This is a genomic window from Streptomyces sp. 135 (assembly GCF_020026305.1).
Lineage (GTDB): Bacteria > Actinomycetota > Actinomycetes > Streptomycetales > Streptomycetaceae > Streptomyces.
This window is the reverse complement of the sequence record NZ_CP075691.1, coordinates 6,134,831-6,192,174: the sequence shown is the minus strand read 5'-3', so window position 1 is coordinate 6,192,174 and position 57,344 is coordinate 6,134,831. Positions and strand designations below refer to the sequence as shown.

Below are 57,344 nucleotides of genomic sequence, written 5' to 3'. Positions count from 1 at the left end.
CCCGGGGGCGGCGCGCGGGGCCCGCAGCTGCGGGCACGGGTCGGTCACGACCGCAGCTCCCGGCCGGTCCCGGCCGTGGCCCCGGTCAGGCTCAGCCGCAGTCCCGATCGGCCTCGGCTGCGGCCCCCGGCCAATCCCCGCTGCGGCCCCCGGCCGGTCCCAACCGCAGCTCCCGGTCAATCCCGGCCACAGCCTCAGCCGGGCTGCGCTGCCGTCGTCGTCGTGCGGCCCGGCGGCTCCAGGGAGCGGGAGTCCGTCTCCTCGTCCGACATCACGAGGATGATCACCAGCAGCACCACGGCCAGCACGATGCCGACCGCCCCGCAGATGATCCCCGCGAGGGCCTGGCCCCCGTTCGTCGCCTCGCCTCGGCGCGCCTTCCCGCGCCCCACGGCGCCGAAGATCACCGCGAGGATGCCGAGCACGATCGCGAGCGGCCACAGGCAGAAGCCGACCGTCGCGATGATCCCGAGGACCAGCCCGGTGACGCCCATGCCGTTCGCGGGCGCCATCGGCATGGCGGGCCAGCCGTATCCGGGCATTCCCTGACCCGGGTAGCCGGGGTACCCCGGATATCCCTGCGGTCCCGCGTACCCCTGGGGGCCCTGATGCCCCGAAGCGTTCGCGTAACCGGGGTGCCCTGGGTGTACCCCGTGGCCCCCGTACCCGTAAGGCCCGTAAGGCATCTGCCCCGGCCCGTCCGGCGAGACCGGGGGCGGTGGCACCGGCTCGCCGGGAGCCGCGAAGGCGTTGCCGGCGCCCGATGCCCAGGCCGCCGGAGGTGGCGGCGGCGCCCCGGCCCCGGCCCCGGCCCCGGAGGGAGCCGCGGGCGAAGCCCAGTCCCCCCGCTTGTCCAGCCGCACCGCGGCATCCTCCGGCGGCGGAGCCCACGGGTCCCGCTCCTCCGGAGCGTCCGCGCCACGCGGCACGGCGTCGTCCCCGGATCCGGAAGGCCTGGCGGTCACGAGGTCACCTCTTTCATACGTTCCGTCATGCTACGGCCCACGCTTTGCCCGCGACGACCGAGGCCTACGATGATCCCCGACCCACCGATCAGCCGATCAATTCCGTTCCTGGGGAGGAAACCGTGACCGAGCAGCAGACCGCAGCCACGACAGCCAGAGACCCGCACGCCTTCATCGCCGGACTGCCCAAGGCGGAACTGCACGTGCACCACGTGGGCTCGGCCTCCCCCCGCATCGTCTCCGAGCTGGCCGCCCGGCACCCCGACTCCGCGGTGCCGACGGACCCCGAGGCGCTCGCCGACTACTTCACGTTCACGGACTTCGCTCACTTCGTCCAGGTCTATCTCTCCGTCGTGGACCTGATCCGCACCCCGGAGGACGTGCGCCTGCTCACGTACGAGGTGGCCCGCGACATGGCGCGCCAGAACGTTCGCTACGCCGAGCTGACCATCACCCCGTACTCCTCGGTGCGCCGCGGCATCGACGACCGCGCCTTCATGGACGCCATCGAGGACGCCCGCAAGGCCGCGGAGGACGAGTTCGGCACCGTACTGCGCTGGTGCTTCGACATCCCGGGCGAGGCCGGGCTCGTGTCCGCCGAGGAGACGCTCCGCCTCGCCACCAGCGAGAAGCTGCGCCCCGAGGGGCTCGTCTCCTTCGGTCTCGGCGGCCCCGAGATCGGCGTGCCGCGCCCGCAGTTCAAGCCCTACTTCGACCAGGCCATCGCGGCCGGCCTGCACTCGGTGCCGCACGCGGGCGAGACCACCGGCCCCGAGACGGTCTGGGACGCCCTGGTCCACCTCGGCGCCGAGCGCATCGGCCACGGCACGACCTCCGCCCAGGACCCGAAGCTGCTCGCCCACCTCGCCGAGCACCGCATCCCGCTGGAGGTCTGCCCGACCTCGAACATCGCGACACGCGCGGTGCGCACGCTCGACGAGCACCCCGTCAAGCAGTTCGTCGAGGCGGGGGTCGTGGTCACGATCAACTCCGACGACCCGCCGATGTTCGGCACCGACCTGAACAACGAGTACGCGGTCGCCGCCCGCCTCCTGGGCCTCGACGAGCGCGGCATCGCGGCCCTCGCGAAGAACGCCGTGGAGGCGTCCTTCCTCGACCCGGCGGGCAAGGCCCGGATCGCCGCCGAGATCGACACGTACACGGAGACGTGGCTCGCCCCCTGACCCGGCACCACAATGGGGCCATGCGCACCGTGACAGCCGTGGCCCACCGAGGCGATCCCTACCGCTTCCGCGAGAACACCCTCCCGTCCCTGCGCTCGGCGCTGGAAAGGGGCGCGGACGCGGTGGAGATCGACGTCCGCCTGAGCAGCGACGGAGTACCCGTACTGCTGCACGACCCGACACTCAAGCGCCTGTGGGGGTACGACCGTCCGCTCGGCGTCCTGTCCTTCGCCGAGCTCGACGGCCTCACCGAGGGGGGCGTGCCGACGCTGGAGGCGGCCGTCGCCGCCACGGAGGGGCACCGGCTCATGGTCGATCTGCCGGGCGCCTCGTATGAGGCGGTGCGCACGGTCGTCGGGGTGATCGCCGACTGCGGGGCGGCCGAGCGTACGTACTACTGTGCGGGCCCGCAGACGATGCTCGCCGTGCGGGAGGCCGATCCCGCCGCCGAGATCGCCCTGACCTGGACGACTTTGGCGCCGCCCCGCCGCGTCCTGCTCGACGCGGTGAAGCCGCGCTGGCTCAACTACCGCTTCCCGCTGGTCGACCGCGAACTCACCCGCCACGTGCACCGCGAGGGCTTCCTCGTCTCGGCGTGGACCCCCGACACCCGCCGCTCGATGCGGCGCCTGATCGACGCGGGCGTCGACGCCATCACCACCAACCGCGTCGACGTCCTGGCGACGCTGCGCACCTCCTGATCCATCGGGGCCCTCGGGGTACCCGTGCCGGATGAGTGAGATTCTGGTGGGGACCTGTTCGTGGACGGACCGCGCGCTGCTGGCCAGTGGCTGGTATCCGCGGGGCAGCAAGGACGCGGAGGGGCGGCTGCGGCACTACGCCGGCCGCTTCCCCGTGGTGGAGGTCGACTCGACCTATTACGCGCTGCCGAGCGACCGCAATTGCCGGTTGTGGGCGGACCGCACGCCGGACGGGTTCCGCTTCGACGTGAAGGCGTTCTCCCTGCTGACCGGTCACCCCACCCAGCAGACCGCGCTCCCCGCGGACCTGCGGGGCGAGCCGGTGGGCCCCGTACTGCTGGACACCGTCTGGCAGCGTTTCAGCACGGCGCTCGGACCCTTGCGCGAGGCGGACCGGTTGGGGACCCTGCTGTTCCAGTTCCCGCCGTGGCTCTCCCCCGGCCCGCGCGCGGAGAAGATCCTCGCCGAGAGCGCGCGACGCGCCGAGGGCTGGCCGGTGGCCGTGGAGTTCCGACACCCTGACTGGTGGCGGGAGGGCGAACGGGACCGCACCACCGCCCTCCTGTCCGACCTGGGCATGGCCGCGGTGGCGGTGGACACGGTGCAGGGGCTGCCGCACTCCATGCCTCCGGTGGCACCGGTCAGCGTGGAGCGGCATGCAGTGGTCCGCTTCCACGGGCGCAACGCCGCGTGGGGCACGGGGTCCAAGGAGGACCGGTTCCGCCACGCCTACTCCACCGACGAACTGGCCGAGTGGCTGCCGCGCGTGCGCTCCATGGCCGAGCGTGCCGACGAGGTCCACGTGCTGTTCAACAACTGCTGCGCGGACGCCGCCGTACGCGCGGCGGAGTCGATGGCGCAGCTGATCGGCTCGGATCACCTAGGGGACGTCCCGGTCAACACCCTGGCGCACAGGGGCGTTTGAGCGGGCCCCGACCCTGAGTCGCCAGAGGGACCGCATCCTCCGCATCGACGATCCACCACCTCCCGGAGATCACCAGGATGGGAACACCGCAGCACGAGCACGGCCGTCCCTGAAGTCCCTGAAAGTTCCTGGAGCCCCTGGAGTTCTCATGAAGTCCCCCTTCCGCGCCGCCCTCGCCACCGCCCTGGCCCTCGCCCTCACCGGCGCCGCGGCCGTCCCCGCGCTCGCCCTCGCCCACACGCACACCCCGAGCGCCTCCGCGACACCCGCCCCGACGGTGGACCCCTCCACCAGACCGAACGGAGAGGCCCTGCGCAAGGCGATCGAAGGCCTGCCCAATGACGACGCGACCGCCGCCCTCGTCCGCGTGGGCGGCAAGCACGGCACGTGGCGCGGCAGTTCCGGCGTACACGACCTGGTGACACACCGCAGAGCCGACCCGCACGGCCGCTTCCGCGCCGGGTCCACGACCAAGATCGTGACGGCGACGGTGGCGCTGCAACTGGCCGCCGAGGGCACGCTCGACCTCGACAAGCCGCTCCAGCACTACATGCCGGACCTGTTCCCGCGCCCGGCGGACAAGGAGAAGAAGTTCCTGCCCATCCCCGTCCGCAGCCTCCTCGACTACACCAGCGGCCTGAAGACCGGCGACGGCTTCGACGACGAATACGCCCACCGCTACGACACGTTGGACCCGCGGACCGTCGTCGCCTCCGCCATCGCCGAGGGCCCCCAGCACGACCCGGGCAAGGAGCAGCACTACCGCAACATCGGCTACACCGTCCTCGGTCTGCTGATCGAGCGGGTCACCCGGGACTCGTACGCCGACCAGGCCCGCGAGCGGATCTTCGAGCCGCTCCGCATGCGCGACACGTACTTCCCCGGTACCGACCCTCGCATCCGCGGCCCCCACAACCGCGGCTACCAGAAGATGGAGCGGCCGGATGGAACGACCCGGCTGGTCGACGTCACCGAGTGGAACCAGTTCGACCGCTTCGCGGCGGGCGACATGATCTCCAGCACGGCCGATCTGGAGACCTTCACGCAGGCACTGTTCGGCGGGAAGCTCCTGCCGCCGGCGCAGTTGAAGGAGATGCTCACGCGGCCCCGCCTCGCACCGGGCGTGCCCGAGGCGACGTTCGGCGCGGGACTCCAGTACATGAAGGTCAACGGCAAGAAGGTGTGGCTCAAGACCGGCGCCCGCTACGGCTACACGAACATGATCGCCGCCACGGAGGACGGCTCCCGTACGCTCGTGTACTCGGTCAACGCGACCGACGCGAAGGGCGAGGGCATGAACCCGGTGGCCGAGCGCATCGCGGGGGCCGCGCTGAGCTGAGGTACGAAAGAGGCGGCGGGAAGGTCGGCCATGGCATCCGCGTGGGACTGGGACAGCGGCGCGGGCCTGCTCGGCCTCGACGATCCGGAGGAGTGGGACGCCGCGTACGAGCGCGGTGAGAGCCGTCTCGGTACGGCGGCCATCGGACTGGCCTTCAACTGCTCGCTGGAGGAGGCCTCACCGCGCATCATCAGGGCGATGCGTCTCGCGGACCGCGGTCAGCGGGGGTTCGGCTTCACCGCGGCGGGCACCGCCGCCCGGCTCAACGGCAGGCTGACGCCGGAGCTGTACGCGGCGCTGCGCGCGGTGGGTCACCGCGGCGTCGCCGAGACCGCCGTCGACGACACGCTGACCTTCGTGCCGTTCCGGCAACTTCCGCTGTGGTTCAAGTGGCGGACGGTGGCGTCAAAGGTGGCGGACAAGTCGAAGACCTGGCGGCTGACGTCCTCGTATGCCATCGAGGACGCCTGGAACGCCGTGCGTCGACGGCGGTGAGCCCCGCGGCCAAGGCGCGGGGCGTCACGGCGTACGGAACCCCCGGAACGTCACATCCTTGCGGGTCTTGAAGCCGAGCCGTTCGTAGAGGGCGATGGCGGCGGTGTTCGCCTCCGCCACGTGCAGGAAGGGGCGCTCGTCCCGTGCCACGACGCGCGCGACGAGCGCGCTCACCAGGCGTGCGGCATGGCCTTGTCCCCGCGCCTCGGGGGCGGTGCACACCGCGCTGATCTCCGTCCAGCCCGGCGGGCGGAGCCGTTCGCCCGCCATCGCCACCAGCGTGCCCCGGTCACGGATACCGAGGTAGGCGCCGAGTTCGTGGGTGCGGGGCCAGAACGGCCCCGGGCTGGTCCGTTCCACCAGGTCGAGCATCTCGGGCACGTCGTCGGCGCCCAGTTCGACGACTCCGGATGCGGTGTCGCCAGTGTCGGCTCCGGCATCCGGCGGGCCGGGGCGGCCGCGGCCGGGCCAGATCAGCTGCCGGCCTTCGAGGACGAAGACCGGCTCCCAGTCCGAGGGCGGGATCGCGGGGCAGCTGAACATGTCGGCGAACGCGTCCGGACCGAGCAGCCGGGCGAGGTCGGCCCACTCCGCCGCGCCGGCGTCGGCGGGCACCGCCGAGAAGGTCGCGACGTCCGGCAGGTAGGTCGCGGCCCGGCCGACCCGGCGGCCGAGATGTGCGTGCGTACCGCGGAGAGAAGCACCCACCGGGTCGTCGAGTGCGACGGCGTCGCGGTCCTCCATCGTGCTGTGCCTCTCCTGTCGCGCGCGGGCAGTCGAGTCGACCGGTCTACGAACACCTGTACCCGGCCCGCAGTCTAATGGGGGCCGTCAGCGGGCCTCGGCGGAGCCCGGTGACGCGGAGTCCTACAGCCCCGCCAACACGTTCCACCGCTTCGCGAACTCCGTCCGCTCCTTCGGCGTGATGTCCCGCGCGATGGCGAGCCGCCCCCGCATCGCGTCGTCCGGGAAGATCAGCGGGTCCTCGGCGAGAGCGGCCAGCTCCTTGTCCTTGGCGGAGGCGAGGACGTCGCGGGCGGCCGGGACCGGGCAGACGTAGTTGACCCAGGCGGCCAGCTCCGCCGCCACCTCCGGCTCATAGTAGTGGTCGATGAGCCGCTCGGCGTTCCGCTTGTGGCCTGCCAGGTTGGGGATCATCAGCGACTCGGCCCACAGCTCCGCGCCCTCCTCGGGGACCACGAACTCGATGTCCGGGTCGTCCGCCTGGAGCTGGATGACGTCACCGCTGTAGGCCTGGCAGGCCAGCACGTCGCCGCTGGAAAGGTCCTTGATGTAGTCGTTGCCGGTGAAGCGGCGGATGTGGTGGCTGTTCACCATCTTCTCGACCTTGTCGCACATCCGGTGGAAGTCGTCGGGCTTCCACTTGGTGATGTCGACGCCGTCGCCCTGGAGCAGCAGCGCGAACGCCTCGTCGAGCCCGGAGAGCAACGTGACCCGCCCCTTGAGATCGTCCGCCCACAGGTCGGACACCTGCTTGATCTCCCGGCCGACCTTCCGCTTGTTGTACGCGATGCCGGTGATGCCCGACTGCCAGGGCACGGTGTACTTCCGCCCCGGGTCGAAGTGCGGTGAACGGAGGAGAGGGTCCAGGTACTTCGTGACGTTGGGCTGCGCGGCCCGGTCCATCTCCTGCACCCAGCCGAGGCGTACGAAACGGGCGCACATCCAGTCACTGATGACGATGAGGTCGCGGCCGGTGTCCTGGTGGTTCATCAGGGACGGGCTGATCTTGCCGAAGAACTCGTCGTTGTCGTTGATCTCCTCCGTGTAGCGGACGTCTACCCCGGTCCGCTTCTCGAAGGCGTCCAGCGAGGGGCGCTTCGTCTTGTTCTCGTCGTCCGTGTCGATGTACAGGGGCCAGTTGGCGAACGTCAGCTTCTTGTCCCGCGCCGAGCGGTCGGCCGCGGACCGCTCGTCCGGGGCGATGTACGCGGCGGGGACCCCGCAGCCCGCGAGCGTACTGACGGCCGCCCCGCCGCCCAGGGCACGCAGCAGGGAACGACGGGACACGGAGGAGGCTCTCGGGTTCGCTCGCACACCCGGCAGCATGCGCCCCCGCTTCCCCGCCGGGCAATGGACGCTGCGTCGAGCCGGGCGCGCCTGACCCGACACCCTGTCGATCACCGCCCCGCGCGGCGGTTCAGCCGACGGGCGCCAGCCACGCCGCCAGGTCCCCCGCGGTGATCCGCTCCAGCGGCGCGGCGTCGACCGGGCCGGGGTAGAGGCGGTACGCCGTGCCGGACGTGATGTCATCCGCCCCCGCCAACTCCCCGTGCAGCAGGGCGAGTAGGGTGCGGCGGCCGGCCAGGTCGGGCTCGGCCCGCAGCGCGTCCGGCTCCCAGCCGTCGCGGATGCGCAGCGCGAAGTCGGCGCGCGGCTCGTCCGCCGCGCGGCGGTAGCCCCACAGGACGTGGCCGCGCCCGCGGACGTACACCTCGCCGTCGGTGCGGGCCGCGGCCGTCCAGCAGGCCAGGTCCCACAGGGTGGCCCGGCCGCGCGGTCGGAAGGTGTCGAGCAGGTCGTTGCCCAGGCGGCCGATCTGCTTGCGGTAGCGCCACACGTCGTGGTCGATGCCCGTCGTGGCGAGCGTGACGTCCGCCCACCAGGCGTGCCGCGTCCGCAGGTCGACGATCATCGGCACGCGCAGCTTCGCGTCGCCCCCGAGGTCGAAGCGCTGCCGCACGGTGCGCGGTTCGTAGACGGCCCGCTCCTTGCCCCTGACCGCCATGAACCCCGCGAAGGCGTCCGGGAGTTCGTCGAAGGGCACGTCGTTGTACGAGATGACCGCCGGCACGACGAACCGCACCCCGGTGCTCGCGAGCCGGGGCAGGTCGAGGTCCAGGTACTCGGTGGCGCCATGCGGGGCGGGCGCCGAGGTCAGGTCGCCGGAGTGCCGGGCGGCGCCGCCCGCGTACTCCAGGTGTGTGTAGTCGCAGTGGCCGATGAAGCGCCACAGGTCGTCGTAGAGCGCGACGGACAGGTCGAGGTCGACGCGCGTGCCCTTGGGCTGCGTCCAGTGCAGGAAGAGCCGCACGGTCTCACTGTCCGCGGGCATGGGCAGCGAGCTGCCGCGCGGCACCGCGACCAGCGAGGCCGCCGACGCGCGCTCGGCGAACGGCACCGGCAGGTCGGCGAGGGAGGCGTCCAGGACGGCCACGTCGTAGCGCTCCCCCTCGCGCGCGGCAAGGCGCCGGACGGCTTCGGCCTCGATCAGCTCGGCGGCGCGGCCCGCGACGCGGGAGGGCAGCGGCGGGCGGTGGTCCTCGACGGCGTACGCCTTGGTGACGCGCCCGCGCGGGAAGAAGACGCGGCGGTGCCACGGCACGGAGCGGATCCGCAGCTGGCCGTACGCGCCGAGCAGCGGGCCGGGAGCGGTGCGCGGCAAGGCGTGCGCGAGCGCCTCGCCGACCGGCTCGGGGAGGGTCGCCGAGCCGGAGCGGGCCAGCAACAGGGCGAGGCGGCGCAGCAGTTCCCCGGGGCGGGCGCGCAGCAGCCCGGCGGCGGCCGTGGTGTCCCAGCGGCCGAGGGCCTCCTCGACGCGGCTCTGCCAGGTGACGACGCGCAGCCGGTCGCCCGCGAGCCGGACACCGTCGTGCCGGGCGGCTTCGGTGAGCAGCACCTCGCTGAGCGCGCCGTCGTCGAGGCGCGTCTCGCGCAGGACGGCGAACGCGAGCGCCACGCGCGCGTGCCGGTGGGCGCCCTCGAAGGGATGCAGGAGCTCGCCGACCCGCTTCCACACGCGCGGGCGGCGGGCCATGTCCTCGGCGAGGCGCGCGAAGTCCAGCCGGTCGAGCAGGGCGAGGAGTTCGCGGCGCACGGGGCGCGAAAGGCCGCGCAGACGCGGCGGTTCGAGCAGGTCGGGGTCGCCGCCGGAGCGTACGACGAGGATGCGCAGCACGTCGGTGGCGGTGTCCGCGTACCGCCCGACCAGCGCGCGTGTCTCGGGCAGGTCCAGGAGCGGCGCGAGGGCGAGGGCCTTGCTCTCGCGCAGCGGTATGGACGCGGGCAGCCAGTCGGCGGCGTGTGCCGGGTCGGCGTGCCCGAGGAGCAGGACGAGGTCGTCGTGGTCCTGCGGGCTCAAAGGGGTGCGGCGGGCGAGCAGGGCGGCGAGTTCGGCGGCGGCTTCGCCGGGCTCGGCGAGGCACAGGGCGCGCAGGACCGGGCCGCCGTCGCCGCCGAGGCCGGCGCCGGTGTCGAGCCAGGGGTCGGTGGGGCCGTCCGTCTCGTAGCGCTGCTCGCAGATCGGGCAGGTGTACCAGACGCAGCACTCGTCGCAGCAGCCCCAGTCCTGCTCCTTGCGGTGGCAGTCGGCGCACAGCAGGTGCGCGCAGGGCGCGAGCGCGCGGACCGGGGCCTTGGTGCCCGCGCAGTTCATGCAGGGCTGGTGCGGCTGGGCGGCGAGGTGCGCGACGACGGTCGCGGTGAAGCGGTCGTACGCGTGCTGGTAGGGGATCTCGTCGGGGAACCGTGCGAAGAGCGGGGTGTGCGTGCGGTCCGAGCCCATCAGGGCGTCGACGTCGGCGAGCAGCTTCCGCCCGGTCGTGGCGAGGTCCGCGGGCCCGAGCGCGGTCAGGGCGCGGCGCAGCGGGGCGGTCAACAGGTGGCCCCGGTCGGCGAGTTCGGTTTCGAGGACGACCACCGCGGCGTCGGTCTCGGCGGACCGGCCGGCGCCTTCGGGAACGTACACGCTCTGCCGACGGCGCAGCAGCAGCCCGGCGAGGTCGTCGCTCGTCGTGCTCGTCGTCATCAGGTCCACCCCCGTGGTGCAGAGAAAAAGCGGGGGCGGGAAGTGGGTGCGCTACGGATCTTTTTGCATAAGAAGAAAGAAGGAAGCACACCACGGAGCCGCCCCCGCGTACGCAACGGTACGCGGGGGCGGATCGGCGGTCACACGAATTAAGCCGCCGCGGGAGCGCCCCGTCAGGGGCGCGGGCCCACGCCGCCCGAGGCGACTAGCCCTCGATGGACGTCATCACGTGCTTGATGCGGGTGTAGTCGTCGAACCCGTACGCCGAAAGGTCCTTGCCGTAGCCCGACTTCTTGAACCCGCCGTGCGGCATCTCCGCCACGAGGGGAATGTGCGTGTTGATCCACACGCAGCCGAAGTCGAGCACCTTGGACATCCGCATCGCGCGCGCGTGGTCCTTGGTCCACACCGAGGAGGCGAGCGCGTAGTCCACGCCGTTCGCGTACTCGACGGCCTGCGCCTCGTCCGTGAAGGACTGGACGGTGATGACGGGTCCGAAGACCTCGTTCTGGATGATCTCGTCGTCCTGCTTGAGGCCCGAGACGACGGTCGGGGCGTAGAAGTAGCCCTTCTCGCCGACCCGCTGACCGCCCGCCTCGACCTTGGCGTGCGCGGGCAGCCGCTCGATGAAGCCGGAGACCTGCTTCAGCTGGTTGGCGTTGTTGAGCGGGCCGTAGAGCACGTCCTCGTCGTCCGGCTGCCCGGTCTTCGTGTCGGCGGCGGCCTTGGCGAGCGCCGTCACGAACTCGTCGTGGATGGCCTCGTGGACGAGCACGCGCGTGGCGGCCGTACAGTCCTGGCCGGCGTTGAAGAAGCCCGCCATCGAGATGTCCTCGACGGCCTTGGCGATGTCGGTGTCCTCGAAGACGACGACCGGAGCCTTGCCGCCGAGCTCCAGGTGGACCCGCTTGAGGTCCTTGGACGCGGACTCGGCGACCTGCATGCCGGCGCGCACGGAGCCGGTGATGGAGGCCATCGCGGGGGTCGGGTGCTCCACCATCAGGCGGCCGGTGTCGCGGTCGCCCGTGACGACGTTGAAGACGCCGGGCGGCACGATGGAGCCGATGATCTCGGCCATCAGGACGGTCGAGGCGGGGGTGGTGTCCGACGGCTTCAGCACGACCGTGTTACCGGCCGCGAGCGCCGGGGCGAACTTCCATACGCCCATCATCATCGGGTAGTTCCACGGCGCGACCTGGGCGCAGACGCCGATCGGCTCGCGGCGGATGATGGAGGTGAGGCCCTCCATGTACTCGCCGGCCGCGCGGCCTTCGAGCATCCGGGCCGCGCCCGCGAAGAAGCGGATCTGGTCGACCATGGGCGGGATCTCCTCGGACCGCGTGAGTCCGATCGGCTTGCCCGTGTTCTCGACCTCGGCGGCGATGAGTTCCTCGGCCCGCTCCTCGAACGCGTCGGCGATCTTCAGCAGGGCCTTCTGCCGCTCGGCGGGCGTCTGGTCGCGCCAGGCGGGGAACGCGTCGGCGGCGGCCTTCATGGCCGCATCGACGTCGGCCTGGCCGGACAGCGGCGCGGTGGCGTAGGCCTCGCCGGTCGCCGGATTGATCACCTCGGTGGTCCGTCCGTCGGCCGCGTCCCGGAATTCTCCGTTGATGTAGTTGCGCAGACGGCGCAGCTCGGTGGTCACTTCCGCGGCCCTCCAAGTCAGATGTCCAGTGGTTGAGACTCCCACCCTAGTCGCTGCACCGACGCTTTCAACATACCCGGCGCCCCAGAACTGCGGAATCCGTGAGTATCGGAGTCCCAGACAACGAATTTCATCGATCTGGCCTTGCGGAAGTGACGAGACGTCGTGCACAGTGAGGTCGTGGCCAGTCGCAGCGCAGACCCCAGTAACCCCCGCAGCTCCCGCACCGGCAATCCGGGCGGCAGCGGCAGTGGGAACGGCACCCCTCCCGTGGACGCCGTCTCTCTGGCGATCATCGAGCAGCTCCAGGAGGACGGACGCCGTCCGTACGCCGCCATCGGCAAGGCCGTGGGCCTCTCCGAGGCGGCCGTGCGCCAGCGCGTCCAGAAGCTGCTCGACCAAGGCGTGATGCAGATCGTCGCCGTCACGGACCCGCTCACCGTGGGCTTCCGCAGGCAGGCGATGGTCGGCATCAACGTCGAGGGCGATGTGGACCCGGTCGCGGACGCCGTGGCCGCCATGCCGGAGGCCGAGTACGTGGTGATGACCGCGGGCTCGCACGACCTCCTCGTGGAGATCGTCTGCGAAGACGACGACCACCTGCTCGACGTCATCAACAAGCGCATCCGCGCCCTCCCCGGCGTGCGCTCCACCGAGAGCTTCGTCTACCTCAAGCTCAAGAAGCAGACCTATATGTGGGGAACCCGATAGCCGTGAGCAAGGACCTCAGCCAGACCGCCTACGACCACCTGTGGATGCACTTCACCCGCATGTCGTCGTACGAGAACGCGCCCGTTCCCACCATCGTGCGTGGCGAGGGCACCTACATCTACGACGACAAGGGCAAGAAGTACCTTGACGGCCTCTCCGGCCTCTTCGTCGTCAACGCGGGACACGGCCGTCACGAACTCGCCGAGACCGCCTACAAGCAGGCACAGGAGCTCGCCTTCTTCCCGGTGTGGTCCTACGCCCACCCGAAGGCCGTCGAGCTGGCGGAGCGCCTGGCCGACTACGCGCCCGGCGACCTCAACAAGGTCTTCTTCACCACCGGTGGCGGCGAGGCCGTCGAGACCGCGTGGAAGCTGGCGAAGCAGTACCACAAGCTCACCGGCAACCACACGAAGTACAAGGTCATCTCGCGCGCGGTCGCCTACCACGGCACCCCGCAGGGCGCCCTGTCCATCACCGGTCTGCCGGCGCTCAAGGCCCCCTTCGAGCCGCTGGTCCCCGGCGCGCACAAGGTGCCGAACACCAACATCTACCGCGCCCCGATCCACGGCGATGACCCCGAGGCCTTCGGCCGCTGGGCCGCCGACCAGATCGAGCAGGAGATCCTCTTCGAGGGCCCGGAGACGGTCGCCGCCGTCTTCCTCGAGCCGGTGCAGAACGCGGGCGGCTGCTTCCCGCCCCCGCCCGGCTACTTCCAGCGCGTGCGCGAGATCTGCGACAAGTACGACGTGCTGCTCGTCTCGGACGAGGTCATCTGCGCCTTCGGCCGCCTCGGCACGATGTTCGCCTGCGACAAGTTCGGCTACGTCCCGGACATGATCACCTGCGCCAAGGGCATGACCTCGGGCTACTCCCCGATCGGCGCGTGCATCATCTCGGACAAGATCGCCGAGCCGTTCTACAAGGGTGACAACACCTTCCTGCACGGCTACACCTTCGGCGGCCACCCGGTGTCGGCCGCGGTCGGCATCGCCAACCTCGACATCTTCGAGAAGGAGGGCCTGAACCAGCACGTCCTGGACAACGAGGACGCGTTCTACCAGACCCTGCGCAAGCTGCACGACCTGCCGATCGTCGGCGACGTCCGCGGCAACGGCTTCTTCTACGGCATCGAGCTGGTGAAGGACAAGGCCACCAAGGAGACGTTCAACGACGAGGAGACCGAGCGCGTCCTGTACGGCTTCCTCTCCAAGGCGCTGTACGACAACGGCCTGTACTGCCGTGCCGACGACCGCGGCGACCCGGTCGTCCAGCTGGCGCCGCCGCTGATCTCCACCCAGGAGACCTTCGACGAGATCGAGGGCATCCTGCGGCAGGTGCTCACGGAGGCGTGGACGAAGCTCTGACCGTCAGCGGATCGCGCATGATGGTCTGATCAACACCGGCCCGGAGGCGACCGTTCGAGTGAGAACGGGCGCCTCCGGGCCGCGTCCTTTCCTGGCAAGTCCGCCCGAATCCATAGCGTGCCCAGTGACCGATCGGCCCCGCCTTCGTTCCCCCGTACGGGGGAGGCAACTGATCTGAACCGAGGTGTACGCCATGGTGGCCCCGCCGGACAACGACGTGCTGTGGGCACGCGCACTGCATGTCACACACAATGGCTCCCCCGCTCTCACCGGCGTCTCGCTCGGTGTCCGCGAGGGTGAGATCCTCGCCGTCACCGGTCCACGCGGCAGCGGCAAGACGACTCTTCTGCGCTGCCTCTCGGGCCAACTGCTCCCCCAGCAGGGCGAGGTGTGGTTCAACAGCGCCCCCGTCCACACGATGGGCCGGCGCGTGCGCGAACGCCTGCGCCGCGACCGCTTCGGCTGGATCGACCCCGCGCCGCACCTCGTGCCCGAACTCACCGCCTGGGAGAACGTCGCGCTGCCGCTGATGCTGCGCGGCGCCTCTCACCGCGCCGCCAAGCCCGCCGCCAAGGAGTGGCTGGAGCGCCTCGACGTCGGCGGCTGCGCCGGCAAGCGCCCGCACGCCCTCCTCCAGGCCGAGCGCCAGCGCGTCGCCGTCGCCCGCGCGCTGGCCACCACGCCGTCGGTGATCTTCGCCGACGAGCCCACGGCGCCGCTGCACCGCGCCGACCGCGCGCATGTGCTGCGCACGCTCATGACCGCGGCCCGCTCGCACGGCATCACGGTCGTCCTCGCCACGCACGACCCGGACCTCGCCGCCCTCGCCGACCGCACCGCCGCGCTGCTCGACGGCCGCCGGGTGAGCACGGTGCAGCTCCCGCCCGCCGAGGACGGCACGGCCGAGGGGGGCTCGACGGCGACGGCGGGGACGACGGTGACTGGGGGTGCGGGGGCGTCCTCCAGTGCTGGTGATGCCGGTGATGCCGGTGATGCCGGTGGTGCCGGTGGTGCCGGTGGTGCAGGCCAGGCGGCAGGGGCCGCGCCCAAGCGGGCTTCGCGCCGAGCGCGGGCTTCGGGCTCCCGCGCGGCTTCGGCTGCGGCTTCGGCTTCCGGGAAGGCTTCGGGGGCCTCCGCGGCTTCGACTCCGGGGAAGGCCAAGAAGGGTCCGCGCCGAGCCCGCGCTTCCAGCTCCGCCGGGGCGGCTCCCGCGAGCACTTCGCGTACCCCCACGGCTTCGAGCCCTTCGCACAAGTCGAGCACCGCCGACCCTTCAGACGTCGCCGAGGGCGCGAGTCCTGCCGAGGCTTCCGCGGTCCCTGCCTCTCCCGACGCCGCCACCGCCACCGCCACGCCCGAGCCATCACCCACCCCAGACACCCCAGCCCCGGGGAACGGCGGAGCTCCCCGCGTCTCCGAGGCGGAAGGCCGGGCCGCGTGCTCGCTCTCCGTCTAGCCCGTGGGGCGCACCCGGGCGTGCAGGTGCGGCGCCTGCTCGTCGCCGCCGCGTCCGCCGGTACCGGTTTCCTGCTCCTGTGCACCCTGGCGTACGCGATGCAGTACCCGGGCACCGGCTCCGTGCTGCGTCTCGCCTGGTGCGTCGCGCCCATCGCCGCGACCGTGTACTTCGCCGTCGCCGTGGCGCGCACCGACCCCGGTACCCGCCCGCGCCCCGGGCTCTCCGCCGTGGGGCTCGGCCCCGGGCGCCTGATGGTGCTCGCCGGCATCTCCACGGCGGTGGCCTGCACCCTCGGCTCCCTGCTGGCGCTGCTCTTCTTCCTGCATCTGCGCGGTGACCTGTCGGGGCTGCCCTTCGACGGCGCCGCGGCCGGACTGCTCGCCGGCGACCGGCCGTTGCCGCTCGCCGCCGCGCTGACCCTGCTCACCGTGGTCCCCCTCGCCGCCTCGGCCGCGAGCGCCACCGCGCTGCGGCCCCGGCCCGGCAAGGCAGGGGCGCGGCCCCGTGGTGACGAGGGTGCCGAGGGTAAGCCGCCCCGGCACCGGCGCCGAGCGGTCTGCCGTGGGGCGTCGCGCTGCTCGCTGCCGGCCTCGCCGTGGAGACGTACGCGAGCGGCTCGGGGAGCGTGGCGGGCGCCGGCTTCAGGATGCCGGGCGGGGCCAGTGGCGCCTCCGTGGGCGTCCTCGCCGGATGGGCCCTGACCGCGCTCGGCCTCGCGCTCGCCGGGCCGGGCCTGACCTACCTCTGCGGCCGGGTGCTCCAGGCCGTGCGGCCCGGCGCGATGCGGCTGCTCGCCGGGCGCGTCCTGCAAGAGGAGGCGCGCCGCATCGGCCGACCGCTCGGCGTGCTGTGCGCGGTGGCGTCGAGCGCGTACGCCTCGGTCGTCCTGTACGCGGGGCCCCTCCCCGGCGTCGGGCCGCTCACCGCGCTGGGCGCGCTGCTCGTCGCGGGCTGCGCCGTGCTGACGCTGGCCACGACCGCCGTCGAGGCCCGGCAGTCCCGCGCGCACACGACCGCCGCGCTGCTGCGGCTCGGGGCGCCCGCGACCATGCTCCGCGGCTCAGCGGCGCTGCGGGCGGGCACACTCACCGCCGTGTTCGCCCCGCTGACCTGGGTCGTGGCGGAGCTGGCGGCACTGCCCCTGAGCCCCTGAGCCCCTGAAAAATTCGTACGAAAAACTTCACGGCGAGCGATGAGTTCGGTGTCGAACACGCGTCTAACCCTGCGTACGGCAAACGCCTACGGCAAACGCCTACGGCACACGCACACGGACTCGCACCTCACCGGGAGAGACACTCATGTACCAGCAGATGATCTTCGTGAACCTCGCCGTGAACGACGTCGACGCGACGAAGAAGTTCTTCACGGAGCTCGGCTACACCATCAACCCGCAGTTCACGACGGACGACTGCGCGTGCGTGGTCATCAGCGACACCATCGTCGCGATGATGCTGGGCAAGCAGCGCTACGCGGACTTCACCGAGAAGGAGATCGCGGACTCCACGAAGACCAGCGAGGCGCTGCTGTGTCTGAGCGCGGAGAGCCGCGAGAAGGTCGACGAGATCGTCGACAAGGCGATCGCCGCCGGTGCCACCCCCGGCAAGGTGCAGGACTACGGCACGATGTACGGCCGCGGCTTCGACGACCTGGACGGCCACACCTGGGAGTTCATGTGGATGGACCCCTCCGAGGTCCAGGGCTGAGCCCGGCCGGGGCGCCCTCCGCGTCCGGCGCGGGCGCCCCACGGCAGCCCACACCGGACGTGTCATCGACGGTCAGCAGCGGAAGTAACCGTGGATCGTCGTGCCCTCGCCGGGAGCGGTGTGGACGCGGACGAGGTCGGCGACCACGTTCACCAGCAGCAGCCCCCGGCCCCCGGCCTGGCCCGGCGGCGGAGGGCAGCGGCCGGCCAGCGGGTCGGTGAGGAGCCCGGCGTCCCGCACCTCGCACACGACGGAGTCGTCCTGGCGCCAGACCCGCAGCGCACCGGAGCCCCGCCCGTGCACCACGCTGTTGGTCGTCAGCTCGGCGACGGCGAGGGCGAAATCCTGCAGCCGGGGCTCGGGCAGGCCCAGCTCGGCAGCCCGGCCGGTGGCGAAATGCCGTACGTCGGGCAGCGTCTTCGCCGTGTAGGGCATCTGCGGCACGTCACCGGGTGCGGTCAGCGGCTCGTTGTAACGGGAGATGACCGCTTCGGGGGCGTAGGCCGCGCTGGTTCCCTGCGCACCGGCCTCGATGATCGTGGGGTGCGTGGCATACGCGTCGGCCAGGACCGTCTCTTCCAGGCGCTCCACGTCGTAGGGACAGAGGATGGTCACCGCCCGGCCCTGGAACGCGAGGTTGATCAGCGCCTCGTGCTGGACGCAGGCGGGGTACTCCGTCGGGGAGCGCCCGGCCCAGATCGGCTCGCCGATGATCCGCACCCGCCCTGCGGGATGGGCATCCGCGAAGGCGCGCAGCACCCGCGGGATGATCCGGCCGGGATTGCGCCCCACCTGCGTCATGTCGAGGAGCTTCACCTGCGCGGCCCGTGCGCCCAACTCGTCGCGGATGAGTTCCAGATTGGGGCCGGGGACCGACACGGCCACCGCCTCGCCGGCGTCCAGCCCCTCTTCGACGAACGGTACGGTGCCCGCCACGTACTCCCGCTCCCCCCGGTAGAACAGCGCGGGGTGGACGAAGGGTTCGGTCTCGGTCATGGCACTCATGACGTGGCCACCTCGATTGCAGGCAGATTGGGCCAGAACAGCTCCAGCAGACGGCTCAGGGCAGGTGGCGGACTTTCCAGAACGAGCCGCTGCTCGCCGTTCAGGCCCTGAGCGGTCAACGCCAGGGCCGTGGCTCCGGCCATGTCGATGAAGGTCAGTGCCGAGAGGTCGAAGTGGTAGGAGCCGTGGTGCCGCTGGGCCACCCGCTCCAGGGCCTGCTCCCACACCATGTGCGTGGGCAGGCAGACCTCACCGGCCACCGCGAGGCCGGCTCGGTCCGCCAGGGGGCTGAGGTGCAGGCGCTTGCCCGCAAGCACCGCCCCGTCCGCGCCCTTCTTCCGCTCATGCGGGTCGTTCACATCGTCCTCCCGCTTCCGTCCAGGACGTCGCCCCCCAGTATCTCTGCTCCGGGCGGATGCCAGAGCCGGTCGCCGTGAGCCGCTCACGTGACCCGCACGCCGATGAGGCAGGTGTCGTCGTCGGTGTCGGAGGCACTGTGCGTCAGCAGACCGTCGAGTTGCTGCTCCAGGTTCGTGGCGGCGGGCCCCGCCGCGGTCAGCAGACGGGCCAGGGAGTCCTGGACCGCCTCGTCACGGCGCTCGACCAGTCCGTCGGTGTACATCAGCAGGGTGTCGCCGGGTTCCAGGCGCAGTTCCTGTTCTTCGTAGTCGGTCTCGGCCAGGGCTCCCAGCAGGATGCCGCCGACCGCGGGCAGGGGGGTCGCCTGCTGCCCGCGCAGCAGCACCGGCGGCAGGTGCCCGGCGCGCGCCCAGCGCAGGGTGTGCCGCTCCGGGTCGTACAGACCGCACACCGCTGTCGCCGTGACGTGGGTGGTCAGGTGGTGGGCCACGATGTTGAGCCAGGACAGCAGCTGCCCGGGTCCGGCCCCGGTGACGGCCAGGCCGCGCATGGCGTTGCGCAGGACGACCATGCTGGTGGCGGCCTGTATGCCGTGCCCCGCCACGTCTCCCACGCACAGCATGATCTGCTTGGACGGCAGGGTCACCGCGTCGTACCAGTCCCCGCCGACCATGGACTCCGATTCCGCGGGCCGGTACCGCACGGCGATCTGCAGGCCCGGGCTGCTCAGCGGGGCCTCGGTGGGCGGCATGATCGCGTGTTGCAACTGGAGGGTCAGGCGGTTGCTCTCGGCGGCCTGCTGTTCGGTGTGGGCCAGTTGGTCGCGGGTCGCCGCCAGGGCCACCTCGGTCCAGTGCTGGGACGAGATGTCCTGGTAGGCGCCGCGCACGGACAGCAGTCGGCCGTCGGCGTCGAGAACGGGTTCGGCGATCACCCGCATGTGCCGTGTGACGCCGTCGGGACGTTCGAGGCGGAAGGCGGCGGAGGCCGACCTGCGGTGATGGAGCACGGTGCGCAGGAAACGGCGGATGGTGGCGGCGTCGTCGGCGTGGGCGTACGAGGTCAGCGCTTCCAGGGATACGGGCGGCGCGTCGTGCGGTCGGCCGTACAGGTCGAACAGCTGCTCGTTCCAGGTGACTTCGCCCGTGGTGAGGTTCTCCTCGAAGCCGCCGATCCTGCCCAGGCGCTGGGCGTGCTGCAGGAGGTGGGCCAGGCGGGCCGCCTCGTCCTCGATGCGCCAGATGAGCAGCACACAGCCGCCCTGACGGCTGACGCTGATGTCGGCGACCGCGGCGAGGGAGACCTGACCGACCAGCGCCGTGAGGGTCATCCGGCGGGTGCGGAACGGCTCGCCCGTCGCGTACACCCGCTCGATCCGCTCGAACAGCTCGCTGCCGCCGACGGCCATCGGGTAGGCCTCGAGCAGCAGTGCTCCGTGCACGGCGCTGCGGGGCCTGCCCGCGGGGTCGACGAAGCTGCTGTTGACGTGGTGGACACGGAAGTCGGTGAGCCGGCCGTCGGCGTCCAGGTAAGGGACCAGGACCAGGGCGGGGTCGTACAGCCCTTCCGCGAGTTCCACCAGTTCGGCGAGGTAGGGCGTGGGCGGCGACGTGTCCGCCGAGGGCGTCGCCGGGGCCGGCCGGCTTTCCAGGGTGTGGGCGCACAGCTCCGCCAGCGCCTCGATCTGGCGGAGGATCTGCGGTGGCTGCGGTTCCAGCGGGCTCGGCCAGCAGATCTCCAGAACGCCGTTGACGCGGCCTCCGGTGCCCACCGGGAGCGCGATGCGCCCGCCGCGGGGGTGATCGGCGCGGCCGATGGACGGCAGGCCCTCCGCGGACATGTCCGTGACGTGCACCGGCTGGCGTTCCGTCAGCGCCAGCCGGGCCAGGGTGGACACGCCCGGAGGGACGTAGCGCCAGCGGCCGGCCTCGTCCGCGGTGAATCCCGCGTGCCCCGCCAGGGCCAGTGACGCGTCGGCTCCCGCGCTCCACACGGCGACGGCGCAGGCCCCCAGCGGGGTCAGGGCGTGGGCGAGGAGCGACTGGGCGGCTGCCTGCGTGTCGCCCGCGGCCAGCGCGCCGCTCTCCGCCGCACGCAGGCGCACGCCGACGGAGGGTTCGGTCTGCCCCGGGGGCGCCTCGCCGTTGGCCTGGCTGGCGAAACCGGCGGCGATCTCGGTGAGCTGGTCCTGGGAGGACTGGTTGACGATGTCCGCGGCCAGTTCCAGCTGGGAGACGCCCGCTTCCCCGGCCAGTGACGCCAGCTGCCGCGCGGCCATGGTGGGACCGCACCGCAGCCGCTCGATCAGCACGCCCTTGGCCAGTTCGATCAGGGCGCGGCCGTCGGCTGCCGCCTGCGCGGCGAGGATCTCGCCGCGCAGCCGCTCCACCGTCGCCGCGAGCCGTCCCACGCCGGTGCTCTCCACCCGGGCGCCGGGGATCTGGTGGTCCTCGGGCGAGGCGGGGTCCTCAAGGGGCTGTGAGGTGGTCACCGGACCGTCGACTCCTCACTGAGCCAGCGCCCGATGCAGGCGATGAGGTCGCCCGCGTCGACGGGCTTGGTGACGTAGTCGCTGGCCCCGGAGGCGAGGCTCTTCTCCCGGTCGCCCGGCATGGCCTTCGCCGTCACGGCGATGATGGGCAGCGTCGCGTAGGCCGGGTCCTGCCTGATCTCCGTCGTCGCCGCGTACCCGTCCATCTCGGGCATCATCACGTCCATCAGGACCAGGTCGATCTCCGGGTTGGCCCGGAGCGTCTCGATGCCCTTGCGGCCGTTCTCGGCGTGCAGCACCTCGATGCCGTGCAGCTCCAGGATGCCGCTGATGGCGTACAGGTTGCGGGCGTCATCGTCCACGACCAGCACGACACGCCCGGAGAGGCTGCCGCCCGCGGCCGGCGGGGGCTGCTCGCCGACCTCCTCGCCCCGCGCCAGCGGGACCACGTCGCCGGGCTGCTCGGCGGACAGGTGCAGCGCGATGCGCTCACGCAGCTCGTCCAGACTGGAGATCAGCTCCAGGGGGCGCGTGTGGGAGCGCGACTGCAGCCGCTGCTCGTGCTCCGGGTCGAGGCGGCGGCTGTTGTGCGCGAGAACCGGTACGGACGTCACGGCGGTGTCGCCGTCCATCGCGTCGAGGAACGCGAACGCCTCGTCCTTCGGCATGTCCAGCTCCAGGACGACGCAGTGGCAGGCCCCCGCGGCCAGGCTCTCGGCCGCCTCCACCGCGCCGACCGCGGTGATGACCTCGAAGTCCGCCTCCGCCGGCTTCACGGAAGGCTCCCGACCCCCGGACAGGTCGGCGACGGCGCTCTCCGCCACCAGGGACAGCAGGCCGCGCGCCCGCCCCTCGACCACGAGCAGCCGGCGCTTGCGCTGCGGCGCCGGGGCGGCGGCGATGCCGGCCCCGTCACCCGCCGCACGGATGGGTGTGGCCCGCGTGACCTGCGGGGCGACGGCCCCGGTCTCCCACTCGGCGCGGCTCACGGGCAGGTAGAGCGTGAACGTACTGCCCTGCCCCTGCGTGCTCGCGGCGACGACCACGCCGCCCAGCAGGTGGGCGATCTCCCGGCTGATGGACAGGCCGAGGCCCGTGCCGCCGTACTTGCGGCTGGTGGTGCCGTCGGCCTGCTGGAACGCGCCGAAGATCGCTTCGAGCTGGTGCTCGGCGATGCCGATGCCGGTGTCCTTCACGCGGAAGGCCAGCATCGCCTCGCCGCGTCGCACGGACGCCGGCACCTCGCTGTCCCCGGCCCGCTCGATGCGCAGCTCGACGCTGCCGCGCTCGGTGAACTTGACCGCGTTGGAGAGGAGGTTGCGCAGGACCTGCCGCAGCCTGGAGTCGTCGGTGCGCAGCTCGGACGGCACGTCGGGCGCGGTACTGATGGTGAATTCGAGGTGCTTTTGGGTGGTCATCGGGCGGAAGGTCGCCTCGACGTAGTCCAGGAGCTTGCGCAGCGGCACCGGCTCCGGGTTGATGTCCATCTTGCCCGCCTCGACCTTGGACAGGTCGAGGATGTCGTTGATGAGCTGGAGCAGGTCGGAACCCGCCGAGTGGATGATGCCCGCGTACTCGACCTGCTTCGCGGTGAGGTTGCGCGTCGGGTTCTGCGCGAGGAGCTGGGCGAGGATGAGCAGGCTGTTCAGCGGGGTGCGCAGCTCGTGGCTCATGTTGGCCAGGAACTCCGACTTGTACTTGGAGGTGAGGGACAGCTGCTGGGCCCGTGCCTCCAGTTCCTGGCGGGCCTGCTCGATCTCCAGGTTCTTCGTCTCGATGTCGCGGTTCTGGGTCGCCAGCAGGGCCGCCTTCTCCTCCAGTTCGGCGTTGGAGCGCTGGAGCTCGTCCTGCTGGACCTGCAACTCCGTGGAGCGGGCCTGGAGTTCGGCGGTCAGCCGCTGGGACTCCTCCAGCAGCTCGTCGGTGCGCGCGTTGGCGACGATGGTGTTGACGTTCACCCCGAGCGTCTCCATCAGCTGCTCCAGGAAGTCCCGGTGCACCGGGGTGAACTGCTCGAACGACGCCAGTTCGATGACACCGAGGACCTGGTCCTCGACGAGGATCGGTACGACCATCAAGCTGCCCGGCGCGGCCTGCCCGAGCCCGGACGAGATGCTGACGTAGTCCGCCGGGATCCGGTTGACGGCGATGGGCCGGCGGCTGCGCGCCGCCTGGCCCACCAGGGACTCCCCGAGCTGGAAGCGTCTGCGGCCGACGCTGTCGACGGGGCGGCCGTAGGACCCGACGAGGGTGAGTCCGGTGGACCCGTCCGTCTCCTCGACGAGGTAGAAGGCTCCGTACTGCGCCGCGACGAGGGGAGCCAGCTCGTCCATGACCAGCTCCGCGACCACGGCGAGGTCCCGGTGGCCCTGCATGAGGCCGGAGATGCGGGCGAGGTTGGACTTGAGCCAGTCCTGTTCCTGGTTGGCCCTGGTCGTCTCGCGCAGCGACTCGACCATGGTGTTGATGTTGTCCTTGAGTTCGGCGACCTCGCCGGAGGCGTCGACGGTGATGGAGCGGGTCAGGTCGCCCTCGGCCACCGCGCTCGCCACCTCGGCGATGGCGCGGACCTGCCGGGTGAGGTTGCCGGCCAGTTCGTTGACGTTCTCGGTCAGGCGCTTCCAGGTGCCCGACACTCCCTCGACCTCGGCCTGGCCGCCCAGTCTGCCCTCACTGCCGACCTCGCGCGCCACGCGCGTCACCTCGGCGGCGAACGCGGAGAGCTGGTCGACCATCGTGTTGATGGTCGTCTTCAGCTCCAGGATCTCCCCACGGGCGTCGACGTCGATCTTCTTGGACAGGTCGCCGTTGGCCACCGCGGTGGTGACCAGGGCAATGTTGCGCACCTGGTTGGTCAGGTTGTTGGCCATCGAGTTGACGTTGTCGGTGAGGTCCTTCCACGTGCCCGCCACGTTCGGGACGCGGGCCTGACCACCGAGCTGGCCCTCGGTGCCGACCTCGCGCGCCACGCGCGTCACCTCGTCGGCGAAGGCCGAGAGCGTGTCGACCATCGTGTTGATCCCGCCGGCGAGCGCGGCGACCTCGCCCTTGGCCTCCACGGTGATCTTCTGCGAGAGGTCACCGCGCGCCACCGCGGTGGCGACCTGGGCGATGGAGCGCACCTGGCCCGTCAGGTTGGAGGCCATGACGTTCACGTTGTCGGTGAGGTCCTTCCACGTGCCGGAGACACCGCGGACCGTCGCCTGGCCGCCGAGATTGCCCTCGGTGCCGACCTCACGGGCGACGCGGGTCACCTCGTCGGCGAACGCGGAGAGCTGGTCGACCATCGTGTTGATGGTCTCCTTCAGCTGGAGGATCTCGCCGCGCGCGTTGACCGTGATCTTCTGCGACAGGTCTCCCCCGGCCACCGCGGTGGCCACCTGGGCGATCGAGCGCACCTGGTCCGTGAGGTTGCCCGCCATGCTGTTCACCGAGTCGGTCAGGTCCCGCCAGGTACCCGAGACGCCCTTGACGTCGGCCTGGCCGCCCAGGATGCCCTCGGTGCCCACGTCCCGCGCCATGCGGGTGACCTCGTCGGCGAACGACGAGAGCTGGTCGACCATCGTGTTGATGGTCTCCTTCAGCTGGAGGATCTCGCCGCGCGCGTTGACCGTGATCTTCTGCGACAGGTCGCCCTTGGCCACGGCGGTCGTGACCTGGGCGATGTTGCGGACCTGGTCGGTGAGGTTGCCGGCCATCAGGTTCACCGAGTCGGTCAGGTCCCGCCAGACACCGCCGACGCCCGGCACCTGGGCCTGCCCGCCCAGCTGCCCTTCGCTGCCGACCTCGCGGGCGACGCGGGTCACCTCGGCGGCGAACGCGGAGAGCTGGTCGACCATCGTGTTGACGGTGTCCTTCAGCTCCAGGATCTCGCCGCGCGCGTCCACGTCGATCTTCTGCGACAGGTCGCCCTTGGCCACGGCGGTCGCCACCTGGGCGATGTCGCGGACCTGGGTCGTCAGGTTGCCCGCCATGGCGTTCACGTTGTCGGTCAGGTCCGCCCAGGTCCCGGAGACACCGGGTACGACGGCCTGCCCGCCCAGCGTTCCCTCCGTGCCGACCTCGCGCGCCACGCGCGTCACCTCGGACGTGAACAGCGACAGCTGATCGACCATGCCGTTGAAGACGGCGGCGATCTCCCCGATCAGCCCGTCGCCCTCGTCCGGCAGCCGCGTACCGAAATCGCCGTCCCGTACGGCCGTCAGCCCCGCGAGCAACTGCCGCAGCTCCGGCTCGCCCACCCCGCCGCTCCCACGAGAGGCCCGCGATCGTGGCACCGAGCGCTCCTTCTCGACCGCCACCTCAGCCATGCTCGTCCTCGTTTCACTCAGCTACCGCAACAAGGGGCCACCCCCGGCACACCGCGTGTGCCTCCCTGAGGAGTGTCACCATCCGACTCGCACAGTCATCACCGTCCGATAACGGCTGTACGAAGATACGCAGCGGGTCGCCCCCCGACCTACCCGGGTGCGCGACTCGCCTTCCGCGATGCCGGCGCCGCACCCGGCCCCCAGGCGCTACGGTCATCGTTTCCTAGTATGGGCGGATGCAGCCGACCGACGAACCGACATCCACATCCCGTGCGACCGGCGAGGACCGTGAGATCGAGACCCTCGCCGAGTTCGACGAGGTCTCGGGACGCGGCGCTCTCGCCGGCTGCCGCGTCCAGGCCGTCGACCTGACGGAGCGCACCGCCACGCTCAAGGCCGCGCATGTCGCGGGTGCCGTCTTCCTGGGCTGCCCCATGAGCGAGGACGCGGCGGCGAAGGTGCGGGCCTCGGGCGCGCTGGTCTTCCCGCCGGTCCCCGGGCTGCCGTTCAACCCCTACCGGGGGCTGCTCTACACTCCCGACGACCTGTTCGCCGGCCTCGCCGGGGGCGGGTACGACGCGACGCCCGACGCCCACGCGTACGACTGGTTCCAGCGGACCAAGGCCGACGGCGACGTCTTCTCCTCGATGCTGCGCGCGATACACGACGACTCGATCTCCGACGCCCTGGACGAACTGCTCGCCGGCGCGGGGGTCGTGGGCGTCATGGGCGGCCACGCGATGGCACGCGGCACACAGGAGTACGCGGGCGCGGCCCGGCTCGGCCGCGCGCTGGCCCGCGCCGGCTTCACGGTCGCGACGGGCGGCGGCCCCGGCGCGATGGAGGCGGCGAACCTCGGGGCGTACGCCGCCGTCTTCGCCGACGGCATGCTGGAGGAGGCCCTGGAAATCCTCGCCAAGGCGCCGTCGTTCACGCCGTCGGTCACCGAGTGGGCGCGGGCGGCCTTCGCGGTCCGCGAGCGCTGGCCATCCGGCGGCGCCTCGGTCGGCATCCCCACGTGGTTCTACGGCCACGAGCCGCCGAACGCCTTCGCCTCCCACCTGGCCAAGTACTTCGCCAACGCCACGCGTGAGGACGGCCTGCTGGCCCGTTCGAACTCGGGCGTCGTCTTCCTGCCGGGCGCCGCGGGCACGGTCCAGGAGGTCTTCGACAACACCACGCCCAACTACTACGAGTCGCGCGGCGAGCCCACCCCGATGGTCCTGGTCGACCGCGCGCACTGGACGGAGCACCTCCCGGTCTGGCCCCTGCTCCAGTCGCTGGCGCGCGGCAGGTCCATGGAGTCACGGATCGCCCTGGTGGACCGGGTCGAGGACGCCCCCGCCAAGCTGGACTCCCTCCTCTCGGCCGGGGGGTACGCGCCGGAGCCCGCCCCCAGCCACACTCCGGGCCACACCGCCGGTCACTCCCCCGGTCACACCCCCAGTCACCCCTAGGCGCGCGGCTCCAGCAGCCCGGCGAGCACCTCGTAGGACCGCCCCCAGTCCCACTCCTCCCGCACCCACGCCCGCCCCTTGTCCCCCATGGAGCGGGCGAGGCCGCGGTCGCGCAGCAGGCGTACGAGGCGGTCGGCGACGGCTGCCGGGGAGCGGCCGTCGACCACGTAGCCGCTCTCGCCGTCCCGTACGGCGTCCGGTGCGCCGCCGGAGTCCCCGGCCACGACGGGGAGTCCGGCGGCGGCCGCCTCCAGGAAGACGATGCCGAGCCCTTCCACCTCCAGGCCCCCTCTGCGGGTGCGGCACGGCATGGCGAAGGCGTCGGCGGCGGCGTAGAAGGGCGGCATCGCGTGGTGCGGGTGGCCGCCCGCGAAGACGACGCCGTCCAGGACGCCCTGTTCCTCGGCGAGCCGGCGCAGCCGCGCCTCGTACGGTCCGGCGCCGACCAGCAGCAGCGTGGCGCCGGCGACCGCCCTGCGCACCATCGGCCACGCCTCGATCAGGGTGTCCTGCCCCTTGCGCGGCACGAGGCGCGCCGCGCACAGGACGACCTGCCTGCCGTCCGTGAGTCCGTACCGCTCGCGCACCGGGCGGCCGTCGACGCCCGGCCCGAACTCCTCGGCGTCGACGCCCGGCACCAGGCGGGCGAACCGCACATCGGGGTCCATGGCCCAGCGGACGGGTTCGCGGGTGCTCGGCCCGAGATACGTGACGCAGTCGGCGCCCGTCCCGATGCGGCGCAGCAGCGTCCGCGCGCCCGGGGTGCGGGCCCACCACACCTCGTGGCCATGGGTCGTGGCGACGACCGTGCGCACCCCGGCCTCCCGCCGCAGCCGTCCGGCGAGCAGCCCGAGCGGGGCTGCGGCACCGAACCAGACGCGGTCGCAGCCGTACCGCCGGGCGAGGGCGACGGCCCGCTCGCCCGTGCGCCGCGTCGGCAGCAGGGTGCGGGCCCGGTCGCGTACGACGGGGTGGGGAAACGTGCTGTCGTACGCCACGTCGCCCGGCTCGGCGGAGGTGTACACGACGGCCGTGCCGGGCGGAAAGCGCCGGGTGAGGGTGTCCACGAAGGTCTCGATGCCGCCCTGCCGGGGCGGGAAGTCGTTGGTGATGACGAGAGTGCGAGGGATGCGAGGCGGGTGGGGCATGCTCCGACGGTAGGAACGCGCGGCGCGCGGCGCGTCGCACGAGGCTCCGGGACCGTGGATCAACCCGTGGCATGACATCCCGCGCCGTTCTCCACCTCGGCGCCGACGCGGCGCTCCCTGCCGCCCCGCGAGAATCGGGGCATGAGCACGACCATTCCTCGGCGGCCCCGCCCGGTGCGCGGACGTCTGCGCGCCCTGGCCGCCGCCCCCGCCTACCCGTGGTGCACGGGCGCGGCCCTGACCGTGGGGGCGGTCGCCGAACTCAGCGCGTTCCCCGGCTCGCTGACGAACGGGGCCGCCATCCTGATCTCCACGGCCTCGCTGATGTGGCGCCGGGCCTTCCCGCCGGTCGCCCTGGTGAGCGTGGCCGCCGGGCTGCTGAGCTTCGGCGCCGACTCGTCGCTGTCGATCGCGGTGATGATCAGCGGGCTCGTCAGCTGTTACGTCCTCGGCCGCCACCGCGTGCTGCACCCGGCGCTGCTGATCGCGGGCGGCGCGTTCGGGGCCCTCGCGGTGAACCTGTGGCACGTCCTGCGCTGGGCCCGCGACGACCGGCTGCCCGACGTGCCGCCGCTCGGCAACGCCGGGTCACTCGGCCTGTTCGCCGAGGCGTTCGGGCTATCGGCGGTGATCCTCGGCGCCGTCTGCATGGGTGACGCGGTGCGCTCCCGCGAGGAGACACGGCGCGAACGCGCCCACACGCAGGCGCAGTTGATCGCCGAGGAGCGGCGGCGGGCGGCCGAGGCCGAGCGCGCGGCCATCGCCCGTGAGCTGCACGACATCGTCTCGCACTCCGTGTCGATGATCGCGGTGCAGGCGGAGAGCGCGACGTACACGACGCCGGGGCTGAGCCCGCAGGCCCGTGACGGCTTCCAGCAGATCGCGGGAACGGCCCGCGCGTCCCTGGCCGAGCTGCGCCGGCTCCTCGGCGTCCTGCGCACCCCGGCCCCGCGGCACACCGGAACCACCGCGGCCGCCGCGACCGCCCCGCAGCCCACCCTCGACCACCTCGACGAACTCATCGAGCAGCACCGCGCGGTGGGCGGAGCCGCGGAGCTGCGGATCAGCGGGGAGCGGGTGCCGCTGGCCGCGGTGTGGGAGCTGTCGGCGTACCGCATCGTGCAGGAGTCCCTGACGAACGCCCGCAAGCACGCCCCCGGCGCCCGCGCGCTCGTCGAACTCGACTACCGCAAGGACCGGTTGGCGCTCCGCGTCACCGACGACGGCCCCGGACCGCCGCGGGACGGCGGTGGCGCTGGCGGCCACGGCCTGACCGGCATGCGTGAGCGCGCCGCCCTGGTCGGCGGCAGCCTCACCGCGGGCGCGGGCCGCGACGGCGGGTTCCGCGTGGAGGCGGAACTGCCGTGGTGACGAAGGACATCCAGGCTCCGGAGAGGAACGGACCCGCTCCGGAGCGGAAGGGACCCCCCGCCGTGATCAGAACCCTCGTCGCGGACGATCAGGCCGTCGTGCGCACCGGTTTCGTGAACCTCCTGGGCACCCAGGACGACATCCAGGTCGTCGCCGAGGCCGAGGACGGCGCCCAGGCCGTCCGCCTCGCGGCCGAGCACCGCCCCGACCTGGTCCTGCTCGACATCCGTATGCCGCGCAAGAACGGCATCGACGCGGCCCGCGAGATCCTCGCGGCGTCCGGCGGCGCGACGAAGGCGCTGATGCTGACGACGTTCGGCCTCGACGAGTACGTGTACGAGGCGCTGACCGCCGGGGCCTCGGGGTTTCTGCTCAAGGACGCGACGTTCCCCGAACTGCTGCACGCGGTACGGGTCGTGGCGGCGGGCAACGCCCTGCTGTCGCCAGAGATCACCAAGCGTCTCGTCGCCGAGTTCACGCGCCAGCGGGCCGCCGTCCCCCCGGTTCCCGCGGGCGGCGTCGACGGGCTGACGGCCCGTGAGGTGGAGGTGCTCGTCCTCATCGCGCAGGGCCTGTCGAACGCGGAGATCGCCGACCGCCTCACGATCACCGACCACACCGTGAAGACGCACATCAACCGCCTCTTCACCAAGATGGGGCTGCGCGACCGGGCGCAGGCGGTGATCCTCGCGTACGAACGGGGACTGGTGAGGGCCGCGGCGGCGCGGAGCTGAACCGTACTCCTCAGCCGAAGGAGGCCCGCGCCAACCAGAAGTCGAGCAGCTCCCGCTCCCCCAGGACCTCCCCCTCTCCTTGAGCGCGCGCTACAGCGACTTCCGCCCCCCGGACACCCCCGCCGCCGGCAAGGCCCCCGCGCCCCCGAGAACCACCACATCCCCGGCGTCGAAGGCGACCCCCACCCTCTCGCCCACCTCCGGCGCCTCCCGCAGCGCGCACGCCGCCTCCAGGCGCGGTCCTTCCGCCGGCTGGAGGCGCACCGCGACATGGGTGCCGCGGAAGGTCCGTGCCGTCACGGCGCAGGGCAGCCCCTGCTCGACGGGGACGAGGCGCACCCCGGCCGGCCGCACCAGGATCTCGCAGCGCCCGGCGGGGGCGCCCTTCGGCACGGGGACCTTGCCCCATGCCGTGTCGGCCGTCTCGCCGGTGACCGTCGCCGGGAGCACGTTCTCGAAGCCGAGGAACCGCGCGACGAACTCGTCCACCGGGCGCTGCCACACCTCGAGGGGCGTGCCGGACTGGGCGATCCGCCCCTCCCGCATCACGACGACCCGGTCGGCTAGCGCGAAGGCCTCACCCTGGTCGTGCGTGACGGCGAGCACGGTCGTGCCCAACTCGTCGAAGAGTTCCCGCAGTTCGACGACGAGGCGTTCGCGCAGGGAGCGGTCGAGCTGACCCAGCGGCTCGTCGAGCATCAGCAGCCGGGGGCGGGGCGCGAGTGCGCGCGCGAGGGCGACCCGCTGCTGCTCGCCGCCGGAGAGCGAGGCGACCGCGCGCCGCTGCGCCTTCGGCAGGCCGACGAGTTCGAGCAACTCGGCGACGCGGTCGGCCTGTTCGCCGCGCGAGGCGCCCCGCATGCGCAGCCCGAAGGCGACGTTGCCCGCCACGTCGCGCTGCGGGAAGAGCTGGTGGTCCTGGAACATCAGGCCGACGCCCCGCTTGTGCGCGGGCACCCCGCGCTGGTCACGCCCGCCGAGCTCGATGCGCCCCGCGTCGAGCGACTGGAGCCCGGCGACCGCCCGCAGCAGCGTCGACTTGCCGCTGCCGCTCGGCCCGAGCACGCAGACGATCTCGTGCTCGGCGACCTCCAGGTCCACGGCGTCGAGCACGGCCCGCGCCCCGAACCGGACCGTCGCCTCACGCAGGCTCAGCAAGGCGGTCGTCATCAGAACTCCCCCGAAGTGCGGTCGGTACGGATGCGTTCCAGCAGCAGCAGCGACACCGCGCACACCACCATCAGGATGGTCGAAAGGGCCATCGCCTGGCCGTAGTTGAGGTCCCCGGCCCGCCCGAGCAGCCGCGCCACGGCCACCGGCAGGGTCGGGTTGTCGGGCCGCGCGATGAAGACGGTCGCCCCGAACTCGCCGAGCGACACAGAGAAGGCGAACCCGGCGGCGATCAGCAGCGCCCGCCGCACCATCGGCAGGTCCACCTCCCGCCAGGCCCGCAGCGGCGACGCCCCGAGCACGGCCGCCGCCTCCCGGAGCCGTCCGTCCACCGCGCGCAGGACGGGCAGCATGGTGCGTACGACGAACGGCACGCCGACCAGGGCCTGGGCGAGCGGCACCAGGATCCAGGTGGCCCGCAGATCAAGGGGCGGCTCGTCCAGCGCGATCAGGAACCCGAAGCCGACGGTCACCGCCGATACCCCGAGCGGCAGCATGAGCAGCGCGTCGAATCCGCGTACGAGACGACCGGCTCTCCGCGTGAGCGCGGCCGCCGCCAGCCCGCCGATGACGACCGCGATGCCGGTGGCCACCACCGCGTACTGGAGCGAATTCCACACCGCCTCGATCGGCGGCACGAGGAAGGCACCGCCCTCCGCCGAGGTCAGCTCCCGGTAGTACGCGAATCCATGGCCGCCGGGAGCGTCGAGGGAGCGCTGGACCAGCACGCCGAGCGGCAGCAGTATCAGCCCGGCGACCGTGGCCATGACCAGGCCGAGCAGCGTCCACTGCCCCGCGCCGCGCGGGCGGCGGGCCACGGCCGAGGCGTCGACCAGCTTCAGCACGCTCTCGCGCCGCCGCACGGTCCAGGCATGGATCGCGAGGATGAGCCCGACCGCCGCGAACTGCACGACGGTCAGGACGGCGGCCGTGGGCAGGTCGAGCAGCTGCGCGGTCTGCCGGTAGATCTCCACCTCAAGGGTGGAGTACGCGGGTCCGCCGAGGATCTGGACGATGCCGAAGGAGGTGAAGGTGAAGAGGAAGACCATGAGGGCGGCGGCCGCGACGGCCGGCCCGAGCGCGGGCAGCGTCACCGTCCGCCAGGCCCTCCAGCGCGAGGCGCCGAGCATCCGCGCGGCCTCCTCCTGGCGCGGGTCGAGCTGTGACCAGAGCCCGCCGACGGTGCGGACGACGACCGCGTAGTTGAAGAACACGTGCGCGAGCAGGATCGCCCACACGGTGGTGTCGAGCCGCACACCCCACAGCTCGTCGAAGAGCCCGCCCCGCCCGATCAGCGCGAGGAACGCCGTGCCGACCACGACGGTGGGCAGCACGAACGGCACGGTGACGACGGCCCGCAGCACCTGCTTGCCCGGGAAGTCGAAGCGCGCGAAGACATACGCGCCGGGGAGCGCGATCAGCAGCGTGAGCGCGGTCGACGCGAGCGCCTGCCAGGTGGTGAACCACAGGACGTGCCGGATGTCGGACTGCCCGAGCACGTCCACGATCCGCCCGAACCGCCAGCCGCCGTCCACATGCAGTCCGCGCGCGACGATCGCCGTGACCGGATAGGCGAAGAAGAGCGCGAAGAACGCGACGGGCACGGCCATCAGACCGAGCCGCGCCGCGCTCCCGCGGCCGAATCCCCTGGGGGGACGGGCCTTTACTTCAGTACGAGCGAGGTCCACGACTTGATCCACGGCTCGCGGTTGTCGGCGATCTTCTTCGGGTCCATGGTCTGCGGCTCGTCGACCGTCACACCGTGCTTCGTGAACAGCTCGGGCAGCTCGACGCCCTCCCGCACCGGGTTCACGAACATGTTCAGCGGCATGTCCGCCTGGAACTCCTCGCCCGCCAGGAAGTCCAGGAGCGCCTTGCCGCCCTTGGCGTTCTCGGCGTTGCTGAGCAGGCCCGCGTACTCGACCTGGCGGAAGCACGTGCCGGTCGCGACGCCGGTCGGCGCCTCCTTGGGCCGCGGCTTGCCGTAGAGCACCTCCACGGGCGGCGAAGAGGCGTAGGAGACGACGAGCGGCCGGTCGCCCTTGGCCTTCTTGCCGCCCGCGGACCCGGAGAACTCCTCGTTGTACGCCTGCTCCCAGCCGTCGACGACCTTGACGCCGTTGGCCTTGAGCTTCTTCCAGTAGCCCTCCCAGCCCTTGTCGCCGTACTTCGCGGCGGTGCCGAGCAGGAAGCCGAGACCGGGCGACGAGGTCGAGGCGTTCTCGGTGACCAGCAGGTTCTTGTACGCGGGCTCGGCCAGATCCTCGAAGGATTTCGGCGGCGCCAGCTTCTTGTCGGCGAAGTACTTCTTGTCGTAGTTGACGCAGATGTCACCGCTGTCCACGGGCGTCACGCGGTGCTTGCCCTGGTCGACGCGGTACTCCGGCTTGATCTCGTCCGAGCCCTTGGCCTCGTACGACTGGAAGAGGCCGTTGTCGAGCGCCCGTGACAGCAGGGTGTTGTCGACTCCGAAGAAGACGTCGCCCTGCGGGTTGTCCTTGGAGAGGATCGCCTTGTTCACGGCGGCGCCCGCGTCCCCGTCCTTGAGGACCTTGACCTGGTACCCGGACCGCTTCTCGAATTCCTTCAGTACGTCCTTGGAGACGTTGAAGGAGTCATGGCTGACGAGCGTGACGGACTTGGAGTCCGCCTTCGAGGCGTCGTCGCCGGAGCCGCACGCCGAGACGGCGACGAGCCCGAGGCCCACCGCGATGGCGACGGAGGTGATCTTCTTGGTGCTCACTGAGTTGTCCTCCTGGGTGTCCAGGAAGAGACGCGGCCCTGCCCGCCGACCGGATGGCCGCGGGCAGGGCGCAACAGCTTGAGTGGTGCCCGAACTTCCTACCCAGAATGACCTGGGCGAGGTTCAGAGGGTCTGCGGCCCACCTGTCCAAGGTGCCGCACTCTCAGCGCTGTGGCGCTCCCCTGTCGGAATATGCAGATGTGTGTACGACGGCCAGACTACCTCTCGGCCGCGGCGAGCTGACCGCACGCCCCGTCGATCTCCTGGCCCCGGGTGTCCCGGATCGTGACCGGCACGCCATGGGCGGCGATGGCCTCCACGAACGCCTTCTCGTCCTCGGGCCGCGAGGCCGTCCACTTCGAGCCCGGCGTGGGGTTCAGCGGGATCAGGTTCACGTGCACCGGCTTGCCCTTGAGCAGCCGGCCGAGGCGGTCACCGCGCCACGCGTGGTCGTTGATGTCGCGGATCAGCGCGTACTCGATGGAGAGGCGACGCCCCGACTTGGCCGCGTACTCCCAGCCGGCGTCGAGCACCTCCCGCACCTTCCACTTGGTGTTGACCGGCACGAGGGTGTCGCGCAGGTCGTCGTCCGGGGCGTGCAGCGAGATCGCGAGACGGCACTTGAAGCCCTCGTCGGAGAACCGGTGGATGGCGGGGACGAGCCCCACCGTCGACACCGTGATCCCGCGCTGCGAGAGCCCGAGGCCGTCCGGCTCGGGGTCGGTGAGGCGGCGGATGGCACCGGTCACACGGTTGTAGTTGGCCAGCGGCTCGCCCATGCCCATGAAGACGATGTTGGACAGCCGGGCGGGCCCGCCGGGGATCTCGCCGTCGCGCAGCGCGCGCATGCCGTCGACGATCTGGTGCACGATCTCGCCCGTCGACAGGTTCCGGTCGAGACCGGCCTGGCCGGTGGCGCAGAACGGGCAGTTCATGCCGCATCCGGCCTGGGAGCTGATGCACATCGTGACCCGGTCGGGGTAGCGCATGAGCACCGACTCCACCAGCGTCCCGTCGAAGAGCCGCCAGAGCGTCTTGCGGGTGGTGTCGTCGTCACAGCTGATGTGCCGCACCACGGACATCAGGTCGGGCAGCAGAGCCTCACGGAGCTTGTCGCGCGCGCCGGCGGGGATGTCGGTCCACTCGGCCGGGTCGTGGGCGTACCGCGCGAAGTAGTGCTGCGAGAGCTGCTTGGCGCGGAACGGCTTCTCGCCGATGGCGGCGACGGCCTCCTTGCGCTCGGCGGGCGTGAGGTCGGCGAGGTGCCGCGGGGGCTTCTTGGCTCCGCGGGGCGCGACGAAGGTGAGTTCTCCGGGTACAGGCATGGTCCATCCAGTGTCGCAGACATACGACGAGGGGCCCGCCGCCCTGTGGACAACGGACCCCTCACGCACATTCACGCAGGTCAGACCAGGTAGAGGTCAGCCGGACCCGACGAAGATCACCAGCAGGAGCCAGACGACCGGCGCCGTCGGCAGCAGTGAATCCAGGCGGTCCATGATGCCGCCGTGCCCCGGCAGCAGCGTGCCCATGTCCTTGATGCCGAGGTCCCGCTTGATCATCGACTCGCCGAGATCGCCGAGCGTGGCGCTCGCCGCGACCGCGAGGCCGATGAGCAGCCCCTGCCACCACGTCCCGCCGTCGATCAGGAACTCCATGCACAGCGCGCCCGCCGCCATCGCGAACGTGATCGCACCGAGCAGGCCCTCGCGGGTCTTGCCGGGGCTGATGCGCGGCGCCAGCTTGTGCTTGCCGAAGCGCCAGCCGACCGCGTACGCCCCGGTGTCGCTGACCACGGTCAGGAGCAGGAAGGTGAGCACCCGCTGCGGTCCGTCGTCCGCGGTGAGCATCAGCGCCACGAACGTGGCGAGGAACGGGACGTAGAAGGCCGCGAAGACCCCCGCCGTGACGTCCTTCAGATAGCCCTCGGGAGGCTCGGTCATGCGCCAGACCAGGACGGCGAGCGCGGTGAGCGCCATCGCCACCCAGGCACCCTCGGGGCCCCGGACGTAGCCGGCGACGACCATCGCCGCGCCGCCCACCGCGAGCGGCACCAGCGGCGCCTTGATGGCCTTGCGCTCCTCCAGGCGGGAGGTGAGCTCCCAAAGGCCGACCACCACGGCGACCGCTATCACGCCGATGAAGGCGGCCTTCACGATGAACAGCGACGCGATGATCACCGCGCCGAGACCCACACCGACTCCTATGGCCGCACCGAGATCGCGGCCCGCGCTCTTCTTCGGCGCGGGCTGCGGCGCTGCCGGGGCGGGCTGTGGTGCGCTGGGCATGGGCTCCTGCGAGGGCTCGTCACGGAACAGGGGGCCGCCCATCCGAGTGGCCCCCCGGTCGTCCTGGTCAGAGCCGCTCACCGGTGCGTCGGGCACGATGGGCATCGGCTGCGTCACGGACGGAAGCAGCGCGTCCTGCGCATCGTACGCGGGACCTGCCGGGGGCGCCCCCTGACCAGGTCCCTGGTCGGGCGGCCCCCAATACCCGGCTCTGGGCGGCGCCCCCCAGGAAGAGTCGTTCACGGATCGGTTTCCTGATTCCTCGGACTCGAGCCTCAGACTTCGAGCAGCTCGGCTTCCTTGTGCTTGAGCAGCTCGTCCACCTGAGCGACGTACTTCGCGGTGGTGTCGTCCAGCTCCTTCTCGGCGCGGCGGCCCTCGTCCTCACCGATGTCGCCGTCCTTGACGGCCTTGTCGATGGTCTCCTTCGCCTTGCGGCGGATGGAGCGGATCGAGATCTTGGAGTCCTCGGCCTTGGTCTTGGCGACCTTGATGTACTCCTTGCGGCGGTCCTGCGTCAGCTCGGGGAAGGTCACCCGGATGATGTTGCCGTCGTTGCTCGGGTTGACGCCGAGGTCGGAGTCGCGGATCGCCTGCTCGATGTTGCGCAGCGCGGTCTTGTCGAACGGGGTCACCACCGCCATCCTCGGCTCGGGCACCGAGAACGAGGCCAGCTGGTTGATCGGCGTCAGCGCGCCGTAGTAGTCCGCCACGATCTTGTTGAACATCGCCGGGTGCGCACGGCCGGTGCGGATCGCGGCGAAGTCCTCCTTGGCGACCACGACGGCCTTCTCCATCTTCTCCTCGGCCTCGAGGAGGGTCTCTTCGATCACCACTTGCTCCTGCGTGTCTTGAGTAGGCCCGGCTAGCACGGGGCGGCCGGCTGCGTCGCGTGTCTTTCCTGCACGGTGTCCGACCGGCAGGGCTTTGTCCATCCCCTCAAGGGGCGTCTCGCGTACGTCCCTTGAGTCGGGCTCAGATCCCTGAGGCCCAAGGCCCTGAGGTCAGTTCCGGCTTCCCTGGTCGCCCACGAGTGTGCCGATCTTCTCACCCTTGACGGCTCGGGCGATATTGCCTTCGGAGAGCAGCTCGAAGACGAGGATGGGCAGCTTGTTGTCCCGGCACAGCGTGATGGCGGTCATGTCGGCGACCTTGAGGTCGCGGGTGATGACCTCGCCGTAGCCGAGAGCGTCGAACTTCACCGCGTCGGGGTTGGTCTTCGGGTCGGAGTCATAGACGCCGTCCACGCCGTTCTTGCCCATGAGCAGCGCCTCGGCGTCGATCTCCAGGGCACGCTGCGCGGCGGTGGTGTCGGTGGAGAAGTACGGCATGCCCATACCGGCGCCGAAGATGACCACACGGCCCTTCTCCAGGTGGCGCACGGCGCGCAGCGGGATGTACGGCTCCGCGACCTGGCCCATGGTGATGGCGGTCTGGACGCGGCAGTCGATGCCCTCCTTCTCCAGGAAGTCCTGGAGGGCGAGGCAGTTCATGACCGTGCCGAGCATGCCCATGTAGTCCGAGCGGGCCCGGTCCATGCCGCGCTGCTGGAGCTCGGCGCCGCGGAAGAAGTTGCCGCCGCCGATGACGACGGCGATCTGGGCGCCGTCGCGGACCACGGCCGCGATCTCCCGGGCGATGGCGTGCACCACGTCGGGGTCGACCCCGAGGCCGCCTCCACCGGCGAACGCCTCACCGGAGAGCTTCAGCAGGAAGCGTCCGGCAACTTTGCCGTCGTCACTCTTCGAGTCGGCCTTGGTGGTCATGGTGTTCTCGCTTCTCTTACTTGACACACATACGAAAAAGGCCACTGCCGGTGGGGTGTCGTTCGCATCCCATGCTCGGCAGTGGCCTCCTCGTCAGATCCTGCGGTCGTACATCGCGTACGGGGTTCCCCTTCCGGGGCTCCCCACGCGGGCGACCGCTGTCGACCCTATAGGGGGTCTACCGTCGATCGCGGTACGGACTCAGATACCGACCTTGATGCGCGTGAAGCGCTTCAGGGTGACACCGGCCTCGGCGAGAACCTTCTCGACCGACTTCTTGTTGTCCAGCGCGTACGGCTGGCCGAGGAGGGTGGCCTCCTTGAAGAAGCCGTTGACGCGACCCTCGACGATCTTCGGGAGCGCGGCCTCGGGCTTGCCCTCGGCGCGGGTGGTCTCCTCGGCGACGCGACGCTCGGACTCGACGACCTCGGCCGGCACGTCCTCCTTGGAGAGGTACTTCGGCGCGAAGGCGGCGATGTGCTGCGCGATGCCCTTGGCGACGTCGGCGTCGGCCTTGTCCAGCTCGACGAGGACACCGATCTGCGGGGGCAGGTCGGGCATCGTGCGGTGCATGTACGCGGAGACGTAGGCGCCGGAGAACTGCGCGAAGCGGTCCAGGACGATCTTCTCGCCGAGGTTGGCGTTGGCCTCGTCGACGTACGCCTGGACGGTCTTGCCGGCCTCGATCTCGGAGGCGAGCAGCGCCTCGAGGTCGGCCGGGGACGTCTTGGCGATGTGGGCGGCGAGGTTGTTCGCCACGGCCTGGAACTTCTCGCCCTTGGCGACGAAGTCCGTCTCGCACTTCAGCTCGACGATGACACCGGAGGTGTTGTCGTCGGCGATGAGGGAGACCACGGCGCCGTTCTCGGCGGAGCGGCCCTCGCGCTTGGCGACGCCCTTCTGGCCCTTGATGCGGAGCGCCTCGACGGCCTTGTCGACGTTGCCCTCGGCCTCGTCGAGCGCCTTCTTGCAGTCCATCATGCCGGCGCCCGTGAGCTCACGGAGCTTCTTGACGTCAGCGGCGGTGTAGTTCGCCATGATCGAAAATTCTCTCTCGAAGTCTTGAAAGATCTACGGAGGTCTACGGGTGAACGGCGGGGGCCGATCGGGCCCCCGCCGTCAACTACCGAACCTGTGAGGTCAGGCCTGCTCGGCGTCCGCGGCCGGGGCCTCGGCAGCGGGGGCCTCGGCGGCCGGAGCCTCGGCGGCGTCCTCGGCCGGCTTCTCGTCAGCCTTGGGGGCCTCGGCGGCCTCGTCGGCCTTCTCGCCCTCGGCGTCGGCCTTCTTGTCACCCTCGAGCAGGTCGCGCTCCCACTCGGCGAGCGGCTCGCCGGCGGCCTTCTCGCCCGGCTTCGAGTCACCGGTGGCGGCACCGGAACGGGCGATGAGGCCCTCGGCGACGGCGTCGGCGATCACGCGGGTGAGCAGCGTGACGGAGCGGATCGCGTCATCGTTGCCGGGGATCTTGTAGTCGACCTCGTCGGGGTCGCAGTTGGTGTCGAGGATGGCGACGACCGGGATGTTGAGCTTCCGGGCCTCGCCGACCGCGATGTGCTCCTTCTTGGTGTCCACGATCCAGACGGCGCTGGGCACCTTGGACATCTCGCGGATACCACCGAGGGTCTTCTCCAGCTTGGCCTTCTCGCGCGAGAGCACGAGAAGCTCCTTCTTGGTCAGACCGGAAGCGGCGACGTCCTCGAAGTCGATCTGCTCGAGCTCCTTGAGGCGCTGCAGACGCTTGTAGACGGTCGAGAAGTTGGTGAGCATGCCGCCCAGCCAGCGCTGGTTGACGTAGGGCATGCCGACGCGGGTGGCCTGCTCGGCGATGGCCTCCTGCGCCTGCTTCTTCGTGCCGACGAACATGACCGTGCCGCCGTGGGCGACGGTCTCCTTGACGAACTCGTAGGCGCGGTCGATGTACGACAGCGACTGGAGCAGGTCGATGATGTAGATGCCGTTGCGCTCGGTGAAGATGAAGCGCTTCATCTTCGGGTTCCAGCGACGGGTCTGGTGACCGAAGTGGACGCCGCTTTCCAGCAGCTCCCGCATCGTGACGACGGCCATGGCCGTTCTCCTTGAGATTCTCGGTTGTGCCGCGTGTGCCGGACGGCACTCGCGCCTGACGCCCGCTGTGCGCCTTGCCACGAAGGACCGAGGGGCGCTGACACCGGCTGTTGATGGCCTGATGTCGGGGCGTGCGAAGTCGACCCGGTGACCCGGATCGCCACAAGAAGTGTACGGGACCCGCGGGGCGCCAGGTGACGCCGTCGTCCGTGACCTGGCGGCGGAGCCGTCCATGCCGTCGGGGGGCTGGGTGCCTCTTCCACTCACACGGGTGACGGCGCTGTCCACAACCGGCCGGTACTCCACGGATCCGGACCATGATCCCTACGGATCGGCGGGACGCGGGACGGTTCTGCCATGCCTCTCATCCGCCTGGAACTGCTCCTGCCGACGCTGGCCGCACTGCTGGCGACCGCCCTGAACCCTCCGCCCCCTCCCCCGGGACCGACCCCGGCGCCCTCCCCGCCACGCGTGGCCCGGAACTGGCCGGTGGGCACCCACCCGCCGGTCCTGCGCGCCTGGGACCCGCCCTCGACCGCGTACGGCGCGGGCCACCGGGGCGTCGATCTCGCCGCACCCCCCGGCACGGCCGTCCGGGCGGTGGCACCCGGCCGGGTGTCGTTCGCGGGCAGGGTGGCGAGCGAAGGCGTGGTCTCGGTGGAGCTGGACGGCACAGGAGATCCTCCGCTGCGCACGACGTACGAGCCGGTGCGGCCCACCGTGAAGAAGGGCGCCGAGGTCACCGCGGGTGAGGAGGTCGGCGTCCTGGAGCCGCCGACGGGGCACTGCGCCGGGGGCTGCCTGCACTGGGGTCTGCTCAGGGGCGAGACCTACCTCGATCCCTTGAGCCTGCTGCCGCCGTGGCTGCTGCGCCGGGGCCCGTCGCGACTGCTGCCCCTCACGGATGCACCGCCTGGGCTGCGGGCGGGCGTGGCATGGGACGGATGGCCGCCCGGCCGGGGTCTCAGCCCCGCACGCCCCGCAGGGCCATGGCCACGGCCGCCTCGGTGATGGCCCCGGGCTCTTCGGCGACGCCGAGCTCGATCCGCCGCACGGCTGCGTCCACGATGCCCTGGAGGAGCATCGCCGCCATCCGGGGCTGCTCGTGCCCGAGCTCTTCGAGCGCCTCGACGATCATCGCGATGAGCCCGCCGTGCGCGGCCCGGATCTTCTCCCTGGCCCCGGCGTCGAGCTCACTGGCGGAGATGGCGACCACGGCGCGGTGCCGTCGGTCGCCGACCAGGGCCAGCTGCCGCCGCACATAGGCCTCGACCTTGCCCTCGGCGGACTCCGCGCCTTCCATGGCCGCCGACACCTCGGCCGCCCAGACGGGAAAGTCCACCTCGCACAGCTCTTCGACCACGGCCGCCCGCGACCGGAAGTACTCGTAGACGGACGACCGGGCGAGCCCGGTGCGCTCGGCGAGGGCGGGGAAGGTCAACGCCTCCGTACCGCCTTCGGACAACAGGGACCGCGCGGCGTCCAGCAGGGCCCCGCGCTGCATCGTCCGGTGCTCGGCCACTGAGGCCGCTCGAATCCTTGGCACGGCTCCACTTTACGGACGGGACGCGCCGCACGGGAGTCGCGGCGGGGCGCATAACCGTCGGGCAGGGACGATTCAGCTCACTCGACGCACCGCATCAGCGACCAAAACTGGCCAGCTTCGCGCGCAGCTGGAGCACCGATTTCGTGTGGATCTGGCTCACCCGGCTCTCGGTCACCCCGAGCACATTGCCGATCTCGGCGAGCGTGAGCCCTTCGTAGTAGTAGAGCGTCACGACGGTCTTCTCGCGCTCGGGCAGCGTGTTGATCGCCCGCGCGAGCAGCCTGCGCAGCTCCCGGTCCTCGGCGACCTCCACGGGGTTGTCGGCCGCGTGGTCCTCGAGGGTGTCCATCAGGCTCAGCCGGTCGCCACCGTCGCCGCCGACGTGCAGCAGCTCTTCGAGCGCCACCACGTTCGCCAGGGACAACTGGCTGAAAACCGCGTGCAGTTCCTCCAGCGCGATCCCCATCTCGGCGGCGACCTCGCTCTCCGAGGGGGTCCGCCGCAGCTGCGCCTCCAAGGTGGCGTAGGCACGCTCGACATTGCGCGCCTTCTGGCGCACGGACCGCGGGATCCAGTCGAGCGCCCGCAGCTCGTCGATCATGGCCCCGCGAATGCGGGTGATCGCGTAGGTCTCGAACTTGATCGACCGCTCGATGTCGAACTTCTCGATCGCGTCGATCAGCCCGAACACCCCGGACGAGACGAAGTCGGCCTGCTCCACATTGGGCGGCAGGCCCACGCTCACCCGGCCCGCGACGTACTTCACCAGCGGTGAGTAGTGCAGGATCAGCTGCTCCCGCAGCCGCCCGTCCCCGGTCTCCTTGTACGACCGCCACAACTCGTCCAGCGACGAGGGAGCGGGGGGCCGCTCCTGCTCGCCGCTACGGGCGGCGGGAGGGACCGCCGCCCGGTCGGACCCTGAGGTGTGCTGGGGCATTCGTCGCCTTGAGCCGTTCTGCCGTGAACCGGTGAGGTCGCGTGGGTCGGTGACGTCGCGCGAGGCGGCGAATCCACCGGGGCCGCCCGCGCTCGTCTGGTGGTGCGTTTGCGTGAAGTGAATGAGGTTGTCCGTCTGGCTGTCTGTCCGCGTCGGAATCCTTGTGAGCGTAGCGTGACTGAAGTGTCGCAGTGAGCGAAGGCTATGGGATCGTGCGTGCGCAGATACGTTCCGCTGGGTGGCCCCCCGAGCCGCCTCCATCGCCGTGGGTGACGGCGTCAGCGCATCAACTGCGCGATTTCCCAAGGTTTTCGGGGGTTCATCCGTCCGGCGGAACACACTCGGTCACGATTCACCTCCAGTAGCGAAGACGGCCACGAACGCCTGGCGTGTCAACTGCCAGCCGTCGCCGTGTCGTTCGACGAACCCCAACGACTGAAGCTCGTACAAGCGCCCTACCGCGTCGTCCACGCTTGTCCCCGCGCCGACAGCGACGTCCCCGGCCGTCGCCCGGCCTCGCGCGGGCAGCGCGGCCAGGACGCGGGCCGCCCCCGGCGCGAGCAGATCGCGCGGCAGGACGGGGCCCCGCCGCTCCGGGGCCAGGTCGCCCATGTCACCGACCAGCTCGATGACTTCCGCGGCATCGGTCACCAGGGCGCCGTCGCCCCGCAGCAGTTCGTGGACCCCGGCGGAGAGGCCACTGGTCGCGGGCCCCGGCACCCCCATGGTGAAGCGCCCCAGCTCCTGGGCACCCCGGGCCGTGGCCAGCGCCCCGCTGCGGTACGCCGCCTCCACCACCACCGTCCCTCGGGTGAGGGCGGCGATCAGCCTGTTCCGGAGGATGAAACGGCTCGGTGTCGGATGGTCACCCGGCGGCAACTCGCCGACCACCAGGCCCTGTTCCGCGATCCGCCCGATCAGCTCGGCGTGGCCGCGGGGATAGGCCCGGTCCACCCCGCAGGCCAGCACGGCCACGGTGGCCCCGCCCGCGCCGAGCGCTCCGCGGTGCGCGGCGCCGTCCACGCCGTACGCCCCGCCCGAGACCACCACCCAGCCGCGCTCCGCCAGGCCCGCGCCCAGCTCGGCCGCCATGTGCGCGCCGTACTGCGTGCAGGCCCGGGCTCCGACGACGGCCACCGACCGCACCGCCCATATCCGCAGGGAGGCCCTCCCCCGCACCCAGAGCCCGATCGGCCGGGCGTCCCCGAGGTCGTCCAGCGGCAGCGGCCACTCCGCGTCCCCGGGGCACACGAACCGCGCCCCGACATCCCCCGCCGCTTCCAGGTCCTCCTGCGGCCGGGCCCTGGCGGCCCGTGCCCGTAGCCCCTCCCAGCGCCGCGCGGTCACTCCCGGGAGCCGCTCCTCCTCCCCGCCGAGCCTGCGCAGCACCTCCACGGGCCCGGCCTCCCGGAGCCACCGGCCCCCGATCTCGTCCCCCGGTTCGAGCACCCGGGTCAGGGCGACCCTGGCCAGGCGGTCCTCGTCCGTCGGGGGGCCCGCGCTCACCTCGGGGCTCCGATCGGCTCGATCGCCATCGGCACGCCGCGCGCGATTCCCGTGCGCAGTTGCAGCGCCAGGGCGACGTCCTGCGCGGAGGGCCGGTCGTGCCCCGCCAGGTCGGCGACGGTCCACGCCACCCGCAGGACGCGGTCGAGGCCGCGGGCAGTCAGGAAGCCGCGCTCCAGGTCCAGCTCGGCCGCGTCCAGCGCTCCGGAGGCGGCGGGCCACCGGGTGCGCAACGCATGCCCCGGCACCTCGCTGTTGGTCCGCCATCCGGTGCCGGACAGCCTGGCGGCCGCTCTCTCCCGAGCGGCGCGGACGCGGTCGGCGACGGTCCGGGTGGATTCCCCCGGCGTGCCGTACCCGGCCAGTTCGGAGCGGGTGACGGCCTCCACCTCGACCTTCAGGTCCACCCGGTCGAGCAGCGGCCCCGAGAGGCGCGCCTGATAGCGGCGGATGACGGAGGAGGGGCACTCGCACCCGTCACCGAGCAGCGTGTGCCGCCCGCAGGGGCAGGGGTTGGCCGCCAGCACCATCAGGAACTTCGCCGGCAGCCGCACCACCCCGGCGCTCCGCGCGATGACCACATGGCCCGATTCGAGAGGCTGCCGCAAGGAGTCCAGGGCCTGGCTGCTGAATTCCGGCGCCTCGTCCAGAAAGAGCACCCCGCGGTGAGCCAACGAGACCGCTCCCGGCCGCGCCAGCCCCTGACCGCCGCCCACGAGCGACTGCATCGTCGCGGAGTGGTGCGGCGCGCAGTACGGCGCGATGTCCACCAGCGGCTTGCCCGGCGGGAGCATGCCCGCCACCGAGTGGACCGCCGTCACCTCCAAGGAGTCCTCGCGGGTCAGCCGGGGCAGGATCGCCGGCAACCGCTCCGCGAGCATGGTCTTGCCCGCGCCCGGCGGCCCCTGGAGGAAGAGGTGGTGCGCCCCCGCGGCGGCCACCTCCACCGCGGTCCTCGCCGACGTCTGCCCGACGACATCCGCCAGGTCCAGCGCGTGGGCATCGTCCATCGCGCCGCCGACGCCGAGGCCCGTGCCCACACCGGTGCCCGGCACACAGAGCCCGGCGAGCATCGGGTCGGGGCGCCCCGTCTCGTCCGGCTCCTCCAGCGGCACCGGCTCGTCGGTGAGGACCGCGATGAGCTGCCGCAGGCTGCGCACCCCGAGGACCGAGACGCCCGGCACCAGCGCGGCCTCGGCTGCCGTGCACTCCGGCACCACCACCTGTTCGTACCCCGCGTCGGCCGCCGCGAGGACCGCCGGCAGCACGCCCCGGACGGGTCGCACCCGTCCGTCGAGCCCGAGCTCACCGATCATCACGATGTCGGCCAGCACCCGTGGGTCGATCCGCTCGGCCGCCCCGAGGACCGCGCACGCGACGGCGAGGTCGAACCCGCTGCCGCCCTTGGGGACCGACGCGGGGCTCAGTCCCACCGTCAGCTTCTTCTGGGGCCACTCCGCGCCCGAGTTGACCACGGCCGCCCTGACGCGGTCCCGGCTCTCCGTCAGGCTCTTGTCCGGCAGCCCCACCAGCGTGAACGCCGCCACGCCGGGCTCCAGATCGGCCTGCACCTCGACGACCACGCCTTCGACGCCGACCAGCGCCACCGAACACGTACGCGCGAATCCCATCAGGCCACCCCCCGCGCATGCTCGACCACGGGGGCTCCGCGCCGCGGGAGCAGGACGCCGATCAGGTCGATGCGGACGCCTCCCGGCGGTGGACCGCCGCGCTCCTCGATCCAGCGCTCCGCCAGGCGCCGCAGCCGCTCCGCCTTGATCCTGCCCACGGACGCCATCGGATGTTCGAACAGCGTCGAACCGACCAGCCCTGGCGCCCTGCGCGTCTTCACCTCGCAGACGACGAGGGCCTCGCCGTCCATGGCCACGATGTCGATCTCACCGGCCCTGCCCGCGCGCCAATTACGCGCCAGGACCGTCATCCCCACCTCGACCAGCCGCCGTGCGGCCAGGTCTTCGCCGTACTTGCCGAGTGCTCCCCGTGCGTTCATGCCGACACCACCTCCGGCACCCACAGTCACGGTTCGGCCCGCACCTATTGGATCTTGGTGCACAACTCACCGGTTGTGGAAAACTCCGCCACCCCGGCGAGTGAAACTCAGCCGCCCGGCAGCTCCAGATCGCTCTTGTTCAGCTCTTCGATGTTCACGTCCTTGAACGTGAGGACCCGCACCTGCTTCACGAACCGAGCCGGCCGGTACATGTCCCACACCCAGGCGTCCGCCATGGACACCTCGAAGAAGACCTCACCCTGAACGGAGTGCACCTGCATCTCGTAATCGTTGGTGAGATAGAAGCGCCGTTCGGTCTCGATCACGTATTTGAACAGACCGACGACATCGCGGTACTCCCGGTAGAGCTTCAGCTCCATCTCGGTCTCGTACTTCTCGAGGTCCTCGGCGCTCATGGCATGTTCCCCTTCAGCCGTGCGTCCCCCTATTGTGCGTCAGCCCCGCGAACCCCTACACGATTTCCGTGTCGAGGATCTCGGGCCGGTCCGGGGGTCCCTCGTCGAGCAGTCTGCGAAGCAGCTCGGCGAGTCTGGTCGGGTACACCGTCTCATGAGCCTCGGTCAGTTCCCGGCACGTCCACCAACGTGCTCCGGCCACACTGCGGCGTTCCAGCTCCGTCAGGCCCTCGGCGGCGGTCGCCGTCTGCGTCGTACGCGCCAGGTAGTACCACTCGTCCTGATCCCAGCGGCGTCCGGCGAAGGGGAAGGAACAGACGCGTCGCCACAGCACCGGGCCGAGCTCGACCTCCGTGATGCCGGTCTCCTCGCGCAGCTCGCGCAGGGCGGCCTGCTCGCGCGTCTCGTCGCCCTCCAGGCCGCCGCCCGGCGTGAACCACCAGTCGTCCGCCGGGTCACCTGGCTCATGGCCGTGCAGCAGCAGGATGCGGTCGTGCGGGTCCAGCAGCACCACGCGCGCGACCCTGCGCAGGGGCCGCCCCGTCGGCGACGGCTCAGCGGGCGCGCTCTCCTCAGCCGGCACCGACGGCCTCCGTCGCACGGCTCCGCCCGCGGCCGCGGCCCAGGCGCTTGGCCACGGGGCCGTACGCGGCGCCGCCGAGGACGAGCACCATGCCCACCACGATCGCGCTCAGCACCACCCGCAGCGGTCCGGGCTCGGAGAGGCCGCCCGGCAGGTCTGCGAAGCCCTCCGGCCGCTCCAGCATGCGGAACTCGCCCATCGGCCAGGCCACCGCGTCGACCCGCGCCCGCACCGCGTCGCGCGGCACGGTGCCGCCGTCCGCGTCGTCCAGGTGCGCGGTGGAGTCAAGGGAACCGCTGCGCTCGTCGCCGAGCAGGAACAGGCGGCCCTTGGGGACGGTCGTGGTGGGGATGGCGCCGGCCGCGACGCCCTTGCCCTCGGGAAGATACGGTTCTGCGACTTCCTTGCCGTTGATGGTCAGCTTGCCGTCCGTGCAGCAGGCGACCTTGTCACCGCCCACGCCGACCACGCGCTTGACCATCGGCAGGTCGCCCCAGGTGGACTGCTCGAAGACGACGACGTCACCACGGCGCACCTCCTCGCTCCCGATCCGTTGTGCGAGCACCCGGTCGCCCGCGCCGATCGTCGGGGTCATCGACCCCGTGGGCACGGTGTACGGCTGGTACAGGACCGCACCCCAGACGAATCCGCCGAGGAAGAGCACACAGCCGAGGGCCACGGCGATGCCCGACAGCACGCTGCCGAGCCGGCCCTGGCCCTCGTCCGTACGACGTGTCCTGCTCATCCCGGTGCTCCCCCGTCTCGGAGACGACCCCGCCGCCCGTGCGTACGGACGGCGGAAGATCGACGATCTGGGACGGCACCCTACCCGGCGGTACTGCCGCCAGGAACCCTCGCGTTCCGCGCCGCGGCGACCGTCAGCCGGCGCCTGCGCCACAGGACGAGCGGCACCGCGCCCGCCAGGCCGAGGACGCCGGGGGCGGCGCTCGACAGGGCGTTGATGCCCGGCTGGTCGAAGGTGTCCGGCTTGGGCAGCGTCGCCCAGCGGGTGGGCGGCCAGGCGATCACGATGGCGCGGCCCACGACGTTGTCCACGGGGACGGCGCCGCCGCCGGGCTGATTCTGGTGGTAGCGGGAGTCCAGCGAGTTCTGCCGGTGGTCGCCCATGACCCAGATCTTGCCCTTGGGCACGGTGACCTTGAACTGGCCGCCCTGGTCGTCGACCGTGCACGGGGTGTTCCCCGCGAAGACGTAGGGCTCGTTGAGCGCCTTGCCGTTGACCTTCACCGGGCCGGTGCCCTTGCACTCCACGGTGTCGCCGCCGACCGCGATGACGCGCTTGATCAGGTCCTTCTCGTCGGCGGACGGCATCAGGCCGATCCAGCCGAGGACCCTCTGCACCGCGTTCGGGTCGGGGGTGGGCTCGCCGTCCAGCCAGTGGCCCGGGTCCTTGAAGACGACGACCTCGCCGCGCTCGGGCTCGGAGCCGAACCACGGCGTCAGCTTGTCGACGAGGACGCGGTCGCCCTGCTGGAGCGTGTTCTGCATCGAGTCCGAGGGGATCGAGAACGCCTGCACCAGGAAGGACTTGATCACCAGCGCCAGGACCAGCGCGATACCGATGAGAAGCGGCAGTTCCTTCCAGAAGGACCGTTGCTTCTTCGGCTGCTTGGTGCCCTGGCCGCTCTGTGTCCCGTCGCCGTCCGCGGCGTCACTCCCGGGGTTCACACCGCCCGCGGCGGCCTCGACGCCCGGCTCGTCGGATCGTCCCGGCCGCTCCTCGGGCCCCTCGTGTCCGGATCGTGCGCCGACCGCCAAATCCCCCACATCCACTCCTCAGTCCGTGCCGCCGCCTGCCCCAGATGCGATGCAGGCCCACCACTCCCATAACGAGCGGGAGTTCCGCAGGGGTCGGGAGTCGGATCAATCCGTATCGATCGCCGTGTGCCACCCTATGCGACACGCCTGTGGCGGTGTCCGATCCCGCACGCGCGTCGGGTACGGACGCATATGTCTCGGGCTCCTCCAGTCTGCGCCAGTGACCGAAGGGCCAGGCGATGACGAGGGCCCGCCCGACGACCGCCTCCTCGGAGATGGTCCCGGCGAACTTCTCCGTGCGGTGGAAGCGGGAGTCGGCCGAGTCGCTGCGGTGGTCGCCCATCATGAACAGGCGCCCCTTGGGGACCTTCACCTTGAACTCGAAGGCCGAGGGCTTGTCGCCGGGGTGGATGTACGGCTCGTCGAGCGGTACGCCGTTGACGGTGACCTTGTCGTTCTTGTCGCAGCACTTCACGGTGTCGCCGCCGACGCCGACGACCCGCTTGATCAGGTCCCGCTCGCTGTCGGAGGGCAGCAGGCCGATCTGGGTCAGCCCCTCCTTGACCTGCTTGACGACCACCGGGTCGTCCTTCTTCTTGCCCTGCTCCTCTTCGAGCCAGTTGCCGGGGTCCTTGAAGACGACGACGTCACCGCGCTCGGGCTTCGAGCCGAACCAGGGAGTGAGCTTGTCCACCAGGACGCGGTCCCCGATCCGGATCGTCTGCTCCATGGAGCCCGAGGGGATCACGAAGGCCTGCACCAGGAACGTCTTCAGGACGAGGGCGATCAGCAGGGCCACACCTATGAGGAGAGGTATCTCCTTGATCGCGGAGCGCCGCCTGCGCCGCTTGACCTTCTTCGCGAGCTTGCGCCGCTCGGCCCTGCCCGGCCGGACGGGACCACTGGTCGGCCGGGACCCCGTGGGCAGCCGGCTGTCGGCCTGGTGGCCCGCGGCGCGTGTCCGCCCGCGGTTACCCATGCGCGCCGTCCGGTGCCGGCACGCGCGCGTAGCTGTCGGGGCGCTCCAGGGAGGTCCAGTGCCCGACCGGCCAGGCGATCCAGTCGGCCCGGCCGATGACCTCGTCCACGGGGATCATGCCGCCGCCGGGCTGCCCCAGGTGGTCACGGGAGTCCCGTGAGTCGCTGCGGTGGTCGCCGAGCAGGAACAGGCTGCCTTCGGGGACGACGACATCGAAGGGCACCTGTGAGGGGCTGTCGCCCGGAAACAGGTACGGCTCGTCGACAGGCTCGCCGTTCACCTTGATCCTCCCCCGCTCGCAGCAGACCACCCGGTCTCCCCCGGTGCCCACGACCCGCTTGATGTAGTCGGCATCCCCGAAGTAGCCGCTGCCGTCAAAGACGACCGCGTCACCCCGCTGCGGCTCGGAACCGAAACGGTACGCCAACTTGTTGACGAGTACCCGGTCCCCGACCCGGAACGCGGGCTCCATGGAGCCGCTCGGGATCTGGAAGGGCTGCACCACGAAGGTGCCGACGACGAGCAGTGCCGCCACGCACAGCAGGAACGTGAGCGTGAAGCCGCCGCCCGGCAGCCAGGAGACGAGCGACATGAAAACGGAGCGCGACCGTTCCTCCGTCTCCTCGGCGGCTTCGGGGACGTGCGGGACGTCTCCGGAGTCGGAGGGTGGGGAGGAGCGGTCGCGCTCCGGGTGCTGTGCTTCGGTGTCCATCGGGGCCAGATGCTATCCGGCCCCGCTGCGGACCCGCGCGGGAGCTCAGCTCTCGCGCTTCTCCTTGATCTTCGCGGCCTTGCCGCGCAGCTCACGGAGGTAGTACAGCTTCGCGCGACGCACGTCACCGCGGGTGACGAGCTCGATCTTCTCGACGATCGGGGTGTGCACCGGGAAGGTGCGCTCGACGCCGACGGAGAAGGAGACCTTGCGGACCGTGAAGGTCTCGCGCACGCCGGCACCCTGGCGACGGATGACTACGCCCTTGAACTGCTGCACACGGGAGCGGTTGCCCTCGATGACGCGGACGTGGACGTTGACGGTGTCACCCGGGCGGAAGGCCGGGATGTCGTCGCGCAGCGACGCGCTGTCGAGGGAGTCGAGCAGGTTGGCCATGATCGTCTGCTTTCTTCACTGATGCCACAGGTCATCAGCGGAACGTGGTGATGAGGATTCGGTAGCTGATCGCGTCGGGCGGGCGTCTGGACCATTCCCGCGCATGCGGGGAACTCCGGTCGATCCCCCTGTGGCAGGGGCGCACGCTGGACGTACAGCAGCGGCCTATTCTTCCACGGCCTCGGGGTCTCGCCCAAATCGGCCGTCGGGCCCCGGCCGCCACCCCAGGATCGAGAGCATCTCGCGGTCCTTCTTGTCGAAGGCCTTGGGGTCGCAACGCTCGATGAGATCGGGTCTGTTGCGGGTGGTGCGGCGCAGCGCCTCGTCCCGCCGCCAGCGGGCGATCTTGCCGTGGTGGCCGCTGAGCAGGACGTCCGGGATGCCGTGACCGCGCCACTGGGGGGGCTTGGTGTAGACGGGGCCTTCGAGGAGGTTGGCCATGGCGCCGGGCGCGAAGGAGTCGTCCTGGTGGGACTCGGCGTTGCCGAGGACGCCGGGCAGCAGCCGGGCCACCGCCTCCGTGATGACGAGGACGGCCGCTTCCCCGCCCGCGAGGACGTAGTCGCCGATGGACACCTCGTACACCGGCAGGCGGGTGGCGTACTCGTCCGTGACGCGGCGGTCGATGCCCTCGTAGCGCGCGGGCGTGAAGACCAGCCAGGGGCGCTCGGAGAGCTCGACGGCGAGTTCCTGGGTGAAGGGGCGCCCGCTGGGCGTCGGGACGACCAGGGCGGGCCCGTGGGCCCCTGACTCGTACCCTTCGGCGAGTACGTCGTCGAGGGCCGCGCCCCAGGGCTCGGTCTTCATGACCATGCCGGGGCCGCCGCCGTAGGGGGTGTCGTCGACCGTGTTGTGGCGGTCGTACGTCCACTCCCTGAGGTCGTGCACCCGCACGTCGAGCCGGCCACGCGCGCGTGCCTTGCCGACGAGTGAGACGTTCAGGGGCTCCAGGTACTCGGGGAAGATCGTGACGACGTCGAGCCGCATTACGCCTTGTCCTCCGGTGCCGACTCGTCCTCCGGTGCCGACTCGTCCTCCGGTGCCGACTCGCCCTCCGCGGCCGCCTCGGCGTCACGGGCGGACGCGATCTCCGCGCGGTCGTCGATGAGGCCGGGCGGGGGGTCGATGACCGCGCGCTGCTCCTCCAGGTCGATCTCGGTGACGATCTCCTCGACGAAGGGGATCATGACCTCACCGCCGTCGGGCCGCTCCACGATGAACAGATCCTGCGAGGGCAGGTGCGAGATCTCCGTGATGCGTCCGACCTCGGTGCCGTCCTTGGTGACCACGTCGAGATCCATCAGCTGGTGGTCGTAGTACTCGTCGGGGTCCTCCGGGAGCTCCTCGGGGTCGACCTCCGCGATGAGCAGGGTGTTGCGCAGCGCCTCGGCGCCGGTGCGGTCGCGCACGCCCTCGAAGCGCAGCAGGAGGCGGCCGCTGTGCACGCGGCCGGTCTCGATGGTCAGCGGGCCCACCGAGGCGGGGTCGGTGGCGAGCACGGCGCCGGGGCCGAGCCGCAGCTCGGGCTCGTCGGTGCGTACCTCCACGGTGACCTCGCCCTTGATGCCGTGGGCGCGGCCGATCCGAGCGACTACCAACTGCACTGCGTTCTCTCCTGTCGTGTGCCTACGGCTCCGTGCGCCCGCGGAAGTGCTCCGCAGACGACTACGGGCCGGGGAGGGCCCTGAAGCCCTCCCCGGCCCGAGCCGGTGCTGCTGTGGTTCTGTGAACCCGGTTCAGCGAACCTGGTCCACGTCGACGAGGTCGACGCGGACACCGCGGCCGCCGATGGCGCCCACGACGGTGCGCAGAGCGCGCGCGGTGCGGCCGTTGCGACCGATCACCTTGCCGAGGTCGTCGGGGTGAACCCGGACCTCGAGGACGCGCCCGCGGCGCAGGTTGCGCGAGGCCACCTGCACGTCGTCGGGGTTGTCGACGATGCCCTTCACGAGGTGCTCGAGAGCCTCCTCGAGCATGCTCAGGCCTCGGTGGACTCGGTGGACGCGGCCGCGTCAGCAGCCTCGTCCGCCTTCTTGTCAGCCTTCTTGGCCTTCTGAGTGATGGCCTCACCCTTGACGTCGTCGCCCTCGAGACCCTTGGTGAAGGCCTCGAACGCGGCGCGCTTGTCCTTGGGCTCCGCGACCTTCAGCGGCGCCGGGGCCGGCAGGCCCTTGTGCTTCTGCCAGTCGCCGGTGAGCTTGAGGATCGCCATGACCGGCTCGGTCGGCTGGGCGCCGACGGACAGCCAGTACTGGGCACGCTCCGAGTTGACCTCGATGCGCGAGGGGTTCTGCACCGGGTGGTACAGGCCGATCTCCTCGATGGCCCGGCCGTCACGGCGGGTACGGGAGTCGGCGACGACGATGCGGTAGTGAGGCGAACGGATCTTGCCCAGACGCTTCAGCTTGATCTTGACTGCCACGGAAGTGGTGTCTCCTGGTCTTGACGTGGGTGGGCACAAGGGTGATGCCGCGTGGGGTTGCGGTACTCGAGTGCCCGATGGACGCGTCAGCCGGAGGAGAGAGGGGTCCTGTGCGGCTGTCGAGTACAGCTAGCCATTGTGCCATACGCCGCCGGGGCACCCGCACCCCGGTTCGGGCGCCCCGGTGCTGCTCAGCCCACGCCCGCGCCGATCGCCTCCGGGATGCGGAAGGGCTTGCCGCAGCCGCCGCACATGATGGGCGCCTGGGCGAGCACGGACGGGACGACGCGGACGTTGCGCCCGCAGTCGCAGACGGCCTTCACGCGTACGCCTCCTCCGGAGGAGCCGTGCCGGGCGGCCGGGCCCCGGAAGCTGCGGGCGGTGTCCGCGGTGGTCGCCGCGGTGTGCGCCTTGAGGGCACGCTGCAGCCGTTCGATCGTCGGGCGGTACCGCCTCTTGGCCTCGGGGTTGAGCGTGACCAGCGAGAAGCCGCTGCTCGGATGCGGCTCCTCCGGATGGTCCAGGCCCAGCTCCTCGGCGATCGCGAGGAATCGGCGGTTGTGATATCGGCCGGCGCGTGAGGTGTCGCGTACGCCGCGCGAGGCGGCGATGCCATGGACTGCTTCGTGAAGCAGTCGCTCGAAGGAGAGCTCGGCGCCACACGCGGACGACGACTCTCCGATCAGGGATTCGGGCGCGGCAAGGTCGGGCAGCTCGGGGTGGTGCCGCTGAATGTCGGCCCACGCCTGTGCCAGCTCTGCGGCGAGAACAGGTGGTGTCGTGCTCACGTCGTGACAACGAGCCGGGTGCCCTGGGGGTTCCATTCCGGGGCATCCCAAATAATTTGCACGTACCCGTCAGTTGCCATTGATGCGTCCGGACGAGGGCGGGTGCGCTGATCTGCGGAGAAGCCTCGCAGCTCGCATCAAGCCGGTACGTAGTAGCGCGTACGCCCCGGCGCGTAGAGAAAGCCCTCACGCCGGGGCTTGTGTTGCCTCTACCCGCGTACGAGACGAAAACGGGCGCCCGCCGCCGGAATCGCGCTCCTCAGTAGGACTGGCCCGCGACAGTGACGTTACCCGGGGTCTCATCCGCGTCCGGCACCGGCCCGCCCTCCGCGATCAGACACCGTACGTGAATCCATTTCTGCCGGGGGGCGCACGGCGGTGGCACGCAAAGCATTGGCCCACAACCTCTGGACGCCACGACGGATGCGGAGTTCTCTGGCATACGGGGGGAGTGCGAGCGCACTGCACGGGGGCGGACGAACCGTTGATTACGGCACGGCATTTACTCTCGGCGGATTGGGGCGCTTTCGATGACACCAACACTCGTGCAGTCGCACCTCCATCGCGGGGGCACTGCGCCCCGTGTGAACCTCGGTGCACGCGCGCGTGACTGGGCGGAGATCCAGGAACGGATGCTGGTCCCGCTCTTCGAAGCGGTGTACGAACGGCTCGACGTGGGTGACGGCACCCGGCTGCTCGGTCTCGGCTGCGGATCCGGACTCGCCCTGCTGATGGCGGCCTCCCGGGGCGCCGCGGTGACCGGTGTCGACCCGTCGGCGCCCGAGCGGCTGGCGCTGGCGCGGAAGCGGCTGTCGCCGGACTCCGCGCCGGAGGCGGCGGCAGGCGCGGCCGGTGGGGCGAGGCTCGTCGAAGGGGGCCCCGCGGACGCGGCGGGCCCGGACGTGCCCGCGTACAACCTCGTCACCGCGTTCCAGCCGATCGGCTGCATGGCGGGCGACTCCGAAGGACTCTCCAGCCTCTTGGAGACGGCGGCTCCGCTCACCGACCGGGGCACCCCGGTGGTGCTCGTCGGATGGGGCCCTCCGGAGCGTTGCGCCACGTCCATGGTCCTGAGGGTGGCGACCAAGCTCGCCGATCCGATGCGCAGCGCGGGCAGTTGGCGCCCCGCCCTGCGCGACGACCTGGAGGAGGTGGCCCAGCGTGCGGGCCTCAAGCCGGACGGCTCCGGTCGCGTCGCCTGCCCGTTCGGGTACGCGGATGTGGAGAGCGCGGTCCGGGGGCTGCTCTCGACGGGTCTGTTCGACGCGGCGGTGGGCGCGACGGACAAGGCCCAGGTCGACAAGGAGCTGACGGAGGCGCTGCATCCGCACCGGCGGCACGACGGGACGGTGTGGATGCCGAACGTCTTCCGGTACTTGATAGCGCGTACGCCGTAGCGCGGGGCGCACGGAGGTTCAGTTCGACGTGATCGAGGCGGCCGGCGAAGCACTTCTGGAAGGTGGCTCTCCGGGCCCGCCTCACACCCTGGAGACGGAATCCGCTTCGGCTGGCTCGGCGCTTCCGGCCGCCGCTGACGGGTTGCCCGTCAGACCGAGGCGCAGCAGCACCAGGTGGGAGATGTCGGTGATGGTCCCGCCGCTGCGCAGCAACTCCAGCGGCGGGATGTCGATGTCGAACCGGGTGCGCAGGGACACCAGCATCTCGGCGAGCATGAGGGAATCCAGTCCGTACTCGTCGAGCCGGCGGTCATGGTCGAGGTCCTGTTCGTCCAGGTGCAGCACTCCGGCCAGCAGGCGCGCGAGCGTCTCGGCGACGGCGCGTACCGCGTCCTGCGGCTCCATGGCCGCCAGCGCCGCCACGATCTCCTCGCGTGAGTGGTCGGCCTCGCCCATGTGCTCGGGGAGCAGCGTCGCGCAGCGGGGCGCCGCGAGGGCGGGCAGGAAGTTGCGCAGGCGGGCCCAGTTGTAGCGCCCGACGCCGGCCACCTCAGGGCCCTGTGCGGCCAGCAGCTCGGCGGCCGCGAACGCCTCGCGGGGCGCGACGGGTTCGATGCCCACTGAGGTCAGCGCTCCGGTCAGGCCGGTGCGGGCGACGTATCCCGTCTCGCCGATGGCCCCCCAGGCGATCGCCCGTCCGGCGGCGCCCGCCCCACGGCGGCGGCGCGCGAGCGCCTCAAGCCAGAGATCGGCCGCCACGTAGTTGGCCTGGCGGACGTTGCCGAGGAAGGTCGTACCGGAGGAGTACAGGAGGAACAGGTCCAGTTCCCGGTCGCCCAGCAGCTGGTCGAGCACGGCGGCGCCGGCCGTCTTCGGGGCCAGGGCGGCGGCGAACCGTTCGTCGGTAAGTTCGGCCAGCGGGTCGTCCTCCAGGTGCATCGCGCAGTGGACGGCTCCGCGCAGCGGGTGTCCTCCGGAGTCGATTCGTGCGAGGACCTCTCGAACGGCGGACGGGTCGGTGACGTCGGCCGCGTACGCGGTGGCCCGCACGCCGCGTTCGGCGAGTCCGGCCAGTACCGTCCCGGCCTCGGGTGACGCGTCGCCGCGCCGGCTCATCAGCGCCAGGTGCCGTGCGCCCCTCTCGGCGAGCCACTCGGCGGTCGCGGCGCCGAATCCGCTCAGGCCGCCCGTCACCAGGTAGGTGCCGCTGGGGTCCAGGGAGGGCGCCTGCGTCCGCCGCTCCACGGGCACCGGCTCGTCCAGCGGGTCCATCGCCACGACGACCTTTCCGACGTGGCGGGAGTGCTGCATGAGCTGGAACGCCTCGGACACGCGGGCCGCGGGGTACACGCTGTGGGGCAGCGGGCGGTACGACCTGTCGCGTACGCGCTCGGTCACGTCCGCGAAGAGCCTGGCTCCACGGTCGGGGTCGAAGGCCAGCGTGGTGAGGTCGACTCCGAAGAAGCTGATGTTGTTGCGGAAGGGCCGCAGCAGCAGGGGCCTGTTCTCGTAGATGTCGCGCTTGCCCAGCTCGATGAACCGGCCGCCCGGGCGCAGCAGCTCCAGACTGCGTGTGATCGCCTCCCCTGCCAGGGAGTTGACCACGACGTCGACCCCGCGCCCGTCGGTGACCTCCATGACGCGGACGGCGAAGTCCAGGCTGCGGGAGTCAAGGACATGCTCGGCGCCCAGAGTGCGCAGCAGTT

Annotated in this window: 50 protein-coding genes, 2 pseudogenes and 1 riboswitch (1 of these 53 cut by a window edge); of the genes and pseudogenes, 15 read left to right on the top strand and 37 right to left on the bottom strand. The window is 71.4% G+C overall.

What is annotated here, in order from left to right; all coding sequences use genetic code 11:
• Positions 1-194 precede the first annotated feature (194 nt).
• Positions 195-542, bottom strand: a complete 348-nt coding sequence (locus tag KKZ08_RS28050) for a DUF4190 domain-containing protein (RefSeq protein WP_223777071.1) — start codon at positions 540-542, stop codon at positions 195-197.
• 545 nt (positions 543-1,087) lie between these two features.
• Between KKZ08_RS28050 and KKZ08_RS28045 the strand changes: the two genes are divergently transcribed.
• The 5 genes from KKZ08_RS28045 to KKZ08_RS28025 all read left to right on the top strand — a co-directional run bounded on the left by KKZ08_RS28045 (position 1,088) and on the right by KKZ08_RS28025 (position 5,609).
• Positions 1,088-2,149: an adenosine deaminase gene (locus KKZ08_RS28045; RefSeq protein ID WP_223777070.1), complete on the top strand. Its 1,062-nt coding sequence runs from the start codon at positions 1,088-1,090 to the stop codon at positions 2,147-2,149.
• A 20-nt stretch (positions 2,150-2,169) separates the two neighbouring features.
• Complete coding sequence (locus tag KKZ08_RS28040) at positions 2,170-2,850, top strand: glycerophosphodiester phosphodiesterase (protein ID WP_223777069.1); 681 nt, start codon at positions 2,170-2,172, stop codon at positions 2,848-2,850.
• 31 nt (positions 2,851-2,881) lie between these two features.
• Entirely contained in the window at positions 2,882-3,775 is an 894-nt protein-coding gene (locus KKZ08_RS28035; protein ID WP_223777068.1) for a DUF72 domain-containing protein, read from the top strand.
• Between the two features lie 148 nt (positions 3,776-3,923).
• Positions 3,924-5,114, top strand: coding sequence for a serine hydrolase domain-containing protein (locus KKZ08_RS28030; RefSeq protein WP_223777067.1), 1,191 nt, complete (start codon positions 3,924-3,926; stop codon positions 5,112-5,114).
• Between the two features lie 30 nt (positions 5,115-5,144).
• Complete coding sequence (locus KKZ08_RS28025) at positions 5,145-5,609, top strand: hypothetical protein (protein WP_223777066.1); 465 nt, start codon at positions 5,145-5,147, stop codon at positions 5,607-5,609.
• Between the two features lie 24 nt (positions 5,610-5,633).
• On the opposite strand, the gene KKZ08_RS28020 is transcribed toward KKZ08_RS28025, so the two are convergent.
• The 4 genes from KKZ08_RS28020 to KKZ08_RS28005 form a co-directional block, all read right to left on the bottom strand.
• Entirely contained in the window at positions 5,634-6,353 is a 720-nt protein-coding gene (locus tag KKZ08_RS28020) for a GNAT family N-acetyltransferase (protein ID WP_223777065.1), read from the bottom strand.
• A gap of 123 nt (positions 6,354-6,476) precedes the next feature.
• Positions 6,477-7,640, bottom strand: a complete 1,164-nt coding sequence (locus tag KKZ08_RS28015) for an extracellular solute-binding protein (RefSeq protein ID WP_223777064.1) — start codon at positions 7,638-7,640, stop codon at positions 6,477-6,479.
• A gap of 130 nt (positions 7,641-7,770) precedes the next feature.
• Positions 7,771-10,377 (bottom strand): MXAN_6230/SCO0854 family RING domain-containing protein, encoded by a 2,607-nt coding sequence (locus KKZ08_RS28010; protein ID WP_223777063.1) that lies wholly within the window; start codon positions 10,375-10,377, stop codon positions 7,771-7,773.
• 205 nt (positions 10,378-10,582) lie between these two features.
• Entirely contained in the window at positions 10,583-12,022 is a 1,440-nt protein-coding gene (locus KKZ08_RS28005) for a gamma-aminobutyraldehyde dehydrogenase (RefSeq protein ID WP_223777062.1), read from the bottom strand.
• Between the two features lie 165 nt (positions 12,023-12,187).
• On the opposite strand from KKZ08_RS28005, the gene KKZ08_RS28000 reads away from it, so the two are divergent.
• From KKZ08_RS28000 to KKZ08_RS27980, 5 genes and pseudogenes are all read left to right on the top strand, one after another.
• Positions 12,188-12,733: an Lrp/AsnC family transcriptional regulator gene (locus tag KKZ08_RS28000; protein WP_127911332.1), complete on the top strand. Its 546-nt coding sequence runs from the start codon at positions 12,188-12,190 to the stop codon at positions 12,731-12,733.
• A complete protein-coding gene (locus KKZ08_RS27995; protein WP_223777061.1) occupies positions 12,718-14,097 on the top strand; it encodes an aspartate aminotransferase family protein in 1,380 nt (459 codons plus the stop codon). The genes KKZ08_RS28000 and KKZ08_RS27995 overlap by 16 nt, the downstream gene beginning before the upstream one ends.
• A gap of 193 nt (positions 14,098-14,290) precedes the next feature.
• Positions 14,291-14,983, top strand: a pseudogene (locus tag KKZ08_RS27990) (ATP-binding cassette domain-containing protein); the annotation flags it as partial.
• Positions 14,984-15,534: 551 nt separating this feature from the next.
• Positions 15,535-16,709: pseudogene (locus tag KKZ08_RS27985) on the top strand (hypothetical protein).
• 145 nt (positions 16,710-16,854) lie between these two features.
• Entirely contained in the window at positions 16,855-17,259 is a 405-nt protein-coding gene (locus KKZ08_RS27980; RefSeq protein WP_223777060.1) for a VOC family protein, read from the top strand.
• Between the two features lie 72 nt (positions 17,260-17,331).
• On the opposite strand, the gene KKZ08_RS27975 is transcribed toward KKZ08_RS27980, so the two are convergent.
• From KKZ08_RS27975 to KKZ08_RS27960, 4 genes are all read right to left on the bottom strand, one after another.
• The gene (locus KKZ08_RS27975; RefSeq protein ID WP_223777059.1) at positions 17,332-18,264 is read right to left on the bottom strand and encodes an anti-sigma factor RsbA family regulatory protein; all 933 of its coding nucleotides are present in this window, start codon (positions 18,262-18,264) and stop codon (positions 17,332-17,334) included.
• A complete protein-coding gene (locus tag KKZ08_RS27970) occupies positions 18,261-18,623 on the bottom strand; it encodes an STAS domain-containing protein (protein WP_223777058.1) in 363 nt (120 codons plus the stop codon). The genes KKZ08_RS27975 and KKZ08_RS27970 overlap by 4 nt, the downstream gene beginning before the upstream one ends.
• A gap of 83 nt (positions 18,624-18,706) precedes the next feature.
• Entirely contained in the window at positions 18,707-21,064 is a 2,358-nt protein-coding gene (locus tag KKZ08_RS27965) for a SpoIIE family protein phosphatase (RefSeq protein ID WP_223779216.1), read from the bottom strand.
• Positions 21,065-21,111: 47 nt separating this feature from the next.
• Positions 21,112-25,425, bottom strand: a complete 4,314-nt coding sequence (locus KKZ08_RS27960; protein WP_223777057.1) for a HAMP domain-containing protein — start codon at positions 25,423-25,425, stop codon at positions 21,112-21,114.
• Positions 25,426-25,661: 236 nt separating this feature from the next.
• Between KKZ08_RS27960 and KKZ08_RS27955 the strand changes: the two genes are divergently transcribed.
• Positions 25,662-26,882, top strand: coding sequence for an LOG family protein (locus KKZ08_RS27955; RefSeq protein ID WP_223777056.1), 1,221 nt, complete (start codon positions 25,662-25,664; stop codon positions 26,880-26,882).
• On the opposite strand, the gene KKZ08_RS27950 is transcribed toward KKZ08_RS27955, so the two are convergent.
• Positions 26,879-28,030: a glycosyltransferase family 4 protein gene (locus KKZ08_RS27950; protein ID WP_223777055.1), complete on the bottom strand. Its 1,152-nt coding sequence runs from the start codon at positions 28,028-28,030 to the stop codon at positions 26,879-26,881. The genes KKZ08_RS27955 and KKZ08_RS27950 overlap by 4 nt on opposite strands.
• A 141-nt stretch (positions 28,031-28,171) precedes the next feature.
• On the opposite strand from KKZ08_RS27950, the gene KKZ08_RS27945 reads away from it, so the two are divergent.
• A complete protein-coding gene (locus KKZ08_RS27945) occupies positions 28,172-29,401 on the top strand; it encodes a sensor histidine kinase (protein WP_223777054.1) in 1,230 nt (409 codons plus the stop codon).
• Between the two features lie 62 nt (positions 29,402-29,463).
• The gene (locus KKZ08_RS27940) at positions 29,464-30,135 is read left to right on the top strand and encodes a response regulator transcription factor (protein ID WP_223777053.1); all 672 of its coding nucleotides are present in this window, start codon (positions 29,464-29,466) and stop codon (positions 30,133-30,135) included.
• Between the two features lie 90 nt (positions 30,136-30,225).
• Here the strand turns inward: KKZ08_RS27940 and KKZ08_RS27935 are convergent, their stop codons facing one another.
• The 9 genes from KKZ08_RS27935 to rpsB all read right to left on the bottom strand — a co-directional run bounded on the left by KKZ08_RS27935 (position 30,226) and on the right by rpsB (position 40,166).
• Positions 30,226-31,305, bottom strand: a complete 1,080-nt coding sequence (locus tag KKZ08_RS27935) for an ABC transporter ATP-binding protein (RefSeq protein WP_223777052.1) — start codon at positions 31,303-31,305, stop codon at positions 30,226-30,228.
• Positions 31,305-32,993, bottom strand: coding sequence for an iron ABC transporter permease (locus tag KKZ08_RS27930; RefSeq protein ID WP_223777051.1), 1,689 nt, complete (start codon positions 32,991-32,993; stop codon positions 31,305-31,307). Before KKZ08_RS27930 ends, KKZ08_RS27935 begins: the two co-directional genes overlap by 1 nt.
• A complete protein-coding gene (locus tag KKZ08_RS27925; RefSeq protein ID WP_223777050.1) occupies positions 32,969-34,048 on the bottom strand; it encodes a thiamine ABC transporter substrate-binding protein in 1,080 nt (359 codons plus the stop codon). Before KKZ08_RS27925 ends, KKZ08_RS27930 begins: the two co-directional genes overlap by 25 nt.
• A 77-nt stretch (positions 34,049-34,125) precedes the next feature.
• A riboswitch (TPP riboswitch) is annotated at positions 34,126-34,242 on the bottom strand.
• Between the two features lie 24 nt (positions 34,243-34,266).
• Entirely contained in the window at positions 34,267-35,373 is a 1,107-nt protein-coding gene (gene rlmN / locus KKZ08_RS27920; protein ID WP_055534624.1) for a 23S rRNA (adenine(2503)-C(2))-methyltransferase RlmN, read from the bottom strand.
• A 96-nt stretch (positions 35,374-35,469) separates the two neighbouring features.
• A complete protein-coding gene (locus KKZ08_RS27915) occupies positions 35,470-36,579 on the bottom strand; it encodes a phosphatidate cytidylyltransferase (protein WP_223777049.1) in 1,110 nt (369 codons plus the stop codon).
• Positions 36,580-36,611: 32 nt separating this feature from the next.
• Entirely contained in the window at positions 36,612-37,169 is a 558-nt protein-coding gene (gene frr, locus KKZ08_RS27910; RefSeq protein WP_223777048.1) for a ribosome recycling factor, read from the bottom strand.
• A gap of 171 nt (positions 37,170-37,340) precedes the next feature.
• Entirely contained in the window at positions 37,341-38,102 is a 762-nt protein-coding gene (gene pyrH, locus KKZ08_RS27905) for a UMP kinase (RefSeq protein ID WP_223777047.1), read from the bottom strand.
• 201 nt (positions 38,103-38,303) lie between these two features.
• Positions 38,304-39,140 (bottom strand): translation elongation factor Ts, encoded by an 837-nt coding sequence (tsf, locus tag KKZ08_RS27900; RefSeq protein WP_223777046.1) that lies wholly within the window; start codon positions 39,138-39,140, stop codon positions 38,304-38,306.
• 102 nt (positions 39,141-39,242) lie between these two features.
• Positions 39,243-40,166: a 30S ribosomal protein S2 gene (gene rpsB / locus KKZ08_RS27895; protein WP_223777045.1), complete on the bottom strand. Its 924-nt coding sequence runs from the start codon at positions 40,164-40,166 to the stop codon at positions 39,243-39,245.
• Positions 40,167-40,523: 357 nt separating this feature from the next.
• Between rpsB and KKZ08_RS27890 the strand changes: the two genes are divergently transcribed.
• On the top strand, positions 40,524-41,177 hold the full coding sequence (locus KKZ08_RS27890) for a M23 family metallopeptidase (protein ID WP_223777044.1): 654 nt from the start codon (positions 40,524-40,526) through the stop codon (positions 41,175-41,177).
• Here KKZ08_RS27890 and KKZ08_RS27885 read toward each other — a convergent pair.
• From KKZ08_RS27885 to KKZ08_RS27805, 17 genes are all read right to left on the bottom strand, one after another.
• Positions 41,131-41,688: a TetR/AcrR family transcriptional regulator gene (locus tag KKZ08_RS27885; RefSeq protein ID WP_223777043.1), complete on the bottom strand. Its 558-nt coding sequence runs from the start codon at positions 41,686-41,688 to the stop codon at positions 41,131-41,133. The two genes, KKZ08_RS27890 and KKZ08_RS27885, sit on opposite strands and share 47 nt — an antisense overlap.
• Positions 41,689-41,806: 118 nt before the next feature.
• Positions 41,807-42,649, bottom strand: a complete 843-nt coding sequence (whiG, locus tag KKZ08_RS27880) for an RNA polymerase sigma factor WhiG (RefSeq protein ID WP_223777042.1) — start codon at positions 42,647-42,649, stop codon at positions 41,807-41,809.
• 345 nt (positions 42,650-42,994) lie between these two features.
• Positions 42,995-44,155 (bottom strand): DNA-processing protein DprA, encoded by a 1,161-nt coding sequence (gene dprA, locus KKZ08_RS27875; protein WP_223777041.1) that lies wholly within the window; start codon positions 44,153-44,155, stop codon positions 42,995-42,997.
• Positions 44,152-45,786 carry a YifB family Mg chelatase-like AAA ATPase gene (locus KKZ08_RS27870; protein WP_223777040.1) on the bottom strand — a complete coding sequence of 545 codons (1,635 nt, stop codon included), beginning with the start codon at positions 45,784-45,786 and terminating at the stop codon, positions 44,152-44,154. The genes dprA and KKZ08_RS27870 overlap by 4 nt, the downstream gene beginning before the upstream one ends.
• Entirely contained in the window at positions 45,786-46,166 is a 381-nt protein-coding gene (locus KKZ08_RS27865) for a YraN family protein (RefSeq protein WP_223777039.1), read from the bottom strand. Before KKZ08_RS27865 ends, KKZ08_RS27870 begins: the two co-directional genes overlap by 1 nt.
• 107 nt (positions 46,167-46,273) lie before the next feature.
• Complete coding sequence (locus KKZ08_RS27860) at positions 46,274-46,582, bottom strand: DUF2469 domain-containing protein (RefSeq protein ID WP_003965949.1); 309 nt, start codon at positions 46,580-46,582, stop codon at positions 46,274-46,276.
• 55 nt (positions 46,583-46,637) lie between these two features.
• On the bottom strand, positions 46,638-47,165 hold the full coding sequence (locus tag KKZ08_RS27855; RefSeq protein WP_223777038.1) for an NUDIX hydrolase: 528 nt from the start codon (positions 47,163-47,165) through the stop codon (positions 46,638-46,640).
• Positions 47,155-47,910, bottom strand: a complete 756-nt coding sequence (lepB, locus tag KKZ08_RS27850; protein WP_223777037.1) for a signal peptidase I — start codon at positions 47,908-47,910, stop codon at positions 47,155-47,157. Before lepB (KKZ08_RS27850) ends, KKZ08_RS27855 begins: the two co-directional genes overlap by 11 nt.
• Positions 47,911-47,990: 80 nt before the next feature.
• The gene (lepB, locus tag KKZ08_RS27845) at positions 47,991-48,953 is read right to left on the bottom strand and encodes a signal peptidase I (RefSeq protein ID WP_223777036.1); all 963 of its coding nucleotides are present in this window, start codon (positions 48,951-48,953) and stop codon (positions 47,991-47,993) included.
• A complete protein-coding gene (gene lepB, locus KKZ08_RS27840; RefSeq protein ID WP_223777035.1) occupies positions 48,838-49,923 on the bottom strand; it encodes a signal peptidase I in 1,086 nt (361 codons plus the stop codon). The genes lepB (KKZ08_RS27845) and lepB (KKZ08_RS27840) overlap by 116 nt, the downstream gene beginning before the upstream one ends.
• Positions 49,916-50,635 (bottom strand): signal peptidase I, encoded by a 720-nt coding sequence (gene lepB, locus KKZ08_RS27835; RefSeq protein ID WP_223777034.1) that lies wholly within the window; start codon positions 50,633-50,635, stop codon positions 49,916-49,918. Before lepB (KKZ08_RS27835) ends, lepB (KKZ08_RS27840) begins: the two co-directional genes overlap by 8 nt.
• Before the next feature lie 45 nt (positions 50,636-50,680).
• Positions 50,681-51,031 carry a 50S ribosomal protein L19 gene (gene rplS / locus KKZ08_RS27830; RefSeq protein ID WP_223777033.1) on the bottom strand — a complete coding sequence of 117 codons (351 nt, stop codon included), beginning with the start codon at positions 51,029-51,031 and terminating at the stop codon, positions 50,681-50,683.
• 165 nt (positions 51,032-51,196) lie between these two features.
• Positions 51,197-52,018 (bottom strand): tRNA (guanosine(37)-N1)-methyltransferase TrmD, encoded by an 822-nt coding sequence (gene trmD, locus KKZ08_RS27825; protein ID WP_223777032.1) that lies wholly within the window; start codon positions 52,016-52,018, stop codon positions 51,197-51,199.
• Complete coding sequence (gene rimM, locus KKZ08_RS27820; protein ID WP_223777031.1) at positions 52,018-52,635, bottom strand: ribosome maturation factor RimM; 618 nt, start codon at positions 52,633-52,635, stop codon at positions 52,018-52,020. Before rimM ends, trmD begins: the two co-directional genes overlap by 1 nt.
• Before the next feature lie 132 nt (positions 52,636-52,767).
• Positions 52,768-53,007 (bottom strand): RNA-binding protein, encoded by a 240-nt coding sequence (locus KKZ08_RS27815; RefSeq protein ID WP_014176063.1) that lies wholly within the window; start codon positions 53,005-53,007, stop codon positions 52,768-52,770.
• Positions 53,008-53,009: 2 nt separating this feature from the next.
• The gene (gene rpsP / locus KKZ08_RS27810; protein WP_223777030.1) at positions 53,010-53,453 is read right to left on the bottom strand and encodes a 30S ribosomal protein S16; all 444 of its coding nucleotides are present in this window, start codon (positions 53,451-53,453) and stop codon (positions 53,010-53,012) included.
• A 191-nt stretch (positions 53,454-53,644) separates the two neighbouring features.
• On the bottom strand, positions 53,645-54,277 hold the full coding sequence (locus KKZ08_RS27805; protein ID WP_223777029.1) for a hypothetical protein: 633 nt from the start codon (positions 54,275-54,277) through the stop codon (positions 53,645-53,647).
• Positions 54,278-54,771: 494 nt separating this feature from the next.
• On the opposite strand from KKZ08_RS27805, the gene KKZ08_RS27800 reads away from it, so the two are divergent.
• Positions 54,772-55,638: an SAM-dependent methyltransferase gene (locus KKZ08_RS27800; protein ID WP_223777028.1), complete on the top strand. Its 867-nt coding sequence runs from the start codon at positions 54,772-54,774 to the stop codon at positions 55,636-55,638.
• An 81-nt stretch (positions 55,639-55,719) separates the two neighbouring features.
• Here the strand turns inward: KKZ08_RS27800 and KKZ08_RS27795 are convergent, their stop codons facing one another.
• Positions 55,720-57,344, bottom strand: the end of a protein-coding gene (locus KKZ08_RS27795; protein ID WP_263303408.1) for an SDR family NAD(P)-dependent oxidoreductase. It continues 4,219 nt past the right edge of the window; 1,625 of the gene's 5,844 nt are visible here — the last part of the coding sequence; its start codon lies beyond the right edge, outside the window; the stop codon is at positions 55,720-55,722.

Coding starts and splice junctions, on each gene's coding strand:
- KKZ08_RS27815 (WP_014176063.1), bottom strand. CDS start 53,007: ATGCTCGAGGAGGCTCTCGAGCACCTCGTGAAGGGCATCGTCGACAAC.
- trmD (WP_223777032.1), bottom strand. CDS start 52,018: ATGCGGCTCGACGTCGTCACGATCTTCCCCGAGTACCTGGAGCCCCTG.
- KKZ08_RS27800 (WP_223777028.1), top strand. CDS start 54,772: ATGACACCAACACTCGTGCAGTCGCACCTCCATCGCGGGGGCACTGCG.
- KKZ08_RS28010 (WP_223777063.1), bottom strand. CDS start 10,377: ATGACGACGAGCACGACGAGCGACGACCTCGCCGGGCTGCTGCTGCGC.
- KKZ08_RS27950 (WP_223777055.1), bottom strand. CDS start 28,030: ATGCCCCACCCGCCTCGCATCCCTCGCACTCTCGTCATCACCAACGAC.
- KKZ08_RS28050 (WP_223777071.1), bottom strand. CDS start 542: ATGCCCGGATACGGCTGGCCCGCCATGCCGATGGCGCCCGCGAACGGC.
- KKZ08_RS28040 (WP_223777069.1), top strand. CDS start 2,170: ATGCGCACCGTGACAGCCGTGGCCCACCGAGGCGATCCCTACCGCTTC.
- KKZ08_RS27960 (WP_223777057.1), bottom strand. CDS start 25,425: ATGGCTGAGGTGGCGGTCGAGAAGGAGCGCTCGGTGCCACGATCGCGG.
- KKZ08_RS27955 (WP_223777056.1), top strand. CDS start 25,662: ATGCAGCCGACCGACGAACCGACATCCACATCCCGTGCGACCGGCGAG.
- KKZ08_RS27935 (WP_223777052.1), bottom strand. CDS start 31,305: ATGACGACCGCCTTGCTGAGCCTGCGTGAGGCGACGGTCCGGTTCGGG.
- pyrH (WP_223777047.1), bottom strand. CDS start 38,102: ATGACCACCAAGGCCGACTCGAAGAGTGACGACGGCAAAGTTGCCGGA.
- KKZ08_RS28020 (WP_223777065.1), bottom strand. CDS start 6,353: ATGGAGGACCGCGACGCCGTCGCACTCGACGACCCGGTGGGTGCTTCT.
- KKZ08_RS27865 (WP_223777039.1), bottom strand. CDS start 46,166: ATGAACGCACGGGGAGCACTCGGCAAGTACGGCGAAGACCTGGCCGCA.
- tsf (WP_223777046.1), bottom strand. CDS start 39,140: ATGGCGAACTACACCGCCGCTGACGTCAAGAAGCTCCGTGAGCTCACG.
- whiG (WP_223777042.1), bottom strand. CDS start 42,649: ATGCCCCAGCACACCTCAGGGTCCGACCGGGCGGCGGTCCCTCCCGCC.
- rlmN (WP_055534624.1), bottom strand. CDS start 35,373: ATGCCTGTACCCGGAGAACTCACCTTCGTCGCGCCCCGCGGAGCCAAG.
- KKZ08_RS27945 (WP_223777054.1), top strand. CDS start 28,172: ATGAGCACGACCATTCCTCGGCGGCCCCGCCCGGTGCGCGGACGTCTG.
- KKZ08_RS27980 (WP_223777060.1), top strand. CDS start 16,855: ATGTACCAGCAGATGATCTTCGTGAACCTCGCCGTGAACGACGTCGAC.
- KKZ08_RS27975 (WP_223777059.1), bottom strand. CDS start 18,264: ATGAGTGCCATGACCGAGACCGAACCCTTCGTCCACCCCGCGCTGTTC.
- KKZ08_RS28035 (WP_223777068.1), top strand. CDS start 2,882: ATGAGTGAGATTCTGGTGGGGACCTGTTCGTGGACGGACCGCGCGCTG.
- KKZ08_RS27870 (WP_223777040.1), bottom strand. CDS start 45,786: ATGGGATTCGCGCGTACGTGTTCGGTGGCGCTGGTCGGCGTCGAAGGC.
- lepB (WP_223777035.1), bottom strand. CDS start 49,923: ATGGGTAACCGCGGGCGGACACGCGCCGCGGGCCACCAGGCCGACAGC.
- lepB (WP_223777034.1), bottom strand. CDS start 50,635: ATGGACACCGAAGCACAGCACCCGGAGCGCGACCGCTCCTCCCCACCC.
- KKZ08_RS27860 (WP_003965949.1), bottom strand. CDS start 46,582: ATGAGCGCCGAGGACCTCGAGAAGTACGAGACCGAGATGGAGCTGAAG.
- KKZ08_RS28030 (WP_223777067.1), top strand. CDS start 3,924: ATGAAGTCCCCCTTCCGCGCCGCCCTCGCCACCGCCCTGGCCCTCGCC.
- lepB (WP_223777037.1), bottom strand. CDS start 47,910: ATGAGCAGGACACGTCGTACGGACGAGGGCCAGGGCCGGCTCGGCAGC.
- KKZ08_RS28025 (WP_223777066.1), top strand. CDS start 5,145: ATGGCATCCGCGTGGGACTGGGACAGCGGCGCGGGCCTGCTCGGCCTC.
- rplS (WP_223777033.1), bottom strand. CDS start 51,031: ATGGCCAACCTGCTCGACTCCCTCGACAGCGCGTCGCTGCGCGACGAC.
- KKZ08_RS27805 (WP_223777029.1), bottom strand. CDS start 54,277: ATGGAACCCCCAGGGCACCCGGCTCGTTGTCACGACGTGAGCACGACA.
- KKZ08_RS27890 (WP_223777044.1), top strand. CDS start 40,524: ATGCCTCTCATCCGCCTGGAACTGCTCCTGCCGACGCTGGCCGCACTG.
- rpsB (WP_223777045.1), bottom strand. CDS start 40,166: ATGGCCGTCGTCACGATGCGGGAGCTGCTGGAAAGCGGCGTCCACTTC.